Genomic DNA, 54,192 nt, shown 5'->3' with positions numbered 1-54,192 from the left:
CTCCCGCAACCAACTTTAACGAACTTTAACTAGCACCAACCGCTCGCATCGCCTGCGGGCCTTGTGGCGTTTTGAGCCAACGTGATGGCGCGAGGGGTGACCTGATAGGAACGCAGGTCCCGCTACCTATAGCTGAATTTACGGAAGTGGGATGCTTCGTAAACACAAAGATTCGCACATAGACACCTCAGCGAGAGCGCAAACTGTTAGCCCTCCACTCAAACAACCTGAACGCGCCCTAGAGCCGCAGCAGGCGTGCCTCATGGCGTTTCAGCGTGTTACGCGCGGCGTTTATTGCTTTATGCCGCATTGCTCTGAAAGCGCGGGGAACAGCGCCAGGATCTCGTCGCGTTGCGCTTGGCCGATGCTTTGAAGTGTTTCTACTCCCGGCTGAAAGCTTTCTGTCCATGCCCCGTCCGACAGCACAAGCTGATGGCTTTCGAACATCAGGTGCACGTATTGAACAGAAGGAGGCGTCAACGTCCGGATCGTGTCACCATTCACCAAGTGCTTCGCGGCGACGAGGACCTCGTCCTGACCAAAATGTAGCATCGATCGCGCATCGGAAAGAAATATTCGGTGGTTGGGTGAAACGATAAGGTCGCGTTCCGGCGTTCCAGCGCCGAGAGCACCCGCCGTGATCAAAACAGGGCGCAGGTGTGGATAGACGACCAGCTCTGACGCTGTCAGCTGACGTGCGCCGACCCAAGAGACTTTCTGCATTCCGTGGTCGCGTGTGATGACAGCGTCACCGGCTTTCAAGTGCTCTACAGGGGTTTCGCCTTTTGCAGTGGCGATCAGGCTGCCCGCGGTGAAACATGGTACGGTGTTCCCGGCATAGAACTTGCCGTTGCCATCCTCCAACGTACCGGATGCGATGGAGCCGTCGCCGTCAAAATCCTGATCCGTATTGCGGTCAATCTTGAGTGTGCCGATATTGTCGCCCGCATTGGTACCTGGTGCCACCAGTAGATTCCCAAATGTCGGTGCGCTTGGGTCGTTGGCACCGCTTTCAGTGCGGGGCACCAGAACGTTGGCGTTGAACCGCACGTAGGTGTCGCCAAGTCCGCTGACATCGCTTTGGATATTCGCCGATTGGCCGGGGTTCATCGGAACCTAATTATATTGGACGATGCCGGCGTTATAGTCGGCAGCACTGGCATAGACCTTGATCCCGATGAAGGACGAGCCCCCGTCAAGTTCACCGTCTGCCGTTTCATTCTGTGTGATGAATTCGATGATGGCATCGTCAGCGAAGGGCTGGCTGCCACCGGAAAGTGTCATCTGACCAGCGCCGTCTTGGCCTGCGCTGGAGTTTGTGGACACGGCGGGATTGTTGATAACATCGATACAAACGCAAAAAAGCTCGCCATGTCTTTATCCTCTGGTGGCCTGTGGGTCGGTCAAATGATCCGGACCGGCCTAGTTTATAGTAATTTCTGCAATTTCATTAGCGATAAGTGGCGACAAATCGACTTAACTTTTGACATATCACATGGATGTGAAGCGGGCCTGACGCCAGTGGGGCGTCTTTGATGGCGCTGTCGATGGTGGCTGGTATGCCGCAGATGCGATGCTGATTTAAAAGGGCAGTTCGACGGGCAGGGACAACGATCGCTAAGGCAGCACTAAGTAACAGTGAAATGAAAAAGCGACTTATCGGGGATAAGTGGTGCCCAGGAGAGGACTCGAACCTCCACACCGTTGCCAGTACTAGCACCTGAAGCTAGCGCGTCTACCATTCCGCCACCTGGGCACAGGGGGGTTGTGAGGGAGCGTTTATTGTTGTGGGGCGGGGGTGTCAATTGGATTCTCGCAACAAAATGAAACGGCGTGAAAATAAATCCGGAAAACCGAGGTTTGGTGCGGTGGGACGGGCTTTCGAGGCGATCTCTGCCGGAATTGCTGCTTGTTCCCGAGGGGGGCTGGATGTATCTGTAGCGCTAGATTTTCTGGTCAGGGGTATCATCATGGCAAAGCTGGTCACGGTTTACGGCGGCTCCGGGTTTGTGGGGCGGTATATCGTTCGTCGCATGGCGTTGGCGGGATGGCGGGTGCGCGTCGCGGTGCGTCGCCCGAACGAGGCGCTGTTTGTGCGCACCTACGGCACTGTCGGCCAGGTCGAACCGGTCTTTTGCAACATCCGTGATGACGCGTCGGTGCGCGATGCGCTGCAGGGCGCTGATGTGGTGGTGAACTGCGTCGGTATTCTGGCCGAGGCGGGGAAAAACACCTTTGACGCCATTCAGGCCGACGGCGCAGAACGCATTGCGCGCTTGGCCGCCGCCGAAGGGATCGCGCGTTTGGTGCAAATCTCTGCCATCGGGGCGGATGCCGAAGCGGATAGCGAATATGCCCAGACCAAGGCGATGGGGGAGGCCGGTGTGCTCAAGCATATGCCGCAGGCTGTTATCCTGCGCCCCTCGATCGTGTTCGGCCCCGAGGATGACTTCTTTAACCGTTTCGCCGGTATGACGCGCATCAGTCCCGCGATCCCTGCTGTAGGGGCGGATACGCTGTTCCAGCCCGTTTATGTAGATGACGTGGCCCACGCGGCGGAGCTTGCGGTGACAGGCAAGGCCCCTGCCGGTATTTACGAATTGGGTGGCCCCGAGGTCGAAAGCTTTCGCGGCCTGATGCAGCGTATGCTTGACGTGGTGAACCGTCGCCGCATGGTTGTCGCCTTGCCGACTTTCGTGGCGAAGGTGATCGCCTTTGGCCTTGATGTGTTGCAGTCGGTGACGCTCGGCCTGGTCAAGAACAACACGCTGACCCGTGATCAGGTCAAGAACCTGGCGCATGATAATGTCGTGGGCGAGGGGGCGCAGGGCTTTGATGCTTTGGGGATCAGCCCCGTGTCCATGGGCTCTGTTCTGCCCGAGTACCTGTGGCGGTTCCGCCCCTCGGGCCAGTATGACGAGATCAAGCAATCCGCGAAGAACCTGCGGACCTAACGATTTCGATGTCGAATTTGGAAAGGCCCTGCCGGCGACGGCGGGGCCTTTTGCGTTAGCTGTAGGCGTATACCAAAAGCGCTGCTCCCAGCAGGATGCGATAGATGACGTAGGGGGTGAAATTCACGCTGCGCAGCAGGCGCATCATCAGGAACAGTGCCAACAGTGCGGCGACGAAGGCGAAGCCCGCCGCGATCGACGCGTCGCGCGCGAGCTGCGCGTCGGCTTGCCCGATCACATCCAGTGACAAAAGCGCGCCAGAGGCGAGGATCGTGGGAATCGACATCAGCATAGACAGTGTGGCAGCGCTGGCGCGGTCATAGCCCAGTTTGCGGGCTGCGGTGATGGTGATGCCCGACCGCGATGTGCCGGGGATCAGCGCAAGCGCCTGCGCCAGACCCATCCAGACGGCACCTTTGACATCCCAGTCGCCAGTATCCCGATCGCTGCGCCCCGTGCGATCCGCCCAATAAAGCACAATACCGAACAGCAGCATGGTCCAGCCGATCACCGCGACAGAGCGGAGCATTTCGTCAATCCCCAGCAGCTTGAACGTCAGCCCGACGACCAGCACCGGAATTGTTGCAAGGATCAGCAGGGCGGCGAGCCTTGCGCCGGGGGTGTCCATCTTGCCGCGCAGCAGGCGACCAAGCCCGATTGTGGCTTCTGCGACCTCGGACCGGAAGTAGAGCACGACCGCAAGGAGGGTGCCCACATGCACCGCGACATCAATCGCAAGCCCCTGATCCGGCCCGCCGGTCAGCGTGGGCAGCAGGATCAAATGACCCGAGGAAGAGACAGGCAGAAACTCTGTCAGACCCTGAATGATTGCGACAAGCAGCAGTTGGAACAGGGTCATAAGGGGGGGCGGCCTTTGGGTCATTGGCGATGGCATAGGCATATAACTTTGGCGGGCTGGAAGGGAAGTCCGTTGTTGGGTCCGAATCGGACATAAATATATGGTAAATTTGCGAGAATATCGGGGTTGATATGAAATAAACCGCATATAGGTCAGCAAAGCTGCCTTTATAATCGTTTGGCCCCTGTGTATGAGGGGGCAGCAACGTGTTTCAGGCGGAGAGATCCAAGATGGCAAAGCAGCCAATGCTCAAGTTTACAACGGTATCCCGGGATATGCCCGAAAAACGGATGCCGAATCTGCGTCGTGAAGACTTTAAAGAGATTTATGCGGAATACGCGGATGAGAAAGCGCAGGAGCAGTCCAGCCGCTGTAGCCAATGTGGCGTTCCCTATTGCCAGACCCATTGCCCGCTGCACAACAATATTCCCGACTGGCTGCGCCTGACCGCCGAAGGGCGTCTGCAAGAGGCCTATGAGGTCAGCCAGGCCACCAACACCTTCCCCGAAATCTGCGGTCGCATCTGCCCGCAGGACCGTCTGTGCGAAGGCAACTGTGTGATCGAACAATCCGGCCACGGCACTGTGACCATCGGCTCGGTCGAGAAATACATCACCGATACCGCGTGGGAAAATGGCTGGGTGCAGCCGATCAAGCCCAAGACCGAACGCGCCGAATCCGTTGGCATCATCGGCGCGGGCCCCGGTGGTCTGGCCGCAGCCGACGTGCTGCGCCGCGCGGGTGTGCAGGTCACCATCTATGACCGCTATGACCGCGCGGGTGGTTTGCTGACCTACGGCATCCCCGGTTTCAAGCTGGAAAAAGATGTGGTCATGCGCCGCAACGACCAGCTGGCCGAAGGTGGCGTTAACTTTGAATTGAACTGCGATGTGGGCGTCGACATCAGCTTTGCCGATATCCGCGCCAAGCATGACGCCGTGATCATCGCGACTGGCGTCTATAAAACACGCGACATCCAGGCCCCCGGCGTGGGCGGCGTTGGCCTTGAGCGCGCGATTGATTTCCTGACCGTGAGCAACCGCAAAAGCTTTGGCGACAAGGTAGAGGAATTCGATTCCGGCCGTTTCAATGCTCAAGGGAAGCGCGTTGTCGTGATCGGCGGCGGTGATACCGCGATGGACTGTGTACGGACCTCGATCCGTCAGGGGGCCACCTCGGTCAAATGTCTGTACCGCCGTGACCGCGCCAACATGCCCGGCTCGCAACGTGAAGTGCAAAACGCCGAGGAAGAAGGCGTGGTCTTCGAATGGCTGTCCGCGCCCAAAGGGTTCGTCGGTGATCCGGTGACCGGCGTCGTCGTGCAAAAGATGCGCCTTGGCGCGCCGGATGTCTCGGGCCGTCAGGCCCCCGAGGTGATCGAGGGTGCCGATTATGTCGAAGAGGCGGATCTTGTGATCATGGCGCTTGGCTTTGAACCCGAAGACCTGCCCACGCTGTGGAACACGCCCGAGCTGCCGGTCAACCGCTGGGGCACGGTCAAGGCCGACTATATCACCGGCGCGACCGAACTGGATGGCGTCTATGCCGTGGGCGATATCGTGCGCGGTGCGTCGCTGGTGGTCTGGGCCATCAAGGACGGGCGCGACTGTGCGCAAGCGATCCTTGAAAAGATGGGGGCCAGCGTGGCCATCGCGGCCGAATAAGCGCCCCTTTCAACTGATATTTCGCGCCTCGGGCGCGCCCGATTTAGGAGATTCCAAATGACCAAGTATGATGACGCCTGGGTAGCACGCGAAGAAGCAAAACGCGCCTTCATGGCAGAAAACGGTCTGTATTCCGAAGAAGAAGAGCATTCATCCTGCGGGGTGGGTCTTGTTGTGAACATCGACGGCTCCAGCAGCCGCGCGGTTGTCGAAAACGGGATCAAGGCGCTCAAGGCGATCTGGCACCGTGGTGCGGTGGATGCCGATGGCAAGACCGGCGATGGCGCGGGCATTCACGTGCAGATCCCCGTCAACTTTTTCTACGATCAGGTGCGTCGCACCGGTCACAGCCCCCGCGAAGGCGAATTGATCGCCATCGGTCAGGTCTTTCTGCCGCGCACCAACTTTGCCGCGCAGGAAACCTGCCGGACCATCGTTGAAACCGAAGTGCTGCGGATGGGCTACTATATCTACGGCTGGCGCCACGTGCCCGTGGACACCTCTGTTCTGGGGGAAAAGGCCAATGCGACTCGTCCCGAGATCGAACAGATCCTGATTTCCAACGCCAAGGGCGTGGACGAGGAAACATTCGAGCGCGAGCTTTACGTCATCCGTCGCCGCATCGAGAAAGCCGCGCTGGCGGCTCAGGTGCCGACGCTTTACATCGCGTCGATGTCCTGCCGGTCGATCATCTACAAGGGCATGATGCTGGCGCAGGATGTTGCCAACTTCTACCCCGACCTGATGGACGAACGCTTTGAATCCGCGTTTGCGATCTATCACCAGCGCTATTCCACCAACACCTTCCCGCAGTGGTGGCTGGCGCAGCCCTTCCGCATGCTGGCCCATAACGGCGAGATCAACACGCTCAAGGGTAACGTCAACTGGATGAAAAGCCACGAGATTCGCATGGCCTCGGGCACCTTTGGCGACATGGCCGAAGATATCAAACCGATCGTCGCCGCGGGGTCTTCCGATTCTGCCGCGCTGGATTCGGTGTTCGAAGTCCTGGTGCGCGCGGGTCGTTCGGCCCCGATGGCGAAGACCATGCTGGTGCCTGAAAGCTGGTCCAAGCAGGCGGTCGAGCTGCCCCAGGCATGGCGCGACATGTATTCCTATTGCAACTCGGTGATGGAGCCTTGGGATGGTCCCGCAGCGCTGGCCATGACCGATGGCCGCTGGGTCTGCGCCGGTCTTGACCGGAACGGCCTGCGCCCCATGCGTTTCGTCGTCACCGGTGACGGCATGCTGATCGCGGGTTCCGAGGCGGGGATGGTCCCGCAGGACGAGGCGAATGTCGTGCGCAAAGGCGCGCTTGGCCCCGGTCAGCTGCTGGCGGTCGACATCGAAGAAGGCAAGATGTTCGGCGACACCGAGATCAAGGACAAGCTTGCCGCGTCGCGTCCCTTTGGTGAATGGGTCGGCAAGATCAACGAGCTGGACAAAGCGCTTGGCGATGTCGAGGAAAAGGCCCTGTTCTCGGGCGATGAGCTGCGCCGCCGTCAGGTGGCAGCGGGCTATACCATCGAAGACCTCGAGCAGATCCTCGCACCGATGGCCGAAGACGCGAAAGAGCCCTTGGCGTCCATGGGCGATGACACCCCGTCGGCGGTTCTGTCGAACCAGTACCGCCCGCTCAGCCACTTCTTCCGCCAGAACTTCAGCCAGGTCACCAACCCACCCATCGACAGCCTGCGCGAATTCCGCGTCATGAGCCTGAAAACGCGGTTCGGGAACCTCAAGAACGTGCTGGATGAATCCAGCGCCCAGACCGAGATCCTCGTGCTTGATAGCCCGTTCCTCGCGAACGCGCAGTTCGATCAGCTGATGACCGAATTCAACGCGAACTCTGTCACCATCGACTGTACGTTCGAACCGGGGGGCAACAACCTGAGCGAAAACCTGCGCCGCATCCGGGACGAGGCAGAAGACGCCGTGCGCTCCGGCGCTGGTCACATCGTGCTGACCGACCAGTTCAGCGATGCGACCCGCGTGGCGATGCCGATGATCCTTGCGACCTCTGCCGTGCACAGCCAGCTGACCCGCAAGGGCCTGCGGACCTTTACCTCGCTCAATGTGCGCTCGGCCGAATGTGTGGACCCGCATTACTTTGCCGTGCTGATTGGCTGTGGTGCCACGGTGGTGAACGCCTACCTAGCCGAGGATTCGCTGGCGGATCGTATCGGGCGTGGTCTGCTGGACATGAACCTGACCACCGCGATGGCCCGCTACCGCGAGGCGATTGATCAGGGCCTGCTGAAAATCATGGCGAAGATGGGCATCAGCGTCATGTCCTCCTACCGTGGCGGCCTGAACTTCGAAGCCGTAGGGCTGAGCCGTGCGATGTGCGCGGAATACTTCCCCGGCATGACCAGCCGTATCAGCGGGATCGGTGTGACCGGTATCCAACGCAAGGCCGAAGCGGTCCACGACCGTGGTTGGCAAGGCGATGGCGTCGTCATGCCCATCGGCGGCTTCTACAAGGCGCGCAAATCCGGCGAGACCCACGCATGGGAAGCATCGTCGATGCACATGCTGCAAATGGCCTGCAACAAAGCATCCTACCAGATGTGGAAGCAGTACAGCGCCAAGATGCAAAGCAACCCGCCGATCCATCTGCGCGACCTGCTGGATATCAAGCCGCTGGGGGCCCCAGTGCCCATCGAAGAGGTCGAATCCATCACCTCTATCCGCAAGCGTTTCGTGACGCCGGGCATGTCCCTTGGCGCGCTGTCGCCCGAGGCACACAAGACCCTGAACGTTGCGATGAACCGCATCGGGGCCAAGTCCGACTCTGGCGAAGGCGGCGAAGATCCGGCGCACTTTGTGCCCGAGGCCAACGGTGATAACCCCTCGGCCAAGATCAAGCAGGTGGCGTCGGGCCGTTTCGGTGTGACTGCCGAATACCTGAACCAGTGTGAAGAGCTTGAAATCAAGGTCGCCCAAGGGGCCAAGCCCGGCGAGGGTGGTCAGCTGCCCGGCATGAAGGTCACCGACCTGATCGCCCGTCTGCGCCATTCGACCAAGGGCGTGACCCTGATCTCGCCCCCGCCGCACCACGATATCTATTCCATCGAAGACCTTGCGCAGCTGATCTATGACCTCAAGCAGATCAACCCGCGCTGTAAGGTGACCGTGAAGCTGGTGGCGTCCTCGGGCGTTGGCACGATTGCGGCCGGTGTGGCGAAAGCCAAGGCGGATATCATTCTGATCTCGGGCCACAATGGCGGCACGGGCGCATCGCCTGCGACCTCGATCAAATATGCGGGTCTGCCGTGGGAGATGGGCCTGACCGAGGCGCATCAGGTTCTGGCGATGAACAACCTGCGTGACCGCGTTACCCTGCGGACCGACGGTGGTTTGCGCACAGGGCGAGACATCGTGATGGCCGCGATGATGGGAGCCGAGGAATACGGCATCGGCACCGCCGCGCTGATCGCGATGGGCTGTATCATGGTGCGTCAGTGCCAGTCGAACACCTGCCCCGTCGGCGTCTGCACCCAAGACGAAGCGCTGCGTGGCAAGTTCACGGGCAACGCGGATAAGGTTGTGAACCTGATCACCTTCTACGCCACCGAAGTGCGAGAATTGCTCGCCTCTATCGGGGCGCGTAGCCTGGATGACGTGATTGGCCGTGCCGATCTGCTGGCACAGGTCAGCCGTGGGTCTGCGCATCTTGACGATCTTGATCTCAACCCGCTGCTGATCACCGTCGATGGCGCGGCAGAGATCGTTTATGACCGCAACAAGCCACGCAACGCTGTGCTGGACACGCTGGACTCTGAAATCGTGCGCGACGCCGCGCGTTTCCTTGAAGATGGCGAGAAGATGCAGCTGAGCTATGCGGTGCAGAACACGCACCGTACCGTGGGCACCCGCGTCTCAAGCCACATCATCCGCAACTTCGGCATGAACAACCAGCTGCAGCCCGATCACCTGACGGTCAAGCTGACCGGTTCGGCAGGGCAGTCGCTGGGGGCCTTCGCGGCACCGGGGCTCAAGCTTGAAGTGTCCGGCGATGCGAATGACTATGTCGGCAAGGGTCTGTCGGGCGGCACCATCGTCGTGCGCCCGTCCATGGCCAGCACCATCGTCGCCTCTGACAACACCATCATCGGCAACACGGTGCTTTATGGTGCGACCAAGGGCTTTTTGTTCGCAGCAGGCCGTGCCGGTGAACGTTTCGGCGTTCGGAACTCGGGCGCGCATGTGGTGATCGAAGGCTGCGGCAGCAACGGCTGTGAATACATGACCGGCGGTGTGGCCGTGATCCTGGGCGAGATCGGTGCGAACTTTGGCGCGGGTATGACGGGCGGTATGGCCTATCTCTACAACCCCGATGGCAAGGCCGACAAAATGCTGAACCGCGAAACGCTGGTGACCTGCCCTGTCACGGTCGAGCATTGGGAAAACCAGCTGAAGGGCCTGATTGAACGGCACCTGCAGGAAACCAACAGCCGCAAGGCCGAAGACATCCTGCAGCACTGGGACATTGAAAAGGATAACTTCCTGCAGATCTGCCCCAAAGAGATGCTGGTCCATCTGCCCGCCCCGCTGAGCGTCGAAGAACACGCGATCCCGGCGGAGTAAGCAAAACGGATAGATCGGGCGCGGGGGAAACCTCGCGCCCGATTTCTTTTGTGCGTCGCCCACGCTTTACCGGGGCCGCAACCGGCCTATAGTTACGGGATGATCAAAACACTTACCTCTCGCGTCCGGCTGATGGCGCTTTTGCTGGTGGGGCTCGCGCTTGCGGCCTGTACCGATGCTGCGCCCAAGGGCGGCGGCGATATTCTGGTGATTGGCGATTCCGTCATGGCGTGGAACGGATCAAGCGATCAGGCGATCCCCGATGCGATGGCAGCCAGCCTTGGCCGCAATGTGGTCAGCAAGGCCGTCCCCGGTGCGCAGTTCAGCAATGACAGCACGCTCTTGTCCGCTGTCGGTTTCGACATCCAAGACCAATACCCCGGCGGGCGATGGAACTGGATCGTGGTGAACGGCGGGGCCAATGATCTGGGGTTCAACGACTGCAAATGCGCGGCCTGCACGCCTGTGGTCGACACGCTGATCGCGGCGGATGCCGCTACTGGGGAAATCCCCGCCTTCCTGACGCGTTTGCGCAGCACGGGCGCGCAGGTGATGTGGATGGGGTACTACGCCGGCAATGGCAAAGGGTCATTCGAGGGCTGTCGCGATGATCTGGTGCTGCTGGAACGCCGTATCGCGCGGTTTGCGGCACAAACCCCGGGGGTGACATTCCTTGATTCCGAAACCGTCATCGACCGTCAGGATCCCAGCCTGTTTGCCAGCGATAACACCCACCCGTCGCCCAAGGCCTCTGCGCTGATCGGGGCCTATCTTGCAAAAGGGATTTCCGCCCGCAGTGCCCGTTCACAATAAGCCATTGCCACGATATAGCTGATGGCTATGGCAAAACGCGCATCCTCCAAATCCAAGGGCAAAGCCAAGTCCAAGACCCCGTCCCCTGCGGCGCAGCTGCGGTCGCTCAAAAGGCGTGTGGTTCGGGGCGCGTTCAAGCTGGTGCTCGCCGTGCTTGGCCTGTTGATCGCACTGGTGTTGCTGTTCGCGGTGATCAACCCGCCGACGACCCCCTATATGTTCAGCGAAGGCCGTAGGCTGGGGGGCGTGGACCAGCAATGGGTCGCGCTGGAAGACGTGGCCCCTGTCATGGCGCGGTCTGTCGTGGCGGCGGAAGATGCGAATTTCTGCCAGCACTGGGGCTTTGATCTGGCCGCGATCAAACGCGCCATCGCCGAAGGATCGAACCGCGGGGCATCCACCCTGTCGCAGCAGACGGTCAAGAACGTCTATCTCTGGCATGGCCGCACATGGTTGCGCAAAGCGCTTGAGGCCGGGATCACGCCGCTGGTTGAAACCGTCTGGACCAAGCGGCGCATCATCGAGGTCTATCTGAATGTGGCCGAGTTCGACGAAGGCATCTTTGGTATCGACGCCGCGGCGCAACATTACTTTGGGGTGATTCCCGCCAAGCTGACCGCAACCCAAGCGGCGCGGCTGGCCGCGATCCTGCCGTCGCCGAAAACCCGTTCGGCCGCGCGCCCCTCTGCCGCGGTGCGCAAGCGCAGCGCCCAGATCCGCGATGGTGCGGCGACAATCAGCAAGGACGGACGGGCAGCCTGTTTCGAGAGTTGAAAAACCCAACCAAGACGGGCATGAGGATGAAACCCCTGTTTGTTAGTACCGGAACCCCTTATGGCTCGCCTGTTTCACGTCCCGCTTTCGCCGTTCTGCCGCAAAGTCCGGCTGAGCCTCGCTGAAAAGAAGATCGAGGTTGAACGCGTCGAAGAGCGGTATTGGGAGCAAGACCCAGATTTTATGCGTCGCAATCCGGCGGGCAAGGTGCCTGTATTGCAGCTTGATGGCATCATCATGTCCGAAAGTGCCGCGATCTGCGAGTATATCGAAGAGACCCGCCCCGAACCGTCGCTGATGCCCTCTGATCCGGTCCAGCGGCTTGAAGTGCGTCGTCTGGTCAGCTGGTTCGACGACAAGTTCCACGACGAGGTCACCTCGAAGCTGCTCTACGAACGGGTCAACAAAAAGGTGATGAAGCAGGGGTTTCCCGACAGCCGCAATGTCAAGGACGGGGCCAAGGCGATCAAGTATCACATCGACTATATGGCATGGCTGCTGGACCACCGGCGCTGGCTGGCGGGCGATGTGATGACGCTGGCCGATTTCGCGGCGGCGGCGCATCTATCCTCGCTCGATTATATTTCGGATGTGGACTGGAACCGGTCCGACGTGGTCAAGGACTGGTACGCCAAGATCAAGTCCCGCCCCGCGTTCCGGTCGTTGCTGGCCGATCAGGTGCCGGGCTTCCCGCCGCCGAAGCATTACAATGACCTTGATTTCTGATCCACGCCGCGCCCGATGTCTGTGACACCGGCTGCCGATACGGACGCCCTGCGGGGCCGGTTGGTGGCGCAGGCGCTGGACGAAGGCTTTGTCTCTTGCCGGATCTGCCGCCCCGACGCGGTGCCTGATGTGCCCGAACGGCTGCAGGCGTTTGTTGATGCAGGCTATCACGGGCAGATGGCGTGGATGGCGGACCGTATGGCGTGGCGCGGCAACCCTGCCGCCCTTTGGCCCGAGGCGCGGTCGGTGATCATGCTGGCCGAAAGCTACACCCCCGAATACGACCCGACCGAGGTGCTGAACCACCCCGAAAAGGCGGGCGTGTCGGTCTATGCGCAGGGGCGAGATTACCACGACATCGTCAAGAAACGGCTCAAGCGGGTGGCGCGATGGCTGGTGGCGCAGGAACCCTGCGAGGTGAAGGTCTTTGTCGACACGGCCCCCGTGCCGGAAAAGGCGCTTGGGCAGGCGGCGGGGCTGGGCTGGCAGGGCAAGCACACCAATCTGCTAAGCCGCGACTGGGGGAACTGGGCCTTTCTGGGCGCGATTTTCACCACATTGGATTTCACCCCCGACACGGCAGAGGTGGATCACTGCGGGTCGTGCCGGTCCTGCCTCAGGGCGTGCCCGACCAATGCCTTCCCCGCGCCCTATCAGCTGGATGCGCGGCGCTGCATTTCCTATCTGACGATTGAACACAACGGGCCGGTCGATCTTGAGCTGCGCAGCAAGATGGGCAACCGCATCTACGGCTGTGACGATTGCCTTGCCGCCTGCCCGTGGAACAAATTCGCCGTCGCGGCGAGCGATTTGCGCTATCACGGCGGTGTCGGAGCCCCCGATCTGGCAGAGCTGGCGACGCTGGATGATGCGGCCTTTCGTCTGCGGTTCAGCGGCTCGCCGATCAAGCGGATCGGGCGCAACCGGTTCATTCGCAATGTGCTTTATGCCATTGGTAACTCCGGTCAGGCGCGTCTGACCCCCGTGGCACAGGGCCTGTTGGACGATCCGGACGCGACTGTCGCCGACGCGGCGCAATGGGCCGTGGCCCGTCTGCGCGAAAACCAAGGCTGACAGGGCTGGACCGCTGCGCCGGAACAGGTAAACCCTAGGAAAACGGTGCAAGGATAGTTGAATGGCGCTTTTGCTTGGGGTCGATACGGGCGGCACCTATACGGATGCGGTGCTGATCCGCGATGAAACCACGGTGATCGCATCGGCCAAGGCGCTGACCACCCGCGCCGATCTGGCCATTGGTGTGGGGCAGGCCGTGCGCCGCGTGCTGGCGGCGGCCGATGTTTCAGCGGGTCAGGTTGCGATGGCGTCGCTGTCGACCACGCTGGCAACCAATGCGCTGGTCGAAGGGCAGGGCGGGCGCGTCGCGTTGATCTATGTCGGCTTCAAGGAACGGGATCTTGAGGCGCACGGGCTGGCAGGGGCGCTGAACGGTGACCCTTATCTGATCCTTGGCGGGGGGCATGACCACGCAGGCGCAGAGCGTGCCCCGCTGGACGAAGCCGCGCTGATCTCCTTTTTGACCGAGCAGCGTGAACAGGTCAGCGGTTTTGCTGTCGCCAGCCAGTTCGCCACGCGCAACCCCGCCCATGAGCAACGCGTCGCCGACTTGGTGACGCAGGTGACGGGGCGGCCCGTGTCGGCCTCGCATCAGCTGTCGGCCAAGCTCAACGGGCCGAAACGGGCGCTGACGGCGGTGCTGAACGCGCGGCTGATCGGGATGATCGACCGGTTGATCGGGCGGGCCGAGGATGTGTTGACCGACATTGGCGTCACCGCCCCGCTGATGGTGGTGCGGGGGGACGGGGCGCTGATCTCTGCCGCGCAGGCACGGGAACGGCCGATTGAAACGATCCTCAGCGGGCCTGCGGCCTCTATCGTGGGGGCGCGGTGGATGACCGGTGCGGCCCGTGCGTTGGTCAGCGATATTGGCGGCACCACCACCGATGTAGCTCTGTTGCGCGATGGCCGGCCCGCGATCGACCCCGCAGGGGCCCGCGTCGGCAGCTACCGCACGATGGTAGAGGCCGTTGCCATGCGCACCACCGGTCTGGGGGGCGACAGCGAGGTGCATTTCCTGACCGAAGGCTTGCAGGGGGGGGTGACGCTGGGGCCCAAGCGGGTCTTGCCCATTGCCCTCATCGCGGCAGAGGCACCCGAGGTTGTCCATGCTGCGCTTGATGCGCAACTGCGCAGCACCACCCCCGGCGAATATGACGGGCGCTTTGTGCGTGCCGTGGCAGGTCAACCGCGCGAGGGGATCTCGGCGCGTGAACAAATGCTGCTGGACCGTATTGGTGACGGGCTGCACCCGATGGCCGACATCCTGCGCGCCCGCATAGAGACAGGCGCGCTGAAACGTCTGGTAGAGCGTGGCTTGGTCCAGCTGGCCGGCGTTACCCCATCGGACGCAAGCCATGTGCTGGGACGGGTCGCGGCCTGGGATGCCGAGGCCGCAGGCAAGGCGCTGCGGTTGTTTGGACGGCGACGCACAGGCGCGGGGCAGATGCTGGCCCCTGATCCCGCCGCTATGGCGCAGATCATCGTGGATCAACTGACCGAACAGACCGCGCTGGCCATGCTGGAAGCGGCGCTGGCGGAAGAAGAGCCCGCCTTTGATACAGAACCCGAAACGCTGGCCCGCCACGAGCTGTTGCAGCGCGGGTTGCGCGGGCACGCGGGGCTTGTCCGGATCGAGGCGGCGTTGAACCTGCCGGTGATCGGGCTGGGAGCCTCTGCCGCGGCCTATTATCCGGCGGTGGGGGAACGGCTTGGCACGCAGATGATCCTGCCCGAACACGCCGCAGTGGCCAATGCCATTGGCGCTGTCGTCGGGCGGGTGACCATGCGGGAAAGCGGCACGGTGACCTCGCCCGCAGAGGGGCGGTTCAGGGTGTATCTGGCCGGCGGGCCGCAGGATTTCACGGATCAGACACAGGCGCTGAGCACGCTTGAGGCAACCCTGCGCGACAAGGCAGAGGCGGCGGCGCGGGCGGCGGGGGTGGTCGATGTGCAGATCGACGTACAACGCGACATCCGCCACGCAGAGGTCGAAAGCCGCAAGGTCTTTATCGAAGCGCTGCTGACGGTCGAGGCGACAGGCAGGCCAAGGGTCGCATCGGCCTGACGCTGCACAAAAGAAAACGGCGCAAACCCGAGGGGCTGCGCCGTTTTGCGTTTATTCTGCTGCCGCGCGTTTGGGCAGGACCCAATCGGGGCGCGGGAAGTGGCAGGTATAGCCGTTTGGAATACGCTCCAGATAATCCTGATGCTCGGGCTCTGCTTCCCAGAAATCGCTCACGGGTTCTACCTCTGTCACGACTTTGCCCGGCCAGATGCCCGATGCTTCGACATCGGCAATGGTGTCCAGCGCCGTGGCTTTCTGGTCCTCGTCGACATAGTAGATCGCCGAACGATAGCTCAGCCCGCGGTCATTGCCCTGACGGTTCAGCGTTGTCGGGTCGTGGATCTGGAAAAACAGTTCCAGCAGATCACGATAGCTGATCACGTCGTCGTCAAACATCACCTCGATCGCCTCGGCATGGGTGCCGTGATCGCGGTAGGTGGCATTGGGCACATCGCCGCCCGAATAGCCCACGCGGGTCGATAGAACCCCCTCGCGTTTGCGGATCAGGTCCTGCATGCCCCAAAAGCATCCTCCGGCCAGTACTGCGCGTTGTTCGCTCATGCTACATCCTCCACTTGGTTGATATAATCGCCATAGCCTGCGTCTTGCATGTCGTCACGATGAATAAAGCGCAACGAGGCGGAATTGATGCAATAGCGCAGCCCGCCACGATCCGCGGGACCGTCGGGGAAGACGTGGCCCAGATGGCTGTCCCCATGGGCGCTGCGCACCTCGGTGCGGATCATCCCCAGCGACGCGTCACGCAGTTCGGCGACATGGGCCGGTTCGATGGGTTTGGTAAAGCTCGGCCAGCCGCAGCCGGAGTCGTATTTGTCCGAGGACGCGAACAGCGGCTCGCCAGAGACGATGTCTACGTAGATGCCCGGCTCTTTGTTATCGAGCAGCTTGCCCGTGCCCGGCCGTTCGGTGCCGTTCTGCTGGGTGACACGGAATTCTTCGGGGGACAGAGCGTTAATGGCGGCGTCGGTCTTTTCATAGGTCGGCATGCGAGGCTCCTTTGCGGTTTGATACATTAAATGGGGCCTGCGCGGGTTTTTCAAAGGGGTAATGCACCGACGCACCGATCTGTGACCGCCCGCCTATCGCCCAACCCCTTGGCTTGCAGGTCAGGCCCTGCGCTGCCGCGAGACCTGAACCGCGAGAATACCCAGGGCAATCACGGCGACGCCGATGATATCCTGAACCCCCAGCGGTTCGCCCAGCAAAAGCCAGGCAATCGCCACTCCGAAAAACGGGTTGAGGAAATGGAAGGTCGCGGCGCGGGTGGCTCCGATACGGTTGACGAGCCAGAACCAGACCACCGTCGCCAGCAGCCCCGGCACCAGACAGGTATACAGGAACGCCAGCGCCAGCGGCCAGCTTGGGCTGATGTGCGGCGTCTCGAACAGCAAGGTCGCAATCGACAGCGCCACGCAGCCGACAAGCATCTGCAAACCCACCACCATCAGGAAGTTCCCGCCAGAGGTCGCACCGCGCACCAGCAGGGTCGCCGCTGATAGCGCGACCACACCGACGCCGCATAGCAGCAGCCCTGTCAGATCGACGCCGCCGCTGATCCGTGCCCCCATAATGATGGCCACCCCGATCACACCGGCGATCAGCCCTGCAATGCCCAACGGCTTGAGCTTTTCCCCCAGAAACAGCCATGTCGCCAGACCGACCAGCAACGGCATGGTCGAGGCGATGATCGCCGCCAGTGACGCCTGTACGGTCTGCATCGCGACAAAGTTCATCCCCAGATAGACCGCGTTTTGCAGCACGCCGAAAATGATCGTTGCCCGCCATTGCGCGCGCGTCAGCCGCCACGTCTGACCAAGCGCCAGCGCGATCCCCACGCCGATCAGGCCAGAGATCAGATACCGCGCCGACAAAGCCATCAAGGGGGACGCGTCCGCGACGATGATCCGCGCCGACGTAAAGGCAGAGGACCACATGACGGCGAAGGCCAGCCCCATGAGAATTGCACGTATATCCATGAGGGGGCCTTTCAGGTTTTCCAGTGGGCGGAGACTTCCGCAGTTGCCCGACAGGGGCAAGCGCATTCAGCGCAACGCAGACCTGCGCCAAACGCAAAGGGCCGCCCGTGGGCGACCCTTTGTCAGAACAGACTGTGATCAGTCTTATTCGTTAACGCTGTCTTTCAGCGCTTTCGCGATGGTCATCTTAACAACCTTGTCCGCGTCTTTCTTGAACTGTTCGCCGGTGGCAGGGTTACGCACCATACGCTCGGGACGTTCGCGGCAGTAGATTTTGCCAATGCCGGGAAGTGTCACAGCGCCACCGCCGGAGACTTCTTTGGTGATCAACGCGCAAACCGCGTCCAGTGCCGCGCTTGCTGTTTTCTTGTCTTCGCCCATTTCCTCAGCCAAAGCCGCGACGAGCTGGGTTTTTGTCATTGGTTTAGTTGCCATCTTGTTTTTCTCCTTCGTCCGCCCGGATTAGGGCCTCACGCGCAGAATGTAACGGTATGTTGTGGCTGAACACAACGAATAGGTCGCAAGAAACCGCGAAAACATGCTATTTTCAGCCGATTTCGGCCTTTAGAGAAAGGCAGTTTCGTCAAACGAGCGCAATTTTCGGCTATGCAACCGCTCTAGCGGCATATCGCGCAGCTGTTCCATCGCGCGAATACCGATCATCAAGTGTCGTGCGACCTGCGTTTTGTAGAAATCAGACGCCATACCGGGCAGCTTCAATTCACCATGCAGGGGTTTGTCCGAGACGCATAGAAGCGTGCCGTAGGGCACCCGGAAGCGGTAGCCGTTGGCCGCAATCGTTGCGCTTTCCATATCCAGCGCCACGGCGCGCGACTGGCTGAGCCGTTGCACCGGACCGGATTGATCGCGCAATTCCCAGTTGCGGTTGTCGATGGTGGCAACGGTGCCCGTGCGCATGATCCGCTTCAACTCGTAGCCCTCAAGCTGGGTGACCTGTTCAACGGCGTCCTCCAGCGCGATCTGGATCTCGGCCAGCGCGGGGATCGGAACCCAGACCGGCAGGTCGTCGTCCAGCACGTGATCCTCGCGCAGATAGCCATGCGCCAGCACGAAATCCCCAAGCGCCTGTGTGTTGCGCAAACCGGCACAGTGCCCGACCATCAGCCACGCATGGGGCCGCAGCACGGCGATGTGGTCGGTCGCGGTTTTCGCGTTGGATGGGCCGACGCCGATGTTGACCAGCGTGATCCCGGACCCGTTCGCGCGCTTGAGGTGGTAGGTCGGCATCTGCGGAGTCTTGACCGACGCAGGCAGCGGCGCGTCGCCGTCCGAAATCTCGACATTGCCGGTAGAGACGAAGGACGTGTAGCCGCTATCGGGGTCGCGCAACATAGCGCGGGCGTATTCCTCGAACTCGGTGACGTAGAACTGGTAGTTGGTGAACAGCACGTGACTTTGGAAATGTTCGGGATCGGTTGCGGTGTAATGCGTCAGCCGTGCCAGCGAATAATCGACGCGCTGCGCGGTGAAGGGGGCCAGCGGGCGCACGTTGTCCAGCGGCAGATAGGTGCCGTTGACGATGTCGTCATTGGTTGTGCTCAGGTCCGGCACGTCAAACACATCGCGCAGGGTGAAATCCGCGGCACCTTCCTGCGGGATGGTCACGCTGTCGTCGTTGCTGACCGCGAAATGCACGGGGATCGGCGTGTCGGATACCGCGATGGTCACGGGCTGGCCGTGGTTTTCGATCAGCAGACGGATTTGTTGTGTCAGGTAATGTTTGAACAATTCTGGCCGCGTGATCGTGGCCGAGAAGGTGCCGGGGGACGACACATGGCCGAACGACAGCCGTGAATCCACCTGCGCATAGCTGGAGGTGGTAAACCGGATCTCTGGATAGAAGGCCCTGATCCGCGTTTCCGGGGCGGCGCTGTCCATCGCCTTCTGGAAATGCGCGCTCAGGAAGCCTGTCGCTTGGCTGTATAGCTCGATCAGCCGTGCAACGGCGGCAGCAGCATCGGTGAACTGTTCGGCGGGGCGGGCGTCTGGGGTAAGGATTCTGGTCATGAAACAGGCTCTAACAAAGGAATAAATTCAAAACTGCGCACATCGACCAAGCCGAGGTCAGAGATGCGCAATTCGGGAATGACAACAAGCGCCAAAAGCGAATGCTGCATATAGGCGTTGTTCAGCGTGCAGCCACAGTCGCGCATTGCCTGCATCATGGCTTCGGTCTTGGCGGCGACGTCGGAGGCGGGGTTGTCGGACATCAGGCCGGCGATCGGCAGCTCGACCATGGCCAGCTCTGCCCCGTCCTTGAAGATGGTGATCCCGCCGCCAACCTCGCGCAGACGGTTCGCGGCCATCGCCATATGCTCGGTATCGGTGCCCACCACGATCATGTGGTGACTGTCATGCGCCACGGTGGACGCCATCGCCATCGGCCCCTGATAGCCAAAGCCCGAGACCAGCGCGTTGACGACAGTGCCGGTGCCGCGGTGCCGTTCGACCAGCGCGATCTGGCACACTTCTCCCGTGGACTGCACGCGCCCTTCGGTCACCGGCAGCTCGAATTTCAGCGCGCGGGTGGGGGCCTGATTCTCGACCACGCCGATCACATTCGCGGTGACGGCATTGGCCCCCGCAGGTGCGGTGATCTGGAAATCATCCGCGCCAAGGGATTTGCCCATGTTGACGGTCTGCCGCGCATGGGGCGGCCAATCGTAATGCGGGCAGTCTACCAGACACACGCCATCCTCGGCCACGATCTGCCCCCGCGCGATCACCGTCTCGATGGGGAGTGTTTTGAGGTCAGATGTCAGGATCACATCGGCCCGCCGCCCGGGCGTCAGCGATCCGATCTCGCGTTCCAGCCCAAAGTGGGTCGCGGTGTTGATCGTCGCCATTTGCAGCGCGACCAAAGGATCGCAGCCGCAGTCGATGGCATGGCGCACCACGCGGTTCATATGACCGTCATTCACCAAGGTGCCGGAATGGCAGTCATCGGTGCACAGGATCATATTGCGCGAATCCAGGCCTTTTTCGGTGATCGCGGTGATCTGTGTTTCAACGTCATACCACGCGGACCCCAGCCGGATCATCGACCGCATCCCCTGACGCATCCGCGCAATGGCATCCGCCTCGCAGGTGCCCTCGTGATCATCCGCAGGGCCGCCCGCCACATAGGCCGCAAAGGCGGGCCCCAGATCGGGGGAGGCATAGTGCCCGCCCACGGTCTTGCCCGCGCGTTGCGTTGCGGCAATCTCGGCCAGCATCTTGGGGTCACCCGCGGTCACACCCGGGAAGTTCATCATCTCGCCCAGACCGATGATACCGGGCCAGTGCATGGCCTCGGCGACATCCTCTGCCGTGATTTCAAAGCCGGTGGTTTCCAGACCGGGCGCGGATGGCGCACAGGACGGCATCTGGGTGAAGATGTTCACCGGCTGCATCAGCGCTTCGTCATGCATCATGCGCACGCCTTCCAGCCCCAGCACATTGGCGATCTCATGCGGGTCGGTGAACATCGACGTGGTGCCATGGGGGATCACGGCGCGGGCGAATTCCGCCGGCGTCAGCATACCGCTTTCGATGTGCATATGCCCGTCACACAGGCCGGGGATCATATAGCGGCCCTTTGCCTCGATCACCTTGGTCGTGTCGCCTTTGCAGTGGCTGGCGTCCGGCCCGACAAAGGCAATGCGCCCCGCCTTGATCGCGATATCATGGTCCGGCAGGGTTTCGCGCGTGTGCACGTTGACCCAGTTACCGCCGGTGATAATCGTATCCGCAGCACTGCGTCCTGCCGCAACAGCGACCAGTTGATCGGCCACATCGGGCCATGAGGGGAATGTGTGTTCTTTCATACCTGACGTTGACACGAAGATCGCCCGAGGTTCAAGCCAGAGCCGTCCAGCGCCGTGGCGTTTGCACTGTCCGTGCCGACTGGGCTAACTGTCTGCAACCGACAGGACATAAGGCGACCCCATGAAGATCATGTTTGTGCACCAGAATATGCCCGGCCAATACCGCGAGCTGGTGCAATGGCTGGCCGATCAACGCACACACCAGATCTATTTCCTGACCCAACGCAAAAATCCGCCCCGTTTTGATGGCGTCGAGACACGCGTCTACAAGGCACATCACAGACCGGCAGAGACTGCCTATGGGCTGTCGAAGAACTGGGAGGAATCTACCGGCAACGGCTTGGGGGCCGCCCGCGCGGCCAAACAGATCGAGACCCGCGAAGAGTTCAAGCCCGATATCGTGGTGGGGCATGTGGGCTGGGGGGAGCTGACGTTTTTCAAGCAGATCTGGCCCGATGTCCCGATCATCGGCTTCTTCGAGTATTACTACAGCGATACCGGCGGCCCTGTGGGGTTCGACCCCGAAGACCCTGTGACTGAAAATACCCCGTTTCTGTTGCACGCGCGGAATGCCGTGCCGCTGGCCAATATCGAAACCGTCGATGTCGGGCTCAGCCCGACCTACTGGCAGCGTGACCGTTTTCCGCAAAGCTTTCACCGCAAGCTCTATGTCTGCCACGACGGGATACGCACAGACCAGCTGCGCCCCGATCCGGCGGTGACGCTCAAGCTGGGGCGGATGGATCGCGCGCTGACCAAGGATGACGAGGTGCTGACCTTTGTGTCGCGCAACCTTGAACGCACGCGGGGCTTTCATGTGTTCATGCGCGCATTGCCACGTATTCTGAAACAACGCCCCGATGCGCGGGTGTTGGTGGTGGGGGGCAATGACACCTCTTATGGCGGCAAAAGCAAACACCCCGGGGGCCTGCGCGCCGAGATGGAGGCAGAGGTGGGCAAGCACGTTGATTGGTCACGGGTGCACTTTCTGGGCAAGCTGTCCTACGAGGATTACCAGAAGGTTATACAGATCAGCCGCTGCCATCTTTATCTGACCATGCCATTTGTGCTGTCGTGGTCCCTGCTCGAGGCGATGGCGATGGGCGCGACGATTGTCGGCTCTGACGTGGCCCCCGTGCGCGAGGCGATTACCCACGGCGAAACCGGTCTGCTGTGCGATTTCTTCGATCCCGATGCGCTGGGCGATCAGGTGGCGGATGTGCTGGGCAATCCGGCGGCCTATGCGCATCTGGGGCCGGCGGCGCGGGCGCATGTGGTCGAGACCTATGACTTCCTGACCAAATGTCTGCCGGAACATATCGCGCAGATGAATGCATTGGTCCCCGAAGGGCAGCGGATCGCCTTGCCCCGGACCCCCACCACATAGAAAGGACGCCTCATGGAGAAAACGCTGCTGTCGATCGGGCATGGCTTTAGCGCGCGCGCCCTTGCCGCACGGCTGGTGCCGCAGGGCTGGCGCATCGTCGGCACCACGCGCAGCCCCGACAAGGCAGATGCCATCGCGGATACGGGCGTTGAACCCGTCGTCTGGCCGGGGGCCGATCTGGGGGCGTTGATTGCGCAGTTTCCTAATGTGCTCGTCTCGGCCGGACCGGACAGCGCGGGCGATCCGGTATTGAATGCGGTCGAGGATGCAGTCAACCGCGCCGCGCCCGATCTGCGGTGGGTAGGCTATCTGTCGACAACAGGCGTTTACGGCGACCACGACGGCGATTGGGTGGACGAGGACACGCCGCTTACGCCATCGACCAAGCGCGGGCGCGCCCGTGTCACGGCAGAGGCAAGATGGCAGGGGATCCCCGATCTGCCGCTGCATATCTTTCGCCTTGCAGGCATCTACGGCCCCGGACGCGGCCCCTTTGCCAAGGTGCGGGCCGGAACGGCGCGGCGGATCATCAAGCAGGGGCAGGTCTTCTCTCGCATCCATGTCGAGGATATTGCCCAAGCGCTTGAGCTGTCCTTGCAGCGGCCTGCCCCGGGCGCGATTTATAATCTATGCGACGATGACCCCGCGCCACCGCAAGACGTGATCGCCCACGCGGCAGAGCTGCTTGGCCTGCCCGTGCCCCCCGCGATCCCCTTTGATCAGGCCGATATGACCCCCATGGCCCGCAGCTTTTACGCGGAAAGCAAGAAGGTTCGGAACGACCGTATCAAGCAGGCGTTAGGCTGGGCACCGCAGTTCCCCACCTATCGGGCCGGGCTGGCGGCATTGCTTGCACAAGACAGCTGACCTTTGGGGGGTATATGCACAATATCGAAGAGCGTAGCCTCACCCATCTGCTGGACGGGATGGAACAAGCGGCCAGCCGCGAGACGGTCACGATCAACGATGTGCTGAACGAATTCGGAGAGCGGTCCCTGCTCCCGTTCATTCTGCTGGCGGCGTTGCTGTTGGTGTCGCCGCTGTCCGGTGTCTTTGGCGTGTCCAGTTTCATGGCGATGGTGATCATCGTGCTGTCGGCGCAGGCGGTCTATGGGCGCAAACGTCTGTGGTTGCCGCAGTTCCTGCTGCGCCGCGAGGTCAAGTCATCGCGGTTGCTGTTCTGCGTGCGGTGGCTGCGCAAGCCCGCGGCGTTTTTTGATCGCCACTCGGGCAAAAGGCTCCAGTTTCTGACGACAGGCCCGATGCGTCTGCTGACGTTGGTGACCTGCGTAATCCTGCCCGTGGGCTGGCCTTTGCTTGAATTCGTGCCCTTCGCGTCGTCCTTCGGGGGCGGGACGGTGGCGCTGTTTGCCTTTGGTCTGTTCACCCGTGACGGGCTTTATGTGCTGCTGGGGTATCTGACGATCCTGCTGACATCGCTGACCTTTTACGCGGTCATTTTCTGATTACCCCAGATAGGCGCGCAGCGCGTCGGGCGGGTTGTCCATCAGCGCTGCGGCAGGCTGCGGCGGATGCGCGGTGCCACCTTCGACAAAGATCACCTGATCCGCGATGCGGCGCACGTCCTCGGGGGCGTGGGTGACCATGATCAACGCGGCTTTGGTCTCTGCGGCGAGGGCGGCCACCAGATCCAGCATGTCGTTGCGCAGGGCGGGGCCAAGTGCGGCAAAGGGTTCGTCGAGCAGCACAAGCGGACGGGCTTGTACCAGCACCCGTGCGAGGGCCACACGGCTTTGCTGCCCGCCGGAAAGCTCGGCAGGCTTGCGGGCAGCCATCCCCTGCAGCCCGACGCGATCGAGCGCCTCATGTACACGGGTTTGGTCCGCAGTGCCGAGCCGCAGGTCGGGGCGCAGCCCCAGCCCCACATTCTGCATCACGCTGAGATGGGGAAAGAGGTTGTTATCCTGAAAAAGCATCGTCATCGGCCGCGCACCGGGGGCGGCTTGGGTGATGTCCTTGCCCTGCCACAGCAGCCTGCCGGACCTGAGCGGAATGAACCCGCAAAGCGCCCCCAGCAGGGTGGATTTTCCCGCACCCGAGGGGCCGATCACCGCATAGGTCTGCGCGGGCGCAAGGGTCAGGTCGGCGTGCAGGGTAAAGCTGCCCTGGGTGATCTGTGCGGTCTCAAGCGTCAGCATGCCAGCGCCCTCCCTTGTCGAATATCCAGAAAATCCCAAGCGACAGCGCCAGCAGGATCAGGGCGGCACCGGCCGCGGCCTCCATCCGGTAGGCCCCCATCAACCGGTACATCTGCAGCGGCAGGGTGGCACTGTCGGGGTCGGCGAACAAGGCGATGACCCCCAGATCTCCCATCGACAGGGCACCGGTCAGCCCCGCGGCAAAGCCGATCTGCGGGCGCAAGCGTGGCAGGATCAGCCAGCGCCAAAGCGGCCATCCGGTCAGCCCCAGCATCTGCGCCTGCCGGCCATAGATCTGCACCGTGTCGCGCAGGCGGGGCACCAGAATACGCAGGGCGAAGGGCAGGGCCATCAGCGCATTGACCAGCGCCGTGACGGGTAGGGCCAGCGCAAAGGGGCTGGCGACAGGGTTGATCAGAATGAACCAGCCGGTGCCGATCATCAGCGGAGAGGCCGCAAGACCCAAGAGGCCCACGGCCTCTACCCCGCCGCGGGCGCGGGTTGCGATCCACCCGGCAAGGGGCAGGGCCAAGGCCAGCAAGACCACCACGCTGATCAGCGCCACGGTGAGTGAGGTGCCCGCTGCCTGCCACACGCTGGCGGGCATTTGCGGCAGGCCGATCACCCCGCGCAGCACGACCGAGGTCAGGGGCAGCAGCAGAAACCCCGCCGCCAACGTGATGAACAGCGCGTCGAGCCACCGTTGCAGCCCACCACGTGCGTCCCAGCGGTGCAGGGGGCGGTCCTGCCCGCCGCCCAGACTGATCGCGGGAATGATCCACAGCGCCAGCGCGGCGGTGCTGCCCGCAAGCCCAAGCTGCACCAGCGACAGCAGCGCTGCACGGTTCAGGTCAAAGTCGAAACGGAACGCCTGATAGATCGCAAGCTCGATCGTCGTGGCGCGGGGGCCGCCGCCGAGGGTCAGCGCGACCGCAAAGCTGGTCAGGCAGATCACAAAGATCAACGCTGCGGTGCCGGGCAGGATTTGCCGCAGGAGGGGACGCTCGATGCTGCGAAATACCGCGCGCGGGGTCAGGCCAAGCTGTGCGGCCAGCCGGAACCGTTCCGCGGGCACGGTCTGCCATGCCTGCAACAACAGCCGCGTGGCCAGCGGGAGGTTAAAGAAGACATGCGCCAGCACCACGCCGTGCAGCCCGTAGATCGTGATGCCGGGCAACCCGACCGCCGCCAGTGCCGCATTGAGCCAGCCCGCGCGGCCAAAGACCGCAAGCACCCCCAGCACGGCGACAATCACCGGCAGGATGAACGGTGCCCCCAGCAGCGTGACCAGCAACCCGCGCCCGACAAAGCGCCGTCGCGCCAAGGCGCGGGCGACAGGGATTGCCAGCACGGTAGACAGCAGGGCGGAAAGCGCGGCCTGTAACACGGTAAACCGGATCGCGGACCAATCGGCCGGGCCAAGCCCGCTGCCGAACTCGGCCCGCCACAGCACCGCCCCCACCGCAGCAAGGATCAGCGCCGCAACCAGAATGGCGGCGCTGATGCCGGTCTTCGTGCTTATTGCGACAGCGCGGAGAGCCATTCGGCCAATGCTTCCTCGCGCAGGGCGGGCACGTCATCGTTCGGGATCAGCAGCGCCTTGCCCGGTTCGATCAACTGTTCAAAGCCTTCGGGCAGCCCGCCTTGGGGCGTGACGGCGGGGTACATCCAGTTGGTCGTGGGCAGCACCGATTGCGCCGCGTCCGATACCATGAACTGCATGAACTGATCGGCCAGCTCGGGCTGGTCGCTGCCCGCCAGTTTGCCGACCACTTCGATCTGCATGTAGTGGCCTTCGTCAAAGGCGGCGGCGGCTTTGGTCGCGTCCTCTTCGGCGATCAGGTGGTAGGCGGGGGATGTGGTATAGCTCAGCACCATGTCGGCCTCGCCTTCAAGAAACAGGCCGTAGGCTTCGGACCAGCCCTTGGTCACGGTCACGACGTTATCCGCCAGGCCTTCCCAGATCGCAGGGGCCTCGTCGCCATAAGCGTCCTTGACCCACATCAGCAGGCCCAGCCCGGGGGTAGAGGACCGCGGGTCCTGGATCACGATCTTGAGGTCACTGTCGGCCAGAGCGCGAAAATTCGCGGGCGGGGTCAGATCGGCGTTATGGACAAAGGCGAAATAGCCCCAGTCGTAGGGAGCAAAGCTGTCGTCCTCCCATGTGACCGGCAGGTCGTAGTCCGCATCAACTGTGGCGGGCGCGAACAGCCCCGTTTCCTTCGCTGCGGCGATCAGGCTGGTATCAAGCCCCAGCACCAGATCGGCGTCAGACCGCGCGCCTTCCAGCTTGAGCCGCGCCAGCAGCGCCGCGCCATCGCCCATGCCGACGAATTTCAGATCGCAAGCGCATTCGGCCTCGAAGGCCGCTTCGATCACCGGGCCGGGGCCCCATTCGGCGACAAAGCTGTCGTAGGTATAGACCACCAGTTCGGGCGTCTCGGCCCATGCTTGCGTGGCGAAAAGCGTGGTGGCAGCAAGTGTAAGATACTTCATGGCATCCTCCAAAATGCGGCGTCAGAAAGCGTTGGAGGTGTATCCAGACCTTCCCTCCGCCGGTGTTAACCGGTTCAGGTTCAACGGGTCCGTGCGCGCACATCTCAGCCTGTCAGGCCCCCCGAGGTATCTTATCGGTAGAACGCCTGTCGCCCGCGCGCAAGGTGAAACCCCTTGAGGCATGGTGCAGCCCCCGTTAAGGATCACCGCCAAAGGAGCACCGCCCATGTCGATCAACAGCTTTGGCCATCTTTTCCGCGTGACCACCTGGGGCGAAAGCCACGGGCCTGCTTTGGGGGCCACGGTGGACGGCTGCCCTCCCGGTGTGACGATCACCGAAGAGATGATCCAGCACTGGATGGACAAGCGCAAACCCGGCCAGAACAAATACACCACACAGCGCCGCGAGGCGGATGAGGTGCGTATTTTGTCGGGCGTGTTCGAAGGCGTCACCACCGGCACGCCGATTCAGCTGATGATCGAGAACACCGACCAGCGGTCCAAGGACTACGGCGACATCAAGGACAAGTTCCGCCCCGGTCACGCCGACATCACCTATTTCCAGAAATACGGCATCCGCGATTACCGTGGGGGTGGGCGGTCCTCGGCACGTGAAACCGCGTCGCGTGTGGCGGCGGGTGGCCTTGCACGCGAAGCGATCAAGGCGATTACACCGAATGTGCAGATCACCGGCTACATGGTGCAGATGGGCCCCCACAAGATCGACCGCGATGCGTTTGACTGGGACCAGATCGAACAGAACCCGTTCTGGGTGCCCGACGCCAAGGCGGCCGACGACTGGGCCGCGTATTTGGACGGTCTGCGCAAATCCGGATCGTCCGTCGGTGCGATCATCGAGGTGACAGCGCGCGGCGTGCCCGCGGGCCTTGGCGCGCCGGTCTATGGCAAGCTCGACACCGATCTTGCCGCCGCGATGATGAGCATCAATGCCGTCAAAGGCGTGGAGATTGGCGAAGGCATGTCCGCCGCCATGCTGACCGGAGAGCTGAACGCGGACGAGATCAGCATGGGCCCCGACGGCCCTGTCTATTCGTCGAACCACGCGGGCGGTATTCTGGGCGGCATCAGCACCGGTCAGGACATCGTGCTGCGTTTCGCGGTCAAGCCAACGTCAAGCATCCTGACCACACGCAAGACAATCACCAAGACCGGCGAAGACACAGAGATCATTACCAAAGGCCGCCATGACCCCTGCGTCGGCATCCGCGCCGTGCCGGTGGGCGAAGCGATGATGGCCTGCGTCCTGCTTGACCATATGCTGCTGCACCGCGGTCAGGTCGGCGAAAACCGCGGCATCATCGGCTAAGTCGCGCGGAACGCTTGGATTTTCCGCATATTGGCGGGAATACGACGCGCAAGTTGACGCGGGGTCTTGCAACTTGAAACCTGCAGGCGCAAGCATGCGCCATGCAAAGCACCACGACAGAGCACCGCCCCGGCCGGGCCATCGCCCTTAAACTGGGGGCGGTCTTTCTGTTCTCGGTCATGGCGGCCCTTATCAAGATCGCGACGGCCACCGTGCCCGCCGCCCAAGCGGTGTTCTACCGGTCGTTCTTTGCCTTCCCGATGATCATCCTGTGGCTATGGCAAAGCGGCGACCTGCGCGACGGGCTGAAGCCGAGCAATCTGATGGGCCACGTCTGGCGCGGCGTTTTCGGGACCACGGCGATGGCGCTGACCTTTGCCGGGCTTAGCCTGCTGCCTCTGCCAGAGGTCACCGCGATCGGCTATGCCACGCCGCTTTTCACGGTAATCTTCGCCGCGATATTTCTGGGCGAACAGGTGCGCGTGTTCCGACTGTCTGCGGTGGCCGTGGGGTTGATCGGCGTGCTGATCGTTCTGTATCCCCGCTTTACCGTAGGCGGGGATAGCGTGTCGCAGCTTGCCATGCTGGGGGCGATGATGGTGGTTGCCGCGTCGATCATGCGCGCGCTTGTCCAGATCCACGTGCGCCGATTGGTGCAAACCGACAGCACGGCGGCCATCGTGTTCTATTTCTCGCTCACCGCGACCTGCCTGTCGTTCCTCACGCTGCCCGCAGGCATGGTGATCAATTGGGAGCCGCTGTGGTGGGTGAACCCCGGGTGGCAAGTCTCGGCGCTATTGATCCTGTCGGGTATGATCGGCGGGGTATCACAGATCATGATCACGGCCTCTTACCGCTTTGGCCCGGTGTCGATGCTCGCCCCGTTCGACTATGCCTCTATGCTGTTTGCGGTGTTGATCGGCTGGGTGCTTTTCAGCGAAATCCCGACGCCTGCTATCCTGATCGGTGCCGGTCTGGTCATCGCCGGCGGTGCCGCGATCATCTGGCGGGAACGGCAGTTGGGGCTGGATCGATCCAAATCCAAGGCCAGCAGCACGCCACAGGGGACGCCCAGCTGACCGGTTGAAATTACGTGCCCAGATTGAATTTCATGTTAGCCTAACCCTCTGGGGTGTGGAGCAGCGGCTATCCCGTCGGTGCTGCACCCTGTTTTCTGGGAGGGAAGAAAGATGAAATTTACCAAGATTATCGCAACTGCCGTGTCCATTGGCGTCGGGGCATCTGCCGCATGGGCGCAAGACTGTGACCATTCGCATTGGGGCCCTGACGACCAGCTGGGATCGGCGAACCTGATCTCGACCGAGCGCACGTTGGAGGCCGCCAAGCTGATCAAGCAGGGCAAATCGATGCCGCTCGGGATCGTGATCGGGCCGGATACACCTGCCTTCCCGCCCCGTTCGCTGAGCCTTCAGGTCGTCCAGCCGAACCAGCACGGTGGCCAAAAGCTGTCGTCCTTTGGCTACGAGGGCAATTATAACGACGATCTGCTGCAAACCTGGATCGGTATCGGGTCGCAGTTGGACGGGCTTGGGCATCTGGGCGAAGACGGGATGTATTATAACTGCCTAGACGAAAAGGAAATCTCGGCGATCAGCGGCCTGACCAAATTGGGAACGCATGCCGTGCCGCCCTTGGTCGGGCGCGCTGTGATCATCGATATGGCCAAGCACATGGGCAAAGATGTGTTGGCCGCCGGTGAGCATTTTGGCGAGGCAGAGATCACCGCCGCGATGGAGGCGCAGCAGATCACGGTAAACGAAGGGGATATCGTGCTGTTTCACACGGGCTGGACCGACGGCATGATGGAAAGCGACCCAACGGCCTGGGGGTCCACCGAACCGGGGCTGAACAACGAAGGCGCGGTGTTTATGGCGTCGATGAACCCGATGGCCGTGGGTGCAGACACATGGGGCCTAGAAGCCATTCCACCCAAAGAGGGGGACAAGGTGTTCTATGGCCATGTCACGCTGCTCAAGGATAACGGCATCTATATTCTGGAGACGATGAACACAGGACCGCTGGTCGCTGAAGGCGTGCAGGAGTTCATGTTCGTGCTCGGGCAGCCGCTGATCAAAGGCACGGTACAGGCGATGATCAATCCGGTCGCGCTTTACTAATACGACGTGCTGCACCGCAGGCGCGGGCACGAAAACGGCGCGGGGGGAGAACCCCTCGCGCCGTTTGTTTTGATGGGGCAGTTCAGGACCGGACGAGCTTTTCGTAGTCTTCCGAAATCTCGCGGGTGAGCGCGCCAACCTCGAAGGTGTAGTCGCCGATCTGTCCGACGGGTGTGACCTCGGCCGCGGTGCCGGTCAGCCAGCATTGCTCGAAGCCTTCCAGCTCTTCCGGCATGATGTGGCGTTCGTGCACGGTCAGGCCCTTTTCCTTGAGCATCCCGATGACGGTCTGACGGGTCAGCCCGTTCAGGAAGCAATCGGCCAGTGGCGTATGCACTTCGCCGTCCTTGACGAAAAAGATGTTCGCGCCGGTCGCTTCGGCCACATAGCCACGGTAGTCCATGAACAGCGCGTCGGAACAGCCCTTGGCCTCTGCCGCGTGTTTGGAGGTGGTGCAGATCATATACAGGCCCGCCGCTTTGGCGTGTACGGGGATCGTTTCGGGCGACGGGCGCTTCCACTTCGAGATGTCGAGCTTGGCGCCCTTCATCTTGGCGTCGCCGTAATAGTTGCCCCATTCCCAGCCCGCGATGGCCAGACGCACAGGGTTGCGCGCCGCCGAGACACCCATGTCGGGGCCGGCACCACGCCACGCGACCGCACGGACATAGGCATCGGTCCAGCCGTTCGCCTTGAGCATCTCGTATTTCGCGGCTTCGATCTCGTCCACGGAATAGGGGATTTCGAAGTCGAGGTATTGCGCCGATTTGCGCAGCCGTTCCGAATGCTCGCGGCCTTTGAAAATCTTGCCATTGTAGCAGCGTTCGCCCTCGAACACCGATGACGCATAGTGCATGGCGTGGGTCAGGATGTGGACATTGGCGTCGCGCCAATCGACCATTTTACCGTCCAACCAGATTTTGCCGTCGCGATCGTCGTATGCGCCGTCCATGATGTATCCTTCCTCAAAGCACCTCGGGGTTTATGAAAATTGCGTGAAACCCGCTGCGTGCAGACATATAATTACGCAAAACATGGGATTCGATAGCCTTTGACTCTTGGAAAGTCAATAACGCTGACGTAAGCTCTTGGCGCAGCAAGGGGAGAGTATAATGGCAGACGGACGCGGCCCATCATCACACACGGGCGAGAACCTGCTGTTCCTGACGGATGAACAGCTGCGGCAGGGGATCGAGGCGATGTTCTTTGCCTACCGCGGCTTTACAGCCGACCCTGACAAGATCCTTGTGGATATGGCCTATGGTCGTGCGCACCACCGTGCGATCCACTTTATCAACCGGGCCCCGGGCACGACGGTAAACAACCTTCTGGGGATTTTGGGTGTTACAAAACAATCCCTTAATCGTGTATTGCGCACGCTGATCGCTGATGGTCTTGTCAAAAGCCAAGTGGGAAAAGCAGACAAGCGGGAGCGGCACTTGTATCTGACTGACGCCGGGCGCGCGCTCGAACAGACATTGTCTGATGCACAGCGGATGCGGATGCGCAGTGCGTTCCGCGACGCGGGCCCCGAGGCGGTCGCCGGTTTCCGCACCGTGCTAGAGGCGATGATGGACCCCGAAATGCACCATTGTTACACCCGTCTGAAGGAAAACGGCGCGTGAACGAGGCCGACGCACATCTGCTGATCGTCGACGACGACGAACGTATTCGCACGCTGCTGCAGAAGTTCCTGATGCGGCACGGGTTCCTTGTGACCTCGGCCCGCGATGCCGCCCATGCGCGGCGTATTCTGGCGGGGCTGGATTTCGACCTGATCGTGCTGGATGTGATGATGCCGGGCGAGGATGGTCTCAGCCTGACCCGCAGCCTGCGCGAAGACATGCAAACGCCGATCCTACTGCTGACCGCCAAGGGCGAGACGGGCAACCGGATCGAAGGGCTGGAAGCGGGGGCGGATGATTACCTTGCCAAACCGTTCGAACCCAAAGAGCTGCTGTTGCGGATCAACGCGATCCTGCGGCGTATGCCCGACACCCGCGTGGCTGATACCGCGCCCAAGGTGCTGTCGATGGGGCCGATCCGCTATGACATCGAACGCGGAGAGCTGTGGCAGGGCGATGATCTGGTGCGGCTGACCGCCACCGAAATCCAGCTGATGCGCATTTTCGCGGCCCAACCCGGCGCCGCGCTGAGCCGGTCAAAACTGGTGGAGGAATTGGGCCGTGACCGCGGGCAGGCGCAGGAACGTGCTGTCGATGTGCAGATCACCCGTTTGCGCCGCAAGATCGAAGACAATCCCAAACAGCCCCGCTATCTGCAAACCGTGCGCGGCGCGGGCTATATGCTGGCCCCCGACTGATCACGCGCTGCCTTGGCGGTAAATGTGGTGTCGTGGCGTAAGAGAATTTGCGCCCAAGAAATCGGCACGGTCACTGGAAGCCATGGCGCGGGCGGGCTATGGTCAGGCCAAGTTTGATTGATGGGATTCACGGCAATGACGGATACTCCGGTAGAAGAGATGAGCTTTGAGGCAGCGATGGCCGAACTGGAAAAGGTTCTGGGCCAGCTGGAACGCGGCGATGTGGCGCTGGATGAAAGCATTTCGCTTTACGAACGCGGGGCCAAGCTCAAGAAACGCTGCGAGACCAAGCTGAAGGAAGCCGAAGAGAAAGTCGCGCAGATCACGCTGGATGGCGACGGCAACCCTGTCGGAGTGGCTCCTGTTGGCGGGGTTTGACATCTCGCTTGAGACAGAGCTGACGCGCAAACCGTTTCATGCGGCCATGCCCCATGCTGCGAATCTGGCGATTGGCCAGATCCTGCACGGGCTTGGCGGGTTGGACGGCACCGTGGCCGAGGCGATGCGCTATGCCGTGACAGGCGGCAAGGGCCTGCGGGCCTTTCTGGTGATCGAAAGCGCGCGGCTGCACGGGGTGATAGAAGCACAAGCCGCCCCCGCCGCCGGCGCGATCGAGGCGCTGCACGCCTATTCGCTGGTGCATGATGACATGCCTTGCATGGATGATGACGCCCTGCGTCGGGGTCAACCCACGGTACATGTTAAATGGGGCGAGGCGACGGCGGTTCTGGCGGGCGATGCGCTGCAGACATTGGCGTTTGAACTGGTCGCGGCAACGGGCTGCGGCGACGCTGAACGGGTTGCGCTGGTCACGGGGCTGGCGCGGGCTGCCGGTGTGCGCGGCATGGTGGGCGGGCAGGCGATGGACATCGCCGCCGAAACCGCACGCCAACCGCTGACCCTTGACCAGATCACGACGCTTCAGGCCGGCAAGACCGGTGCGCTGATCGAATGGGCCGCGACCTCGGGGCCGGTGATGGCGGGCGATGATCCCGCTGCGCTGCGCAGCTATGCGCGCAACCTCGGGCTGGCGTTCCAGATTGCGGATGACATTCTTGACGTCGAAGGCGATGCCGCCACGGTGGGCAAGGCCGTCGGCAAGGATGCCGATGCGGGCAAGGCGACCTTTGTGTCGCTGCTGGGGCTGGACCCCGCCCGCACCCGTGCCCGTGATCTTGTCGATGCTGCCTGTGATGCCCTGTCCCCCTACGGCAGTGACGCCGAAACCTTGCGAGACGCGGCCCGCTTCGTTATTTCCCGCAAAAGCTGATCCGGTGGAGAGCCAGATGACCGATAGACCAGATACGCCCCTTTTGGACCGGGTGAACCGCCCTGCCGATCTGAAGAATTTCTCGGATGCAGAGCTGGTGAAACTGTCCCATGAACTGCGGGCAGAGACGATTTCTGCCGTATCAGAGACGGGCGGCCATCTGGGCGCGGGTCTGGGCGTGGTTGAACTGACGGTCGCGATCCATTCGGTGTTCGATACGCCGAAGGACAAACTGATCTGGGACGTGAGCCACCAGTGCTACCCGCATAAGATCCTGACCGAACGCCGCGACCGTATCCGCACCTTGCGTATGAAAGACGGGTTGAGCGGATTTACCAAACGCAGTGAATCCCCCTACGACCCCTTTGGCGCGGCGCATTCGTCGACCTCTATCAGCGCGGCTTTGGGCTTTTCGGTCGCACGGGATCTGGGCGGCAATGTCCCCGAAGGTCTGGGCGATGCGATTGCGGTGATCGGCGATGGGTCGATGTCGGCGGGCATGGCCTATGAGGCGATGAACAACGCGGGCCATTTGAAAAAGCGGATGTTCGTCATCCTGAACGACAACGAGATGTCGATCGCGCCGCCAGTGGGGGCGATGTCGACCTACCTCAGCCGTCTTTATGCCGAAGAGCCGTTTCAGGATTTCAAAGCCGCGGCCAAGGGTGCTGTCAGCATGTTGCCCGGCCCGTTCCGCGAAGGGGCCAAGCGCGCCAAGGATATGCTCAAAGGCATGGCCGTGGGCGGTACGTTGTTCGAACAGCTTGGGTTTTCCTATCTCGGGCCGATTGACGGGCATGACCTGAACCAGTTGCTGCCGGTGTTGCGCACGGTCAAGGCGCGGGCGACGGGGCCGGTGCTGATCCATGTGATCACCAAAAAGGGCAAGGGCTATGGCCCCGCCGAAGCCGCCCGTGACAAGGGCCACGCGACCGCCAAGTTCAATGTGCTGACGGGCGAGCAAAAGAAAGCGCCGTCAAACGCGCCCAGCTATACCCGCGTCTTTGCGGACAGCCTGATCGCCGAGGCCGCAAAAGACGACAAGATCTGCGCCGTGACGGCCGCGATGCCGGATGGGACAGGGCTGAACCTTTTCGCCGAACGCTACCCCAGCCGGTGCTTTGACGTGGGCATCGCGGAACAGCACGGTGTAACATTCTCTGCCGGATTGGCGGCGGGCGGGATGAAGCCGTTCTGCACGATGTATTCGACCTTCCTGCAGCGCGGTTATGATCAGGTGGTGCATGACGTGGCGATCCAGCGCTTGCCGGTGCGCTTTGCGATTGATCGCGCGGGGTTGGTCGGGGCGGATGGCGCCACCCACGCTGGTGCCTTTGACGTGGCGTTTTTGGCGAACCTGCCCGATTTCGTCGTGATGGCTGCCGCGGATGAGGCAGAGCTGGTGCATATGGTGGCCACGGCGGCGGCCTATGACGACGGGCCGATTGCCTTCCGCTTCCCGCGGGGTGAAGGCGCGGGCGTGACCATGCCCGAACGCGGCGAACCGCTGGAGATTGGCAAGGGGCGCATCATCGCCGAGGGCAAGCGCGTGGCGCTGCTGTCCTTTGGTACGCGCCTGTCAGAGGTGGAAAAAGCCGCCGAGGCGCTGCGGGCCAAGGGCATCACGCCGACCATTGCCGACGCCCGCTTTGCCAAGCCGCTTGACCGCGAGATGATCCTGTCGCTGGCCGCCGATCACGAGGCGCTGATCACCATCGAAGAGGGTGCAGTCGGCGGTTTTGGCAGCCATGTGGCACAGCTTCTGGCGGATGAGGGCGTGTTCGACGCGGGGCTGAAATACCGGTCTATGGTGCTGCCCGATATCTTTATCGATCAGGCGAGCCCCGCGGATATGTATGCGGTCGCGGGGATGAACGCCGAACATATCGAGGCCAAAGTGCTGGATGTGCTGGGCATCGCCAGCATCGGGGCGCAGCGGGCCTGACGCACAGGCCCGCGCGGTAAACCCGTCTTAGGCGTCAAGCAGTTGACGCGCCGCGACGATGCCAAGCGCTGCCGAAGCGGCCTCGCGGCCCTTTTCGACGAAATGCGCGCGGTAGATCGCATTGTGGTGGTCGGTTTCCTGATAATGGTGCGGCGTCAGCGACACCGAGAGGACGGGCACGCCCGTATCAAGGCCTACGCGCATCAACCCGTCAACCACGGCTGTCGCCACGAAATCATGCCGGTAGATGCCGCCATCGACCACGAAGGCCGCGCAGATCACCGCATCGTATTTGCCGGATTTGGCGAGGGTCTGCGCCATCAGCGGCATCTCGAACGCGCCGGGGACATCGACAACATCGATCTGGCTTGCGGGGATGGTTTCGGAAAACCCGTCATAGGCACGATCAACGATATCGGCGTGCCAGCGTGCTTTTACAAAGGCGTAGCGGGTGTGTGTCATAGTGATCTCCTTTTTTACGTCAGCGACACAAGTCACCCAAGGCGATCACGATTGCGGACGGCCCCAAGGGGCCGCAACAAACGCATTCTCTTTCATCCGGACTATGACCGTCGGCTCTGGCATCTCACCAGATCTGCTGACCCGGCGCATCCCGAAGGGATGTCGCCAGCGCTCGCGGGCTCGTGGCACTGGGGCCACATACCGCCGGTGGGGAATTGCGCCCCGCCCTGAGAATAGGGATACGTTGCCAAGGCAGGGGCGCGTCTGCAATACCAAAAGCGCGTTTGCAGTTTGGACCCTACGTTATGCACCCGAATCCCGTTTACCACGACGCCGGCACCGCCAAGAACATCGCCTTTGCCCGCGACCGCAGCTTTGGCGTGCTCGCAGCCAATGGCAGCGACGCCCCGTTGATCAGCCATGTGCCGTTTTTGCTGAACGAAGCAGGGGATCAGGCGGATCTGCATCTGGTCCGGTCAAACCCGATTGCGCGGGCGCTCAAGCCCGCGCTGCCGGTCAAGCTCGCCATCAGCGGGGGCGATAGCTATGTCTCGCCCGACTGGTACGACATCGACGATCAGGTGCCGACGTGGAACTATGTGGCGGTGCATCTGACCGGCACGCTAGAGCTGCGCCCGCAGGAAGAGCTGCTGGACCTGCTGGATCGCCAGTCTGCCTGGTTCGAGGATCGTCTGCTGCCCAAGCCGCCGTGGACCACCGCCAAGATGAACCCCCTGACCATGCAGAAAATGATGCGCATGATCGTGCCCTGCCGGATCCGGATCACCGGCGTCGACGGGACGTGGAAGCTGAGCCAGAATAAACCCGATGCGGTGCGACTGGCCGCAGCCGACGGTGTAGAGGCGCACGGCTTTGGCGCGGGAACAGGCAGTTTGGCCGACCAGATGCGCGCGGCAAAAGGTGCGTGATCAACAAGCGATTGCACCGCGCGCGGATGACGTTGATAGTTCGCCCAAACCCCGAGGAGGAGACACCCGTGAAACTATCCTATTCCCCGACATCACCCTATGTCCGCAAGGTCATGGTATTGCTGCATGAAACCGGCCAGATCGAAGATGTGTCGCTTGAGAATATCTCGACCACGCCGCTGGCACCTGATGCGGCGCTGCTGCCGAACAACCCGCTGGCCAAAGTACCGGCACTGGTGCGCGACGAGGGGCCCGCGCTGTATGATAGCCGTGTGATTTGCGCCTATCTGGATGATCGCGCGGGCGGCAAGCTGTACCCGACCGGCAGCCGCCGCTGGGACACGCTGACGCTTGAGGCAACGGCGGATGGTATGCTCGATGCGGCGCTATCGATGGTCTACGAGGGCCGGATGCGCCCCGAAGGCAAGCAGATGCCAGAATGGGTCGAGGGTCAGTGGTCCAAGATTGAACGGGCGTGCGCGGCGCTGAACACACGCTGGATCAGTCAGCTTTCCGGTCCGCTGGATATGGGGCAGATCGCCGTCGGCTGCGCCTTGGGATACCTTGATTTCCGGCATGACGCGCGCAATTGGCGCAAGGGAAACGACGCCTTGGCCGATTGGGCGCGCCGCTTTGATTCGCGTGCATCCATGCAGGCCACTGCCCCTCCGGCAGGATAAAAGCGCAAAAAATCCGGTCTGCACCCTTGAAGGAATGCAACACTGCGACGGTTTGCGCGACAAAGGTATCTGGACGTGCGCGACGCAGCCCGCTAGTAACCAAAAGAATTGTGGGAGGTGCGTCAGCGCCGCCCCTTGATTTAATGGCCGTCAGGCCCTCGATTTGGAGTTAACCCGTGTCCCAAGCAGAAGATCACGCAGGCACCCGGAGGGATTTCCTCTATTACGCCACAGCTGGTACAGGTGCGGTCGCCGTCGGCGCGGCAGTCTGGCCATTGGTCAATCAGTTGAACCCATCCGCAGATGTGAAGGCGCTGTCGTCCATCCGCGTCGATGTGTCCGCTGTTGAGCCAGGTACACAGCTCACGGTCAAATGGTTGGGTAAGCCGGTGTTCATCCGCCGCCGTACCGAAGAAGAAATCGCCAAGGCACGTGACGTTGAAATGTCCGAGCTGCCCGATCCGGGTGCCGAGAACGCCAACATCGCAGCCGGTGCCCCCGCGACGGATGAAAACCGCGCCATGGTCGGTAAAGAAGACTGGCTGGTGATGATGGGCGTCTGTACCCACCTGGGCTGCGTGCCTTTGGGCGACGCAGGTGACTTTGGCGGCTGGTTCTGCCCCTGCCACGGGTCGCACTATGACACTGCGGGCCGTATCCGCAAAGGGCCAGCACCGCGCAACCTGCCGGTGCCAATCGCAGAATTCGTGGATGAAACCACGATCAAACTAGGTTAAGGGAGAACGGGAATGGCTGGAATTCCTCACGACCATTACGAGCCGAAATCTAACGGAGAGAAGTGGCTGCACACCCGTCTTCCCGTTGTTGGGCTGCTGTATGACACATTGATGATCCCGACACCGAAGAACCTGAACTGGATGTGGATCTGGGGCATTGTTCTGACGTTCTGTCTGGCACTGCAAATCGTGACCGGCATCGTGCTGGCGATGCACTACACCCCCCATGTCGATGTCGCGTTCTCGAGCGTTGAACACATCATGCGGAACGTGAACGGCGGCTACATGCTGCGCTATCTGCACATGAATGGCGCGTCGCTGTTCTTTGTTGCGGTCTACGCGCACATCTTCCGCGGCCTCTACTACGGGTCGTATAAAGCGCCACGTGAAATCACGTGGATCGTCGGCATGCTGATCTACCTTCTGATGATGGCAACCGGCTTTATGGGCTATGTTCTGCCTTGGGGTCAGATGTCGTTCTGGGGCGCTACGGTTATCACCGGTCTGTTCGGTGCGATCCCGTTCATCGGGGAAAGCCTGCAAACGCTTCTGCTGGGCGGGCCTGCGGTCGATAACGCCACGCTGAACCGTTTCTTCAGCTTGCACTACCTGCTGCCCTTCGTGATTGCCGGTCTGGTGATCGTGCACATCTGGGCCTTCCACACCACGGGGAACAACAACCCCACAGGGGTCGAGGTCCGGCGCACAAGCAAGGAAGACGCAGAGAAAGACACGCTGCCCTTCTGGCCCTACTTCGTGATGAAAGACCTGTTCGCGCTGGCCGTGATCCTGGTTGTTTTCTTTGCGATCGTGGGGTTCATGCCGAACTATCTGGGCCACCCCGATAACTATATCGAGGCGAACCCGCTTTCGACGCCTGCGCACATTGTGCCTGAATGGTACTTCCTGCCGTTCTACGCGATCCTGCGTGCCTTTACTGCCGAAGTCTGGGTTGTTCAGATTGCGTCCTTCGTGACCGGTGGCATCATCGACGCCAAGTTCTTTGGTGTTCTGGCGATGTTCGGTGCGATCGCGGTGATGGCACTGGTGCCTTGGCTGGACACATCCTCGGTGCGTTCGGGCCGCTATCGTCCCATGTTCAAGTGGTGGTTCGCGCTGCTGGTGATCGACTTCTTCGCGCTGATGTGGCTGGGTGCCATGCCTGCGGAAGAGCCCTATGCCAGCTTCTCGCTGATCGCTTCGGCCTATTGGTTCGCATACTTCCTGGTGATCCTGCCGCTTCTGGGTGTGATCGAGAAACCAGCGCCGCAGCCTGAAACCATCGAAGCCGACTTTGACGCGCATTACGCGCCAAAAACCGGCGGCACCAAGACGCTGGTCAAGCCAGCAGAGTAAGGACCATGACAATGATCAAGAAAACCTTCCTTTCGGCTGTTGTCGCCTTGGGCTTTGCAGGTTCCGCTGCTTTCGCCGCCGGTGGTGAAGCGCATGTCGAAGACTTTGACTTCTCTTTCGAAGGGCCTTTCGGGTCCTTCGATGCCAACCAGCTGCAACGCGGTCTGCAAATCTATACCGAGGTATGCTCTGCCTGCCACGGGATGAAGTTTGTGCCGATCCGTACACTTGCGGATGAAGGTGGCCCCCACCTTCCCGAAGATCAGGTCCGTGCCTATGCCGCGAACTTTGATATCTTCGACCCCGAGCTGGACGACACACGCCCCGGCACGCCGGTTGACCATTTCCCTGAGTCCGCGTTGGATACTGCGCCCGATCTCAGCTTGATGGCCAAGAAGCGCGCCGGTTTCCACGGGCCTTATGGTCTGGGGATCAACCAGTTCTTCAAAGGCATCGGCGGACCCGAATATATCGCGTCGCTTTTGACTGGCTACGAAGAAGCGCCTGCCTGTGCCCCCGAGGATTTCCCCGGTCACTACAACACGGCGTTCCCAAGCGGCGGTATCCCCGAATCCTGTAAGGACGAGAATGGCCACGCCACAATCGAAGGCAGCTGGATCGCGATGGCACCCCCGCTGTACGGTGATGACGTGACCTATAACGACGGCCACGATTCTGACCTGCACCACGAAGCCGAAGACGTTGCGGCCTTCCTGATGTGGACAGCCGAGCCCAAGATGATGGCACGCAAGCAAGCCGGTTTTGCTGGCGTTCTGTTCCTGACGCTACTGTCGGTATTGCTGTACCTGACCAACAAACGTCTGTGGGCCCCTGTGAAACACAAGGAAGACTGATCTTCCTTCACACGGCCAATGCCTGAATATAGCCCCCCGATCCATCGCGGTTCGGGGGGCTTTCTTTTTTTGGGGACGCGTTCGGCTGGGTACTAGCGCTGCTGGCTTGCGACAGTGACAGGCGACGCCAGTGGATTAACGGTGAAACCCTGCCACGCGGTCAAGCCGCACACCGCCATAGCCCGCAAGCACGGACATCACCGCGGCGGTGGCAGGGCCGTAGACGGTTAAACGCACCGGCATAAACAGCTCTGTAAACCGGTCAGCAAAGCGGCCACCGAACTGCGCAAAATGCGCCATCACGGCTGCATTGTCCGCATAACGTTCCAGCACAGTGCAGGTGCGTCGGTCGTCGGACATGTAGAATTCGCAATGCAGCGTGCGCGGTTCGTCTGCCTCTGCAGCCTGTACCATTTCCTCAAGCAACGGTTGGACATTGTCGCCCTGACCATCCCGCACGTCCATCTCGAGGACCCATTCGATAATTTCGCTCATGTTAACCCTTTCTCGCTAGGGAATCACCCTAGAGGAGAAAGGTTTACAATCTGCAACGTCTCACACCGCCAGCAGATGCCCTGCGTTCTGTCCGGTGATCGTGGCCGAAATGATCGCGCCCTCGGTCTGGGGGGTGGCAAAATGGGTTTCGGTGAATTGTTCGGTACGGCCCATGGTGGGGCTTTCCATCAACACCTGATGGGCGCGACCTTGTTGGGCCGCCAAATGGCGCGCGACCTGCGCGTCACCCGCAGCACGCAGCTGCGCCGCGCGTTCCTTGATGAGCGTGCCGTTCACTGCTGGCATCCTTGCAGCGGGCGTGCCTTCGCGCGCCGAATAGGGGAAGACATGCAGCCATGTCAGATCGCAGTCCGTCACCAGCTTGAGCGAGTTTTCGAACATCGCGTCGGTTTCGGTCGGGAAACCGGCGATGATATCGGCCCCAAAGGTCATGTCGGGACGCAGTTTGCGGGCCTCTTGGGCAAAACGGATCGCATCGTCGCGCAGGTGGCGGCGCTTCATCCGTTTCAGGATCATGTCGTCGCCATGCTGCAAGGACAGATGCAGGTGCGGCATCAAGCGGGGCTCGGTGGCGATGGCCTGCATCAGGTTCTCGTCCACCTCGATCGAATCGATGGAACTGATCCGCAGGCGCGGCAGGTCGGGCACCAGCCGCAGGATACGCATCACCAGATCCCCGAGCTTGGGCGTCGCGGGAAGGTCCGCACCCCAACTGGTTAGATCGACGCCGGTTAGAACGACTTCGTTAAAGCCCTTGTCGACCAGCCGCTTGATCTGATCCACCACGACCCCCGCAGGAACCGAGCGGGAATTGCCGCGGCCATAAGGGATGATGCAGAAGGTACAACGGTGATCGCAGCCGTTCTGGACCTGCACATAGGCCCGACTGCGCGTGCCGAAACCGTCGATGAGATGCCCCGCCGTTTCGGTCACCGACATGATGTCATCGACCTGCAGCGCCTCTGTCTCGCCGATGAAATCTGCCGCCAACCCCTGCCACGTCGCGCCCACCATCTTTTCGGTGTTGCCGATGACCGCGTCGACCTCTGCCATCTTGGTAAAGGTCTCTGGTTCGGTCTGGGCGGCGCAGCCGGTGACGATCAAACGCGCGTCGGGGTTGGCCTTACGCAGCTTGCGGATGTCCTGACGCGCCTTGCGCACGGCCTCGGCGGTGACGGCGCAGGTGTTGACGATCACCGCGTCTTTCAGGCCAGCCTGTTCGGCCAGTTCCTTCATCGCTTCGGTCTCATAGGCGTTCAGGCGGCAGCCGTGATTCGAGAAGATCGGGGCGCTCATGTCAGGCTTTCCAGAAACGAAGGGGTCAGCACGCCGCTGAAGACATGGGCCGAGGGGCCGGTCATCCAGACGCCATCCTCGCGCCAATCGATGTGCAGCGTGCCACCGTCCAGATCAATACGCACAGCGCGGCCTGTCAGCCCTCTGCGCGCCGCTGCCACGGCCGTCGCACAACTGGAGGAGCCGGAGGCCAGCGTGATGCCCACACCCCGTTCCCACACGCGCATACGGATGTGATCGGGGCCGATGATCTGGGCGATCTGCACATTGGTGCGTTCGGGGTAAAGCGCGTGATGCTCGATACCGGGGCCAAAACCGGCCAGATCAATCGCGTCGACATCATCCACAAAGAAGGTGCAATGGGGGTTGCCCATGCCAGTGGCTGTCGGCGCACCGTCGATTGGCAGCTCAAGCGTATCCATCTGGTGTGCCAGCGGAATTTCGTCCCAGTCAAGCTGTGGATGACCCATGTTGACCGATGTCAGGCCATTGCCTGCATCCCGCGCCGCCAGATCGCCGCGGTCGGTGGTCAGGTGCAGTTGGGTTTTGCCTGTTTCCTCCATCAGGAACCGCGCGATACAGCGCGTGGCATTGCCACAGGCGGCAGAGGTAGAGCCGTCGGCGTTGAAGAACGTCAGATGCGCATCAGCCGCGCCATTGGTGATCACAGCCAGCTGGTCGAAGCCCACGCCGAACTGGCGATGTCCGATGGCCTGTGCAAGGGCAGGGGTCACCTTCGGGAGCGCCGGGGTGCCGTCGGCATGCACAGCACCCTCGCGCGCATCCAGCACGACCTTTTCGCGCGCGTCTAGCACGACTTTTTGGCGCGCATCCAGCACGACAAAATCATTGCCCAGCCCATGCATCTTCATGAAGGGCAAACCGTTGGTCAGATCACTATACATTCGGCGCATATAACGCGGCATTTGAAACTAATCCAGCGAGAGTGAAATTTTTCGTAAGTTTCCGCTTGACCCCAAGGCCGCACCTTTCTAGATACCCGCCTAGTGGGCCGTTAGCTCAGTTGGTAGAGCAACTGACTTTTAATCAGTAGGTCGATGGTTCGAACCCATCACGGCTCACCACTACTTTCCAGTCTGACTGGAACGGATAAAAACAGCGCCCCTCGGGCGCTGTTTTTCGTTTCATGTGTTGGGTTTAGGGCTTAGCCCGTATGGCCTTCAAAACATTTCAGCGCGATCCCTGCTTCTTGCAGGGATGATTTGACCGCGCGGGCAATGTCGACGGCTTCGGGGGTGTCGCCGTGCAGACAGATCGTATCGATCGCGGCAGGAATTGTTTGGCCGCCCTCGGTCAGAATCGCACCGGCTTTGACCATTTTGACCATCCGTTCGCCCGCCAGTGCCGCATCGTGAATCACCGCACCGGGTTTAGAGCGGTCGACCAGCGTCGCGTCGTCGTTATAGGCGCGGTCGGCAAAGATCTCTCCGGCCCACTTACAGCCAAGCGACTGCACCGCGTCCTGTTGCGCCGTGGCGGCCAGCACCATGACGATCAGATCAGGCGCGACGCTGAGCGCGGCCTCATAAAGGTCGCGGGCCAGTATCTCGTCCTCTGACGCCATATTGGCGAGCGCGCCGTGCAGTTTCAGGTGGCGGACCGATGTGCCAAGGCTGCGCGCCATGCCGACACTGGCGGCGACCTGATAGCGGACCTGATTTTGCAGCGTGCCCCGTGGCACCGACATGCGATTGCGGCCAAAACCGGCCAGATCCATGAAACCGGGGTGCGCACCGATACCGACGCCATTGTCACGCGCCAGCGTCATTGTGGCAGACATCACATCGGCGTCGCCCGCATGGCCGCCACAGGCGATGTTGGCAGAGCTGATGATTTGCAACAAAGCGGCATCATCGCCCATTTTCCACGGGCCAAAGCTTTCGCCCATATCGGCATTCAGATCGACGGTCGGCATTTAATGCTCCTCTTCAAAGGGGTTGTCGGTGGCAGAGATCGCGCCCCCCACCAGTTGATAGGCCAGCAGGTTGCGGATTTTGGCAGGGTCGCGGACCAGCGGCGTGACCTGCCCGCCAAGCGCTTTGATGTCTTGGCGGTGCTGCGTCTCGAGCGTGATGGCCTGTTCCAGCGTGATGAATTCGAACCGGATCGCGGTGCCCGATGCAGCTTGCGCCACGCGGGGCAGGTCGCGGGGAATCACGGTCCCGATGCGGGGATAGCCGCCGGTGGTCTGACATTCGCCCATCAGCACGAAAGGTGCGCCGTCGCCGGTGATCTGGATGTCGCCGGGCACGATAACTTCGGACAGGATGGACAGACCGCCCTCGGCGCTGAAGCCGTCGCCGTCGTGGTCCATGCGCACGCCCATGCGGTTGGCACGCGGGTCTCGGGTAAAGGCGGTGGTCTCGAAGCGTTTGCGTTCATCAGCGGTAAAGTGGTCGGTCTGCATGCTGGCCACGACGCGCACGGTGCCGCCGTCAAAACGACTGTCGCGGGGCAGTTGCAGCCCCGTTTCGCGCGACTTGTCCGGCCCGAGGGGCAGCGCGTCGCCCGCAGCAAGCGGCTGGCCCAGCCCGGCGCTTAGGTGGCTGGCCCGTGCCCCCAACAGTCTGTCAGAGGCGATGCCCCCGCCCACATGCAGATAGCCATAGGTGCCGCCCGTGGTGCCGCCGATGGTCAGCTTTGCGCCCGCGGGCAGCATGTGGCTGGCGTTCCAGACAATGGCATCCCCGTCGATGCTGGCGGCCATGGTGGCCCCTGTCAGAGCGATACGGATGTCGGCGTCGGCCGTGAAGGTCCCGCCGGTGCCTGTCATCTCTATCACGGCAAACTCGGGCGATTGGCCAAGCAGGGCGGCCCCCTCATAAAGCGCCACGGGATCGGCGGCACCGCCCTTTGTAAGCCCTTGGGCACGCCAACCGGGACGGCCCATATCCTGTATCGTCAGGGCGGGACCGGCTTGGGAAATAGTGAGGGTCGCGCTCATGCCAGCACCTCTGTCTCTGCGCCGCCCTGGCCGGTTTCATCTGTCGCGGTGATCTTGTCATATTCGGCGCGCGATATGGAGGGGAAGCACAGTTCGTCCCCCGGTGACAGCGCAAAGGGCGTGTCGCTGCGCGGGCGGAAGGTCTTGAACGCGGTCTGCCCGATATGGCGCCAGCCGGTGGGGGAGGCATTGGTGAAGATAATCAACTGCCGGATCGCCACGATCAACGCGCCGGCGGGGACGGATTTTGTCAGCCCCTGCTGGCGCGGAATATCCCAGTTCTGCGGCAGTTCGCCCATATAGGGCTGGCCGGGGGCAAAGCCGATGGTCAGCACCCGTACGCGCGCCTGCGACAGCTGCGCAATCGCCGCATCGGGGTCCAGCCCCGCAAGCTCTGCCGCTTCTTCAAGCTGTGGCGCAAGGTCGGTGCCATAGACCGTTGGCACATGCCACAGCGTCCGCCCCGTCGGCAGGTCAGAGGTGTACCAGTCGCGCGTTGCCAGCAGGTCGTGCAGACGGTCCAGCAGGGTGTCCACCGAAGCCGCCACCAGATCGATCTGCAGGAAGGTGGACACCAGCGAGGTGCTCGTCTCTGTCACCTCGGGCCAGTCGGCGGCATCCACGGCGGCGCGAAACGACAGGGCGGCGCGGTTCGCGGGCTCTGACATCGTGTCGGCAAAACGCACCAGCACGCCGGACAGGCCAACGGTCTGGATCAGGGGGAAGTCGGTCATTGGGGCACCTGCCTTAGATTTTCGGGCAGCCAGGTCGCGATGTCGGGGAAGAAGATCAGGACAAAGACCATCACCACCATGATCAGGAACATCGGCAAGGCGGCTTTGGTGATATATCCCATCTCGTGATCCGTCATGCCTTGCAGCACGAACAGATTGAACCCGATCGGCGGCGTGATCTGCGCCATCTCGACCACGACCACAACAAAGATACCGAACCAGATCAAGTCGATCCCCGCACCGCGCACCATCGGCTCAACCACAGCCATCGTCAGCACGACCGACGAAATACCATCAAGGAACATGCCCAGCACGATATAGAACACCAGCAGCGCCATCAGCAGTTGAAAGCGCGTCAGTTCAAGCGCAGCAATCCCGTCCGCCAGCGCGCGCGGCAGGCCGGTAAAGCCCATCGACAGTTTAAGAAAGGCCGCGCCCGCAAGGATCAATGCGATCATGGCAGAGGTGCGCATCGCCCCCATCAGGCTTTCCTGAAAGCTGGTCCAGTTCAGCGACCCCTGCATCAATGCCAGCGCCAGCGACCCCAGCACGCCGATGGCCGCCGCCTCTGTCGCGGTGGCGTAGCCCAGATACATCGACCCGATCACCACCGTGATCAGCCCGAAGACCGGCAACAGAAAGCGCGAGTTGCGCAGCTTGGCGGCAAAGCTCATCCCTGTCTCGACGCTGGGGTTCCAGTCCTTCGAGGTCAGCGCGATAAAGGCGACATAGGCCATGAACATCAGCGCCAGAATAAGCCCCGGCAGGACGCCGGCAAAGAACAGTTCGGTGATGCTTTCGTTCACGGTGACGCCGTAAACGATCAGCGCGAGCGAGGGCGGGATCATCAGCCCCAGCGTGGCGGCACCGGCCAGCGTGCCGATGATCATCTTTTCAGGATAGTTGCGCGCCCGCAGTTCGGGGATCGACATTTTGCCCACGGTCGACAGCGTCGCGGCAGACGACCCTGACACGGCGGCAAAGACGGTGCAGCCGACGATATTGGTATGCACCAGCCCGCCGGGCAATTTCGCCAGCCACGGCGACAGCCCTTTGAACATATCCTCGGATAGGCGTGTCCTGAACAGGATCTCCCCCATCCAGATGAACAGCGGCAGCGCGGTCAGCGTCCACGAGCTGGACGAGGCCCAGATCGTCGTGACCATAGCATCGCCAACGGGGCGGGTGGTAAACAGCTCCATCCCGAACCAGGCGACGCCCATCAGCGCCAGGCCAACCCAGATGCCGGTGCCCAGCAGGAACAGCAGCACAGTGATAAACAGAATGATCGCGTAAAGTTCCGTCACAGCGTCACTCCCCAAAACTTTGATCGACAAGATCGCGGGTGAGACGGTGTTCGCCTTTTACGATCAGATAGAGCAGGTTATCGGTCAGCGCGATGGCAAGGATGCCACCGCCCACAACCATCACCGACTGCGGAATCCACAAGGATGTGGCGTCTTGCGACTGGCTGACTTCGTTGAATTTCCACGACCAGTAGACGAACCAATAGGCGTAGTAGGTGAAATACCACGCAATCGCCGCGGCAAGGCCGAAACACCATATTTCAAGCAGCCGTTTCGGGCCTGCGGGCAGGGCGTTCAGCAGCACCGACACGCGGATATGCGCGCCACGGTTCAGCGCATTGGCGAAAGCGAGGAAGCTGGCGGCGGCCATCGCATAGCCGGCATAGCTTGCCGCGCCGGGGAAAACCTCGCCGGTCCAGCGGGCAACCATCTGCACCACGATCAGCAGCAGGATCGCGACAAGACTGACGGCAGCCAGGGCGCCAGATGCGAAATAAATGAAATCAAGCAGGCGTCGCAGGATGTTCATGGGAAAGGTCTCCGGATTGGCGGATCGAACGTCAAACGGCGGCACCTGTGTGGGGTGCCGCCGTTCGTTGATTTACTGCATGGATTTGTAGCTATCGACGATCGCCTGACCGTCCTCGCCCGCATTCTCCAGCCATTCGGAGGTCATGGTGCCGCCAATGTCGCGCAGGCCGGACATCAGCTCTTCGCTGGCGGGTTCTACGGTCATGCCGCCTTCGCGGAGCCCGTCATAGGTGAACTGCGTATAGTCCTTGGAGGCTTGAAGCCCGCGCGTTTCCGCATCGCTGGCACAGGTGGTGATGATCGCCTTGTTCTCTTCCGAGACATCGTTCCACACGTCATTGTTGATCATGATGTAGTTGCGCGGCAGCCAGGCGTCGACCTCGTAGAAATGGGTCAGGCTTTCCCAGACTTTCTGGTCATAGCCGGTCGCACCGGACGAGATCATCGATTCCGCAACGCCGGTGGCAAAAGCCTGGCTCAGTTCGGCGGCTTCGATGGTGACGGGCAGCATGCCTGTCAGCTCTGCCAGACGGCTGGTGGCGTTGTTGTAGGACCGGAACTTGACGCCCTTCATGTCCTCGATCGTGTTGACCTCTTTCTTGAAGTACAGGCCCTGTGGCGGCCATGGCACGTTATAAAGCAGCGTCAGGTTCTGCTCTGCCAACAGCTCTTCGATCTTGGGTTTCGCGGCTTTCCACAGCTTGTCGGACGCCTCGAAGGACGGCGCGAGGAAGGGGATGGAATCAAAGCCGAAGATCGCGTTTTCATTCTGGTGCCCCGACAGGATGCGTTCGCCCAGCTGGACCTGACCGGTCTGGATCGCGCGTTTGATGTCGGCACCCGCGATCAGCGACCCGCCGGGGTGTACGGTGATCTCGATCTCGCCTGCGGTGCCTTCGGTCACGCAGTTGGCAAATTCAACGCCGTTCTCGGAATGGAAGTTCGACGCCGAATAGGCCATCGGCATGTCCCATTTTTCAGCCGCGAAAGCGGGTAGGGCGGTGGTGACCGTCAGGGCGGCGATCGCGACGCCTGTCATCAATGTGGTGGTCCGTTTCATGTGGTTCTCTCCTTGTTGGTATGTCTTTGGTTTGCGGGGTTAGCCCCTGCTAAACCGTTGTGGTGCATAGGGCTGCAGGTCGGTGTTGACGGGTTGCCCCATAACCAATCCTGCGACGAGGCGGCCTGTTTTGGGCCCGCCTGTCAACCCGATGTGGTGATGCCCGAAGGCGGTAAAGACCCGGCTTGTGCCAACCTGTCCGATCAGGGGCAGGCTGTCGCTGGGGGCAGGTCGGTGCCCCAGCCATTCGATTTCGCGCGTGGCCTCAAGCTGTGGAAAGGCCGCCTTGGCCTGTCGCCGGAGCAGCGCCAGCGGGGCCTTGGAAGGGGCTGCGTCAAGCCCGCCGAATTCCAGAATACCCGCGCAGCGTAGGCCCTGCGCCATGGGGGTGGCAACGAATTTCCCGCTGGCAATCATCACGGGGCGCGCGGGCCCGCCCGTCGCGCCCTCGAATATCACATGATAGCCGCGTTCGCTTTCCAGCGGGACGTTCAGCCCCAGCTTGGCCATCAGCGGTTTCGACCAGACGCCGGTGGCCAGCACGATATCGTCACAGGCCACGCGGCCTTGGGTCGTCTCGACCCCGGAAATCGCGCCGCCGGACAGGTCGAAATCCTTGACCTCGGCCTGCAGGATCGTGCCGCCGCCCTGTTCGAACGCCCGCGCCAGCGCGCCGACATAGCCGCCGGGGTCGCGGATAAAGCCGTGGTCCTTCATGGTGGCAGCTAGGTGAATGTCCGGCCCGAGCGTCGGTTCATACTCGTGTATCTGCGGCCCCTCGATCAGCTCTGGCGCGAACCCCGCCTCGGCCCGCAGCGCCCAGGTGTAGGCTTCGGCGTCAAACGCGGCGCGGTTTCGGTAGGCGAAAACATAATCGCTGTCCCTCACCCAGTCGGACAGGCCCAAATCTGCGGTCAGGCTTTTGTGTTGGTCCACACTGTCGCTGACAATAGGCGCGAGCCCCTGCGCAATCCGGCGGGTGTCGCGGTCGTTCGCGACCCGCAGATACTTTGCCAGCCAGGGCAGCAGACGCGGCAGATAGGGCAGGCGCAGGTAAAGCGGCACATCCGGGTTCAGCAGCATCGCGGGGGCTTTGGCGATCAGGCCGGGGCCGGTGACAGGTGCCACGGCGCAGGCCGCCAGCACACCCGCGTTCCCATGCGACGTGCCTGTCCCCGGTGCCGCGCGGTCAATGATCGTGACCTGCGCGCCTGCGCGTTGCAGCCAGATCGCCGAAGACACACCGACAATACCCGCCCCCACGACGACCACATGGCGCGTCATGGGCGACCCTTGGGATGAAAGCAAAGACGGTTCGACATGGTTCTTGATTCCTTTCCGCTCACTTTGGCAGGGAAAAGCAATACGTCAACAAAATGTTTACAAATTGTCATCGTTGTTGCCTGCGCAGGCATGTACCGCCAATTCGTTCATCGAAACGGGGTGGGTTAGCGAAGCCAGCCGTCTTCGAAAGCGATCTGACTGACCCCTGCCAGACGGATGATGCGGGCCAGCTCTGCCTCGAAGGCGGCTTGTTTGCCTTTGCCCCAACGGCTGCCCGGCTCTGGCCAGAGCGCGCGTACCACCAGCGTATCGCGGTCACGGTGCGCTTTCATATCCACCCGCGCGACAATGCTGTCGCCCTGCAGGATCGGAAAAACATAATAGCCATAGACCCGTTTGGGCGCGGGCACGAACATCTCTATCCGGTAGCGGAAGCCGAACAGACGTTCGGCGCGTTTGCGATCGCGCAAGGCCGGGTCAAAGGGGCTGAGCACGCGCAGCCGTGCGGTCGGAGCCATGTCTATCGCGGGGTCGCTTGCCAGTCCGGGACGGGCAAAGCTGCGATGGACTGTGCCGTCGGCGCCCGCGATCTGCACCGGCTCGACACGTCCAGCGGCCTGTTCATGCTGGACCCATGCCTTCGCCTCTGCCGGAGAGATATGCGCCCAGAATGCCGCCAGTTCCCCCGGCGTGGCAAAGCCCAGACGATCCAGCGCGCCGTTGCAGCACCAATCGATGGTCTGCGCCTCATCCGGTGCCTGCGACGGGTCGCATAGCGCCGCGTCGATCACCCGCTCTGTCAGGTCATAGCGTTTCTGGAAACCGTCCCGCCCCACGACGCAAAGCGCCCCTGCGCGCCATAGATATTCCAGCGCGGTTTTGGAGGGATGCCAATCCCACCACCCGCCGTTCGAGCGCGGTTCATCCTGCCCGACATCAGACGACGACACCGGCCCCTGTGCGCGGATCTGGTCCAGCACGCTCTGGAACCGCCCCTCGAAATCATGTTGGTGCCAGTTCTTGTACCGCTGGCGCAGCATCTGCGCGTCCCGCTGGCGGCGCAATTCCCAATGGGGGTAGTATCCCATCGGGATCACCGCGGCGTCATGGGTCCAGTGTTCAAACAACGCCCCATCGCGTTCATATAAGGTCTTCAACGCTTGCGGACGATAGCGTTGGCGGCGCGAAAACAGGATCAGATCATGCGCCCGCGCCACGGTATTGATGCTGTCCAACTGCACAAAGCCCAGGCCCTGGATCAGCTGCAACAGGTCTTTCCCGCTGGCGGGCCCTTGGGGTGCATCGCTTAGTAGATGACGATGCAGAAAGATGCGACGGGCGTCGCGGTTGCCGATCAGCGGCAGGGTCATACCTTGCGGTTGCGGCGCAGCGTGTCCCCCAGCGACAGGGTCGGTGTCAGGGTAATCTGCGTCTGCAGATCGGGGTCCGGTTCATCCAATGTGTCGTTCAGAATGATACGCGCCGCGGCCTGTCCGATCTCGAGCCGACAGGCGTCCATCGTGGCAAGCTGACGGGGCAAGCCCTGTAGCAGCTCGACGTTGTTGAAACCGGCAAGGCCGATCTGGCCCGGAATATCGATGCCCTGATCGATCAGATACAGCAATCCGCCCGCGCCGATCATGTCGTTTGAATAATACAGGAAATCCAGCTCGGGCGACCGCTCAAGCATGTCTTGCGTCATCTCGCGCCCCTTGGCCAGCGCAGAGCCGCCAGAGTAGAACGCGCGGTCCTCGATCTCTATCCCCGCTTTGGCGAGCCCTTCGGTAAACCCTTCGAACCGTTTGCGGGCGCGGTGGTCAAGCGGCATCTTGGTGCCCATGAAACCGATGTGTTCATAGCCTTCCTTGAGGATCGCCTTGGCCATCTCCTGCCCCGCACGGCGGTGCGAGATGCCGACCATCGCATCAATCGGGCGCCCGTCAACATCCATGATCTCGACCACGGGGATGCCCGCGTTCTTGAGCATGGCACGCGTCGCATCACTATGTTCCAGTCCCGCGATGATCACGCCCGAGGGCCGCCACGACAGCATTTCATAGAGAACACGTTCTTCTTTTTCGGGCATATAGTCGGTGACGCCCACGACCGGCTGCAGCGGGGTGTCTTCAAGCACCTGATTGACGCCGTTCAGCACCTCGGGAAAGACCATGTTCGACAGCGACGGGATAATCACCGCGACAAGGTTCACCCGTTGGGACGCTAGCGATCCGGCAATCTGGTTGGGCACATACCCCAGCTCTTTCGCCGCAGCCAGCACCCGCCGGCGCGTCGCTTCGGACACGTCGCCGCGTTTTCGCAGAACCCGGCTGACCGTCATTTCCGACACCCCGCAGGCATCGGATACATCACGAAGGGTCAACGGGCGTTTCGGAGGCTGTGTCAAAGGCGCTTGTCCTGCTTGAAAGTGGTATTCTATCAACAGCGTAGTGCGTCGGTCGGGCGCAGGCAATCACCATATCAAGCCCCCCACCACAGCGCCGCCATACCACCGTGCAGTGTGACTGGATCACCACCCCGTTTTGCGCTAAGCCAAACCCGTGGCCCCGTGGCTCAACTGGATAGAGCAGCCCCCTCCTAAGGGGCAGGTTGCAGGTTCGAATCCTGCCGGGGTCACCATTCCTGCCTGAGAACGTGACCTATTTGCGGGGAAGCCGAACGCGTGGAGGTAAGGGGGCGGCTTAGCTGCATTGGCCAGCAGGACGTATTCGACACGCCTTGCAGCGATTGCGCATTTAGTGATGGCAGAATGCGAGACGTTCTCACGGTCTGCGCGAAACCGGACCTCGACGCCATCAGCGGCGAAGGTCCGGAGCGATACTTGTGAGCAGACCGTGCCTTATGCAGGCTGTAACCTGTGCCTCGTGTCTGTCAGTCTGCGATTGTCACGCCGATTTTGCCCATATGCGACTTTTCCAGAAATGCCTTCTGCGCCGCGTGCAAGTCAGCCAAGGGATAGGTTTCGGCGACCACGGGCTTGATCTCGCCTGCTTCGATGTAGCTGACCAAATCAGTGAATACGCTTGGGGCTTGCCGGGTGCTCCCGATGAGGGTCAGATCCTTGAGGTAGAG

General features: G+C 61.7%; 51 protein-coding genes, 3 tRNA genes and 2 riboswitches (1 of these 56 cut by a window edge). Of the genes, 26 read left to right on the top strand and 28 right to left on the bottom strand.

Annotated features, from left to right (window positions below):
• Positions 1–291: 291 nt before the first annotated feature.
• The 3 genes from B4F27_RS11160 to B4F27_RS11150 form a co-directional block, all read right to left on the bottom strand.
• Positions 292–1,110 (bottom strand): Hint domain-containing protein, encoded by an 819-nt coding sequence (locus B4F27_RS11160; protein WP_286759685.1) that lies wholly within the window; start codon positions 1,108–1,110, stop codon positions 292–294.
• 6 nt (positions 1,111–1,116) lie between these two features.
• Complete coding sequence (locus B4F27_RS11155; protein WP_244268936.1) at positions 1,117–1,284, bottom strand: hypothetical protein; 168 nt, start codon at positions 1,282–1,284, stop codon at positions 1,117–1,119.
• A 386-nt stretch (positions 1,285–1,670) separates the two neighbouring features.
• Positions 1,671–1,756 (bottom strand) — tRNA-Leu (locus tag B4F27_RS11150).
• Between the two features lie 214 nt (positions 1,757–1,970).
• Here B4F27_RS11150 and B4F27_RS11145 point away from each other — a divergent pair.
• Positions 1,971–2,954, top strand: coding sequence for a complex I NDUFA9 subunit family protein (locus B4F27_RS11145; protein WP_286759684.1), 984 nt, complete (start codon positions 1,971–1,973; stop codon positions 2,952–2,954).
• 55 nt (positions 2,955–3,009) lie between these two features.
• Here the strand turns inward: B4F27_RS11145 and B4F27_RS11140 are convergent, their stop codons facing one another.
• Entirely contained in the window at positions 3,010–3,813 is an 804-nt protein-coding gene (locus B4F27_RS11140) for an undecaprenyl-diphosphate phosphatase (RefSeq protein WP_074636263.1), read from the bottom strand.
• A 230-nt stretch (positions 3,814–4,043) separates the two neighbouring features.
• Between B4F27_RS11140 and B4F27_RS11135 the strand changes: the two genes are divergently transcribed.
• The 7 genes from B4F27_RS11135 (at position 4,044) to B4F27_RS11105 (ending at position 15,522) form a co-directional block, all read left to right on the top strand.
• Positions 4,044–5,477: an NAD(P)-dependent oxidoreductase gene (locus tag B4F27_RS11135; RefSeq protein ID WP_037942908.1), complete on the top strand. Its 1,434-nt coding sequence runs from the start codon at positions 4,044–4,046 to the stop codon at positions 5,475–5,477.
• A gap of 57 nt (positions 5,478–5,534) precedes the next feature.
• Positions 5,535–10,067 carry a glutamate synthase large subunit gene (gltB, locus tag B4F27_RS11130; protein ID WP_037942911.1) on the top strand — a complete coding sequence of 1,511 codons (4,533 nt, stop codon included), beginning with the start codon at positions 5,535–5,537 and terminating at the stop codon, positions 10,065–10,067.
• A gap of 99 nt (positions 10,068–10,166) precedes the next feature.
• Positions 10,167–10,880: an SGNH/GDSL hydrolase family protein gene (locus B4F27_RS11125; protein WP_039911725.1), complete on the top strand. Its 714-nt coding sequence runs from the start codon at positions 10,167–10,169 to the stop codon at positions 10,878–10,880.
• A 27-nt stretch (positions 10,881–10,907) separates the two neighbouring features.
• Entirely contained in the window at positions 10,908–11,654 is a 747-nt protein-coding gene (gene mtgA, locus B4F27_RS11120; RefSeq protein ID WP_286759683.1) for a monofunctional biosynthetic peptidoglycan transglycosylase, read from the top strand.
• A gap of 60 nt (positions 11,655–11,714) precedes the next feature.
• The gene (locus tag B4F27_RS11115; protein ID WP_005850934.1) at positions 11,715–12,380 is read left to right on the top strand and encodes a glutathione S-transferase family protein; all 666 of its coding nucleotides are present in this window, start codon (positions 11,715–11,717) and stop codon (positions 12,378–12,380) included.
• A gap of 15 nt (positions 12,381–12,395) precedes the next feature.
• On the top strand, positions 12,396–13,454 hold the full coding sequence (queG, locus tag B4F27_RS11110; protein WP_286759682.1) for a tRNA epoxyqueuosine(34) reductase QueG: 1,059 nt from the start codon (positions 12,396–12,398) through the stop codon (positions 13,452–13,454).
• Positions 13,455–13,515: 61 nt separating this feature from the next.
• Complete coding sequence (locus tag B4F27_RS11105) at positions 13,516–15,522, top strand: hydantoinase/oxoprolinase family protein (protein WP_286759681.1); 2,007 nt, start codon at positions 13,516–13,518, stop codon at positions 15,520–15,522.
• Positions 15,523–15,573: 51 nt separating this feature from the next.
• Here the strand turns inward: B4F27_RS11105 and msrA are convergent, their stop codons facing one another.
• From msrA to ade, 6 genes are all read right to left on the bottom strand, one after another.
• Complete coding sequence (gene msrA / locus B4F27_RS11100) at positions 15,574–16,083, bottom strand: peptide-methionine (S)-S-oxide reductase MsrA (RefSeq protein ID WP_037942922.1); 510 nt, start codon at positions 16,081–16,083, stop codon at positions 15,574–15,576.
• A complete protein-coding gene (msrB, locus tag B4F27_RS11095) occupies positions 16,080–16,529 on the bottom strand; it encodes a peptide-methionine (R)-S-oxide reductase MsrB (RefSeq protein ID WP_037954063.1) in 450 nt (149 codons plus the stop codon). The genes msrA and msrB overlap by 4 nt, the downstream gene beginning before the upstream one ends.
• Before the next feature lie 120 nt (positions 16,530–16,649).
• Positions 16,650–17,519, bottom strand: coding sequence for a DMT family transporter (locus tag B4F27_RS11090; RefSeq protein WP_074636253.1), 870 nt, complete (start codon positions 17,517–17,519; stop codon positions 16,650–16,652).
• Positions 17,520–17,663: 144 nt separating this feature from the next.
• Positions 17,664–17,954, bottom strand: coding sequence for an HU family DNA-binding protein (locus B4F27_RS11085; protein ID WP_235183739.1), 291 nt, complete (start codon positions 17,952–17,954; stop codon positions 17,664–17,666).
• Positions 17,955–18,083: 129 nt separating this feature from the next.
• Entirely contained in the window at positions 18,084–19,547 is a 1,464-nt protein-coding gene (locus B4F27_RS11080) for an AMP nucleosidase (RefSeq protein WP_005850943.1), read from the bottom strand.
• On the bottom strand, positions 19,544–21,346 hold the full coding sequence (gene ade / locus B4F27_RS11075; protein WP_286759680.1) for an adenine deaminase: 1,803 nt from the start codon (positions 21,344–21,346) through the stop codon (positions 19,544–19,546). Before ade ends, B4F27_RS11080 begins: the two co-directional genes overlap by 4 nt.
• 121 nt (positions 21,347–21,467) lie before the next feature.
• Here ade and B4F27_RS11070 point away from each other — a divergent pair, with 121 nt between their 5' ends.
• From B4F27_RS11070 to B4F27_RS11060, 3 genes are read left to right on the top strand one after another with little or no spacing between them, the layout of a single operon-like run.
• Positions 21,468–22,733 carry a glycosyltransferase family 4 protein gene (locus B4F27_RS11070; RefSeq protein ID WP_286759679.1) on the top strand — a complete coding sequence of 422 codons (1,266 nt, stop codon included), beginning with the start codon at positions 21,468–21,470 and terminating at the stop codon, positions 22,731–22,733.
• 12 nt (positions 22,734–22,745) lie between these two features.
• Entirely contained in the window at positions 22,746–23,600 is an 855-nt protein-coding gene (locus B4F27_RS11065; RefSeq protein WP_286759678.1) for an SDR family oxidoreductase, read from the top strand.
• Positions 23,601–23,614: 14 nt separating this feature from the next.
• Positions 23,615–24,199 carry an exopolysaccharide biosynthesis protein gene (locus B4F27_RS11060; protein WP_005850947.1) on the top strand — a complete coding sequence of 195 codons (585 nt, stop codon included), beginning with the start codon at positions 23,615–23,617 and terminating at the stop codon, positions 24,197–24,199.
• Here the strand turns inward: B4F27_RS11060 and B4F27_RS11055 are convergent, their stop codons facing one another.
• From B4F27_RS11055 to thiB, 3 genes are read right to left on the bottom strand one after another with little or no spacing between them, the layout of a single operon-like run.
• Positions 24,200–24,892 (bottom strand): ATP-binding cassette domain-containing protein, encoded by a 693-nt coding sequence (locus B4F27_RS11055; protein ID WP_286759677.1) that lies wholly within the window; start codon positions 24,890–24,892, stop codon positions 24,200–24,202.
• Positions 24,879–26,435, bottom strand: coding sequence for a thiamine/thiamine pyrophosphate ABC transporter permease ThiP (locus tag B4F27_RS11050; protein ID WP_286759676.1), 1,557 nt, complete (start codon positions 26,433–26,435; stop codon positions 24,879–24,881). Before B4F27_RS11050 ends, B4F27_RS11055 begins: the two co-directional genes overlap by 14 nt.
• A complete protein-coding gene (gene thiB / locus B4F27_RS11045) occupies positions 26,411–27,388 on the bottom strand; it encodes a thiamine ABC transporter substrate binding subunit (protein WP_286759675.1) in 978 nt (325 codons plus the stop codon). The genes B4F27_RS11050 and thiB overlap by 25 nt, the downstream gene beginning before the upstream one ends.
• A gap of 34 nt (positions 27,389–27,422) precedes the next feature.
• Positions 27,423–27,522, bottom strand: a riboswitch (TPP riboswitch).
• Between the two features lie 92 nt (positions 27,523–27,614).
• Here thiB and aroC point away from each other — a divergent pair.
• The 3 genes from aroC to B4F27_RS11030 all read left to right on the top strand — a co-directional run bounded on the left by aroC (position 27,615) and on the right by B4F27_RS11030 (position 30,853).
• Complete coding sequence (gene aroC / locus B4F27_RS11040) at positions 27,615–28,715, top strand: chorismate synthase (protein ID WP_286759674.1); 1,101 nt, start codon at positions 27,615–27,617, stop codon at positions 28,713–28,715.
• 101 nt (positions 28,716–28,816) lie between these two features.
• Entirely contained in the window at positions 28,817–29,794 is a 978-nt protein-coding gene (locus B4F27_RS11035) for a DMT family transporter (RefSeq protein ID WP_037942940.1), read from the top strand.
• A 111-nt stretch (positions 29,795–29,905) separates the two neighbouring features.
• Positions 29,906–30,853 carry a cyclase family protein gene (locus B4F27_RS11030; protein WP_037964653.1) on the top strand — a complete coding sequence of 316 codons (948 nt, stop codon included), beginning with the start codon at positions 29,906–29,908 and terminating at the stop codon, positions 30,851–30,853.
• Between the two features lie 82 nt (positions 30,854–30,935).
• Here B4F27_RS11030 and B4F27_RS11025 read toward each other — a convergent pair whose 3' ends face one another.
• Positions 30,936–31,805, bottom strand: coding sequence for a branched-chain amino acid aminotransferase (locus tag B4F27_RS11025; RefSeq protein WP_005850954.1), 870 nt, complete (start codon positions 31,803–31,805; stop codon positions 30,936–30,938).
• A 160-nt stretch (positions 31,806–31,965) separates the two neighbouring features.
• On the opposite strand from B4F27_RS11025, the gene B4F27_RS11020 reads away from it, so the two are divergent.
• The 5 genes from B4F27_RS11020 to dxs all read left to right on the top strand — a co-directional run bounded on the left by B4F27_RS11020 (position 31,966) and on the right by dxs (position 36,391).
• The gene (locus B4F27_RS11020) at positions 31,966–32,478 is read left to right on the top strand and encodes a MarR family winged helix-turn-helix transcriptional regulator (protein WP_005850955.1); all 513 of its coding nucleotides are present in this window, start codon (positions 31,966–31,968) and stop codon (positions 32,476–32,478) included.
• Positions 32,475–33,176: a response regulator gene (locus B4F27_RS11015; RefSeq protein ID WP_005850956.1), complete on the top strand. Its 702-nt coding sequence runs from the start codon at positions 32,475–32,477 to the stop codon at positions 33,174–33,176. Before B4F27_RS11020 ends, B4F27_RS11015 begins: the two co-directional genes overlap by 4 nt.
• A 135-nt stretch (positions 33,177–33,311) precedes the next feature.
• Entirely contained in the window at positions 33,312–33,554 is a 243-nt protein-coding gene (locus tag B4F27_RS11010) for an exodeoxyribonuclease VII small subunit (RefSeq protein ID WP_005850957.1), read from the top strand.
• The gene (locus tag B4F27_RS11005; protein WP_286759673.1) at positions 33,508–34,446 is read left to right on the top strand and encodes a polyprenyl synthetase family protein; all 939 of its coding nucleotides are present in this window, start codon (positions 33,508–33,510) and stop codon (positions 34,444–34,446) included. Before B4F27_RS11010 ends, B4F27_RS11005 begins: the two co-directional genes overlap by 47 nt.
• Before the next feature lie 16 nt (positions 34,447–34,462).
• Positions 34,463–36,391 (top strand): 1-deoxy-D-xylulose-5-phosphate synthase, encoded by a 1,929-nt coding sequence (gene dxs, locus B4F27_RS11000; protein ID WP_009825808.1) that lies wholly within the window; start codon positions 34,463–34,465, stop codon positions 36,389–36,391.
• Positions 36,392–36,418: 27 nt separating this feature from the next.
• Here dxs and B4F27_RS10995 read toward each other — a convergent pair whose 3' ends face one another.
• The gene (locus B4F27_RS10995) at positions 36,419–36,853 is read right to left on the bottom strand and encodes a 6,7-dimethyl-8-ribityllumazine synthase (protein WP_005850960.1); all 435 of its coding nucleotides are present in this window, start codon (positions 36,851–36,853) and stop codon (positions 36,419–36,421) included.
• A gap of 80 nt (positions 36,854–36,933) precedes the next feature.
• Positions 36,934–37,092: riboswitch (FMN riboswitch) on the bottom strand.
• Positions 37,093–37,158: 66 nt separating this feature from the next.
• Between B4F27_RS10995 and B4F27_RS10990 the strand changes: the two genes are divergently transcribed.
• The 5 genes from B4F27_RS10990 to B4F27_RS10970 all read left to right on the top strand — a co-directional run bounded on the left by B4F27_RS10990 (position 37,159) and on the right by B4F27_RS10970 (position 41,409).
• Positions 37,159–37,782: an FMN-binding negative transcriptional regulator gene (locus B4F27_RS10990; RefSeq protein WP_286759672.1), complete on the top strand. Its 624-nt coding sequence runs from the start codon at positions 37,159–37,161 to the stop codon at positions 37,780–37,782.
• A 68-nt stretch (positions 37,783–37,850) separates the two neighbouring features.
• Complete coding sequence (locus tag B4F27_RS10985; RefSeq protein ID WP_235602507.1) at positions 37,851–38,462, top strand: glutathione S-transferase; 612 nt, start codon at positions 37,851–37,853, stop codon at positions 38,460–38,462.
• A 176-nt stretch (positions 38,463–38,638) separates the two neighbouring features.
• Positions 38,639–39,199 (top strand): ubiquinol-cytochrome c reductase iron-sulfur subunit, encoded by a 561-nt coding sequence (gene petA, locus B4F27_RS10980; protein ID WP_286759671.1) that lies wholly within the window; start codon positions 38,639–38,641, stop codon positions 39,197–39,199.
• A 12-nt stretch (positions 39,200–39,211) separates the two neighbouring features.
• Positions 39,212–40,555, top strand: coding sequence for a cytochrome b (gene petB, locus B4F27_RS10975; RefSeq protein ID WP_005850964.1), 1,344 nt, complete (start codon positions 39,212–39,214; stop codon positions 40,553–40,555).
• Between the two features lie 5 nt (positions 40,556–40,560).
• Positions 40,561–41,409 (top strand): cytochrome c1, encoded by an 849-nt coding sequence (locus B4F27_RS10970; RefSeq protein WP_074636237.1) that lies wholly within the window; start codon positions 40,561–40,563, stop codon positions 41,407–41,409.
• 135 nt (positions 41,410–41,544) lie between these two features.
• On the opposite strand, the gene B4F27_RS10965 is transcribed toward B4F27_RS10970, so the two are convergent.
• Genes B4F27_RS10965 through dapF form a run of 3 tightly spaced genes read right to left on the bottom strand, consistent with a single transcriptional unit; the run spans position 41,545 to position 44,126 of the window.
• Complete coding sequence (locus B4F27_RS10965; RefSeq protein WP_005850966.1) at positions 41,545–41,904, bottom strand: putative quinol monooxygenase; 360 nt, start codon at positions 41,902–41,904, stop codon at positions 41,545–41,547.
• Between the two features lie 60 nt (positions 41,905–41,964).
• Positions 41,965–43,221, bottom strand: coding sequence for a tRNA (N(6)-L-threonylcarbamoyladenosine(37)-C(2))-methylthiotransferase MtaB (gene mtaB / locus B4F27_RS10960; protein ID WP_074636232.1), 1,257 nt, complete (start codon positions 43,219–43,221; stop codon positions 41,965–41,967).
• A complete protein-coding gene (gene dapF, locus B4F27_RS10955; protein ID WP_286759688.1) occupies positions 43,218–44,126 on the bottom strand; it encodes a diaminopimelate epimerase in 909 nt (302 codons plus the stop codon). Before dapF ends, mtaB begins: the two co-directional genes overlap by 4 nt.
• Positions 44,127–44,230: 104 nt before the next feature.
• On the opposite strand from dapF, the gene B4F27_RS10950 reads away from it, so the two are divergent.
• Positions 44,231–44,306, top strand: a tRNA-Lys gene (locus tag B4F27_RS10950).
• Between the two features lie 80 nt (positions 44,307–44,386).
• Here the strand turns inward: B4F27_RS10950 and B4F27_RS10945 are convergent.
• From B4F27_RS10945 to B4F27_RS10905, 9 genes are all read right to left on the bottom strand, one after another.
• Positions 44,387–45,157 (bottom strand): LamB/YcsF family protein, encoded by a 771-nt coding sequence (locus B4F27_RS10945; protein ID WP_037964670.1) that lies wholly within the window; start codon positions 45,155–45,157, stop codon positions 44,387–44,389.
• Positions 45,158–46,186, bottom strand: coding sequence for a biotin-dependent carboxyltransferase family protein (locus B4F27_RS10940; RefSeq protein ID WP_286759670.1), 1,029 nt, complete (start codon positions 46,184–46,186; stop codon positions 45,158–45,160).
• Positions 46,183–46,920, bottom strand: coding sequence for a 5-oxoprolinase subunit B family protein (locus tag B4F27_RS10935; protein ID WP_005850971.1), 738 nt, complete (start codon positions 46,918–46,920; stop codon positions 46,183–46,185). Before B4F27_RS10935 ends, B4F27_RS10940 begins: the two co-directional genes overlap by 4 nt.
• Positions 46,917–48,227, bottom strand: coding sequence for a TRAP transporter large permease (locus B4F27_RS10930; protein ID WP_286759669.1), 1,311 nt, complete (start codon positions 48,225–48,227; stop codon positions 46,917–46,919). The genes B4F27_RS10935 and B4F27_RS10930 overlap by 4 nt, the downstream gene beginning before the upstream one ends.
• 4 nt (positions 48,228–48,231) lie before the next feature.
• The gene (locus tag B4F27_RS10925) at positions 48,232–48,756 is read right to left on the bottom strand and encodes a TRAP transporter small permease (protein WP_005850973.1); all 525 of its coding nucleotides are present in this window, start codon (positions 48,754–48,756) and stop codon (positions 48,232–48,234) included.
• A 72-nt stretch (positions 48,757–48,828) separates the two neighbouring features.
• Positions 48,829–49,818 carry a TRAP transporter substrate-binding protein gene (locus B4F27_RS10920; protein WP_074636223.1) on the bottom strand — a complete coding sequence of 330 codons (990 nt, stop codon included), beginning with the start codon at positions 49,816–49,818 and terminating at the stop codon, positions 48,829–48,831.
• Positions 49,819–49,857: 39 nt separating this feature from the next.
• A complete protein-coding gene (locus B4F27_RS10915; protein ID WP_340246604.1) occupies positions 49,858–51,126 on the bottom strand; it encodes an NAD(P)/FAD-dependent oxidoreductase in 1,269 nt (422 codons plus the stop codon).
• 140 nt (positions 51,127–51,266) lie between these two features.
• Complete coding sequence (locus tag B4F27_RS10910; RefSeq protein ID WP_286759667.1) at positions 51,267–52,472, bottom strand: winged helix-turn-helix domain-containing protein; 1,206 nt, start codon at positions 52,470–52,472, stop codon at positions 51,267–51,269.
• Complete coding sequence (locus B4F27_RS10905) at positions 52,469–53,506, bottom strand: LacI family DNA-binding transcriptional regulator (protein ID WP_037942958.1); 1,038 nt, start codon at positions 53,504–53,506, stop codon at positions 52,469–52,471. The genes B4F27_RS10910 and B4F27_RS10905 overlap by 4 nt, the downstream gene beginning before the upstream one ends.
• Positions 53,507–53,662: 156 nt before the next feature.
• On the opposite strand from B4F27_RS10905, the gene B4F27_RS10900 reads away from it, so the two are divergent.
• Positions 53,663–53,739, top strand: a tRNA-Arg gene (locus B4F27_RS10900).
• 252 nt (positions 53,740–53,991) lie between these two features.
• On the opposite strand, the gene B4F27_RS10895 is transcribed toward B4F27_RS10900, so the two are convergent.
• Positions 53,992–54,192: the 3' end of an alcohol dehydrogenase family protein gene (locus tag B4F27_RS10895; protein ID WP_286759666.1), read on the bottom strand. The gene runs 870 nt beyond the window's last position; 201 of the gene's 1,071 nt are visible here — the last part of the coding sequence; its start codon lies off the right edge, out of view; its stop codon occupies positions 53,992–53,994.

The sequence above is a fragment of the Sulfitobacter sp. UBA1132 genome (assembly GCF_002311545.1).
GTDB classification, from domain to species: Bacteria; Pseudomonadota; Alphaproteobacteria; order Rhodobacterales; family Rhodobacteraceae; genus Sulfitobacter; species Sulfitobacter pontiacus.
Note: the sequence above shows the minus strand (reverse complement) of the source record. Positions and strands in the feature narration are given on the sequence as shown.

Excerpts from the sequence above, each read along its gene's own strand:
- B4F27_RS11160 (WP_286759685.1), bottom strand. The coding sequence starts at position 1,110 with ATGAACCCCGGCCAATCGGCGAATATCCAAAGCGATGTCAGCGGACTT.
- B4F27_RS11155 (WP_244268936.1), bottom strand. The coding sequence starts at position 1,284 with ATGACACTTTCCGGTGGCAGCCAGCCCTTCGCTGACGATGCCATCATC.
- B4F27_RS11145 (WP_286759684.1), top strand. The coding sequence starts at position 1,971 with ATGGCAAAGCTGGTCACGGTTTACGGCGGCTCCGGGTTTGTGGGGCGG.
- B4F27_RS11140 (WP_074636263.1), bottom strand. The coding sequence starts at position 3,813 with ATGACCCTGTTCCAACTGCTGCTTGTCGCAATCATTCAGGGTCTGACA.
- B4F27_RS11135 (WP_037942908.1), top strand. The coding sequence starts at position 4,044 with ATGGCAAAGCAGCCAATGCTCAAGTTTACAACGGTATCCCGGGATATG.
- gltB (WP_037942911.1), top strand. The coding sequence starts at position 5,535 with ATGACCAAGTATGATGACGCCTGGGTAGCACGCGAAGAAGCAAAACGC.
- B4F27_RS11125 (WP_039911725.1), top strand. The coding sequence starts at position 10,167 with ATGATCAAAACACTTACCTCTCGCGTCCGGCTGATGGCGCTTTTGCTG.
- mtgA (WP_286759683.1), top strand. The coding sequence starts at position 10,908 with ATGGCAAAACGCGCATCCTCCAAATCCAAGGGCAAAGCCAAGTCCAAG.
- B4F27_RS11115 (WP_005850934.1), top strand. The coding sequence starts at position 11,715 with ATGGCTCGCCTGTTTCACGTCCCGCTTTCGCCGTTCTGCCGCAAAGTC.
- queG (WP_286759682.1), top strand. The coding sequence starts at position 12,396 with ATGTCTGTGACACCGGCTGCCGATACGGACGCCCTGCGGGGCCGGTTG.
- B4F27_RS11105 (WP_286759681.1), top strand. The coding sequence starts at position 13,516 with ATGGCGCTTTTGCTTGGGGTCGATACGGGCGGCACCTATACGGATGCG.
- msrA (WP_037942922.1), bottom strand. The coding sequence starts at position 16,083 with ATGAGCGAACAACGCGCAGTACTGGCCGGAGGATGCTTTTGGGGCATG.
- msrB (WP_037954063.1), bottom strand. The coding sequence starts at position 16,529 with ATGCCGACCTATGAAAAGACCGACGCCGCCATTAACGCTCTGTCCCCC.
- B4F27_RS11090 (WP_074636253.1), bottom strand. The coding sequence starts at position 17,519 with ATGGATATACGTGCAATTCTCATGGGGCTGGCCTTCGCCGTCATGTGG.
- B4F27_RS11085 (WP_235183739.1), bottom strand. The coding sequence starts at position 17,954 with ATGGCAACTAAACCAATGACAAAAACCCAGCTCGTCGCGGCTTTGGCT.
- B4F27_RS11080 (WP_005850943.1), bottom strand. The coding sequence starts at position 19,547 with ATGACCAGAATCCTTACCCCAGACGCCCGCCCCGCCGAACAGTTCACC.
- ade (WP_286759680.1), bottom strand. The coding sequence starts at position 21,346 with ATGAAAGAACACACATTCCCCTCATGGCCCGATGTGGCCGATCAACTG.
- B4F27_RS11070 (WP_286759679.1), top strand. The coding sequence starts at position 21,468 with ATGAAGATCATGTTTGTGCACCAGAATATGCCCGGCCAATACCGCGAG.
- B4F27_RS11065 (WP_286759678.1), top strand. The coding sequence starts at position 22,746 with ATGGAGAAAACGCTGCTGTCGATCGGGCATGGCTTTAGCGCGCGCGCC.
- B4F27_RS11060 (WP_005850947.1), top strand. The coding sequence starts at position 23,615 with ATGCACAATATCGAAGAGCGTAGCCTCACCCATCTGCTGGACGGGATG.
- B4F27_RS11055 (WP_286759677.1), bottom strand. The coding sequence starts at position 24,892 with ATGCTGACGCTTGAGACCGCACAGATCACCCAGGGCAGCTTTACCCTG.
- B4F27_RS11050 (WP_286759676.1), bottom strand. The coding sequence starts at position 26,435 with ATGGCTCTCCGCGCTGTCGCAATAAGCACGAAGACCGGCATCAGCGCC.
- thiB (WP_286759675.1), bottom strand. The coding sequence starts at position 27,388 with ATGAAGTATCTTACACTTGCTGCCACCACGCTTTTCGCCACGCAAGCA.
- aroC (WP_286759674.1), top strand. The coding sequence starts at position 27,615 with ATGTCGATCAACAGCTTTGGCCATCTTTTCCGCGTGACCACCTGGGGC.
- B4F27_RS11035 (WP_037942940.1), top strand. The coding sequence starts at position 28,817 with ATGCAAAGCACCACGACAGAGCACCGCCCCGGCCGGGCCATCGCCCTT.
- B4F27_RS11030 (WP_037964653.1), top strand. The coding sequence starts at position 29,906 with ATGAAATTTACCAAGATTATCGCAACTGCCGTGTCCATTGGCGTCGGG.
- B4F27_RS11025 (WP_005850954.1), bottom strand. The coding sequence starts at position 31,805 with ATGGACGGCGCATACGACGATCGCGACGGCAAAATCTGGTTGGACGGT.
- B4F27_RS11020 (WP_005850955.1), top strand. The coding sequence starts at position 31,966 with ATGGCAGACGGACGCGGCCCATCATCACACACGGGCGAGAACCTGCTG.
- B4F27_RS11010 (WP_005850957.1), top strand. The coding sequence starts at position 33,312 with ATGACGGATACTCCGGTAGAAGAGATGAGCTTTGAGGCAGCGATGGCC.
- B4F27_RS11005 (WP_286759673.1), top strand. The coding sequence starts at position 33,508 with ATGGCGACGGCAACCCTGTCGGAGTGGCTCCTGTTGGCGGGGTTTGAC.
- dxs (WP_009825808.1), top strand. The coding sequence starts at position 34,463 with ATGACCGATAGACCAGATACGCCCCTTTTGGACCGGGTGAACCGCCCT.
- B4F27_RS10995 (WP_005850960.1), bottom strand. The coding sequence starts at position 36,853 with ATGACACACACCCGCTACGCCTTTGTAAAAGCACGCTGGCACGCCGAT.
- B4F27_RS10990 (WP_286759672.1), top strand. The coding sequence starts at position 37,159 with ATGCACCCGAATCCCGTTTACCACGACGCCGGCACCGCCAAGAACATC.
- petB (WP_005850964.1), top strand. The coding sequence starts at position 39,212 with ATGGCTGGAATTCCTCACGACCATTACGAGCCGAAATCTAACGGAGAG.
- B4F27_RS10970 (WP_074636237.1), top strand. The coding sequence starts at position 40,561 with ATGACAATGATCAAGAAAACCTTCCTTTCGGCTGTTGTCGCCTTGGGC.
- B4F27_RS10965 (WP_005850966.1), bottom strand. The coding sequence starts at position 41,904 with ATGAGCGAAATTATCGAATGGGTCCTCGAGATGGACGTGCGGGATGGT.
- mtaB (WP_074636232.1), bottom strand. The coding sequence starts at position 43,221 with ATGAGCGCCCCGATCTTCTCGAATCACGGCTGCCGCCTGAACGCCTAT.
- dapF (WP_286759688.1), bottom strand. The coding sequence starts at position 44,126 with ATGTATAGTGATCTGACCAACGGTTTGCCCTTCATGAAGATGCATGGG.
- B4F27_RS10945 (WP_037964670.1), bottom strand. The coding sequence starts at position 45,157 with ATGCCGACCGTCGATCTGAATGCCGATATGGGCGAAAGCTTTGGCCCG.
- B4F27_RS10940 (WP_286759670.1), bottom strand. The coding sequence starts at position 46,186 with ATGAGCGCGACCCTCACTATTTCCCAAGCCGGTCCCGCCCTGACGATA.
- B4F27_RS10935 (WP_005850971.1), bottom strand. The coding sequence starts at position 46,920 with ATGACCGACTTCCCCCTGATCCAGACCGTTGGCCTGTCCGGCGTGCTG.
- B4F27_RS10925 (WP_005850973.1), bottom strand. The coding sequence starts at position 48,756 with ATGAACATCCTGCGACGCCTGCTTGATTTCATTTATTTCGCATCTGGC.
- B4F27_RS10920 (WP_074636223.1), bottom strand. The coding sequence starts at position 49,818 with ATGAAACGGACCACCACATTGATGACAGGCGTCGCGATCGCCGCCCTG.
- B4F27_RS10910 (WP_286759667.1), bottom strand. The coding sequence starts at position 52,472 with ATGACCCTGCCGCTGATCGGCAACCGCGACGCCCGTCGCATCTTTCTG.